The organism is Streptococcus sp. 1343, from assembly GCF_013277355.1.
Classification (GTDB): Bacteria; Bacillota; Bacilli; order Lactobacillales; family Streptococcaceae; genus Streptococcus; species Streptococcus pseudopneumoniae.
Genome location: NZ_VMMT01000022.1, coordinates 55,728 through 111,662, shown reverse-complemented (window position 1 = coordinate 111,662; position 55,935 = coordinate 55,728). Strand labels below are relative to the sequence as shown.

The window sequence follows — 55,935 nt, the reverse complement described above, 5'->3', positions numbered from 1 at the left end:
CGGCTAGTTTCCTAGTTTGCTATTTGATTTTCATTGAGTATCAGATTTAAGAAATTAACTTCCTCGTCTCCAGAAAATCGCTAAAACAATCATGGAACCTAGTACTGCCGGAATAATGGCAGTTCCTGCTATTATCGGTCCCCAAGTCCCAAAAAGCAAATGGCCTATAAAGGCACCAATCCATCCGAGAAACATTTTTCCAAAACATCCCATTCGCTCTCCACGATTGGTCAGAGTACCTGCTAAAAATCCCACTAGGAGACCAACGAACATACTTCCTAACATATTATCTCCTTAATTTGCCCAATCTCCGTTACGGAAGAGTGGTACACGTGTCCCATCCTCACGGATACCATCGATATCCATTTGGTTAGAACCAATCATAAAGTCTACGTGAACATCTGAACGGTTAAGCCCCGCAGCTTCAAGATCCTCTTCGCTCATCTCCGCTCCACCAACTACGCTAGTAGCATAGGCTGCACCAATCGCCAAGTGGTTTGAGGCATTCTCATCGAAAAGGGTATTAAAGAAGGTAATGCCTGACTGAGAAATTGGGCTTGGATCTGGTACCAAGGCACATTCACCCAAGGCACGCGCACCCGCATTTTCGAAGACAAGGTCTTTCATGACCTGATCGCCTTTTTCTGCAGTGATATCCACAATTTGTCCATCCTTAAAGGTTACTTTAATTCCTTCGATAATATTTCCGTTATAACTAAGCGGTTTTGTAGACGTTACATAACCATCTGCACGACGGAAGTCAGGTGCTGTAAAGACTTCCTCTGTCGGCATATTTGGCAAGAATCCTTCGCCCTGCGCATTAATAGCGCCAGCTGATTCCCAAACGTGGTTCTTCGGCAATCCAAGGGTCAAATCTGTTCCTGGTGCTGTGTAGTGAAGAGCTGAAAATTGCTCTTTATTAAGCATATCTGCCTTGCTCTTGAGGATAGCTGCATGCTCTTCCCAAGCCTTAACAGGATCTTCTTCATAGACACGGCAAGTTTTGAAAATTTGGTCCCAAAGGAGACCGACTGCTTCTTCATCGTTCGCAGCATTTGGAAAGACTTTCTTAGCCCACTCAAGTCCAGCAGCGGCTGCTACCGTCCAGCTAACCTTGTTAGATTGAGTCGCGATACGCATAGGCTTCATGGCAAGTCCCATAGCTTTAGCAGAAGCTGATAGCTTGTCAGCATCCACACCGTTCAAGGCACCTGGATCAGATGAACGAACTCCAAGACGGCTAGCTTTGTTTTCCAAGAGATAGTTCATCTCAGCAATCTTGTATTCTGGCACATTGTCCAAACGCTCCATCGGGGCATGGAGGAATTTCTCACGGTTAATCACATCATCTGTCCACTGAACGATGACCTCATGCGCACCCAAGGCATAAGCTTCTTTCACGATTAGATGTGCCAATTCACGTTGCTCCACATCAATAGAGAGAGCCAAAGTGTGACCAGGTTGCACGTTAATTCCGTTCGCAACCAACAATTTCGCATATTTTTCTAGATTTTCTTTAAAATTTGGTAAAACCATGTAATTTTCTCTTTTCTATTTTTATTTTTCTTTCACAGCAGAGAATAATCCTGCTAAAGCAATGACACCTGACAAAAGTGCTGTTGATAGAAGAATTGTCTGATCAGCAAGGTCTAATTGATACTCAAAGACTTTTTCAGCTGGTTTGTCTTCCGCAAAAATTCTTAGTTTCATGAAATGTCCTTTCTTATTCTTCATGCTCTCCTAGGTAGAGGCGTCGTGCCTCTGGACTATTTGTGAGGATATCTATATAGGTTTCATAGTCATCAGGCAGAGGCTTTCCTAAAGAGATATCTTGTTCTGGATTTATATTTTTCCCATAAAGAAAGCAAAGATAGAGACGTTCGTTGAGTGTTGGAAATACTTCAATAGACATAAGTTCAGCCTGACCTACCCGATCCCAATCCTGTTCTTTGATATCTGATATGATATAGGTTTGGAAGAGTCCCATAAGTGGATTATCTTCTGGTAGTCCACTGTCTTTATCCGCCAGGACCAAAGAACAACGTCTACCAAAACCAGCAAGTTGGCGCTCCCTTCCCTTTACCGAAACAGTAATAGGATGCCCTCCAATATGGCTATAAATCCATTCTTTAGGCAGTTCATAATTTAACAGGGGGGGTAACTTCTTTGACAATCGCTACAGGACTATAGCGTAGAAACTGGCGAGTAACAGCCTTACAAAAGAGGATATCTTCATCTTTCAAGGTCACTCCCTTCCAGTTATTTTCCTCATTAAAATGGTTGAAAAATACCAGATAGGGATCACGCACCATTTGTGCTAATACATAAACGCCATTTCGCAAACGTATGGAAATAACTTTCCCTGGTTTCCAGGGTGTTGCTCTTTTTTTCTTTTCCATCATGATACAACCTCAAACCTACACAAGACATTTCAAACTATTAAAACAAATCATCAAACAAGCTGAGCTGGTTATCCTCTGGCATATTTCCAAGAATCCCCATCTCATCCATCTTTTCAACCAAGGTTGATGAGAGTCCACCACGCTTGCGTAGTTCTGTTTTAGAGAGGAATTCTCCCTCTTCACGCGCTCGCACCAACTGCTTAGCAACGTTCTCTCCCAGACCATCCATTGCTACAAATGGCGGGATGAGGGTGTCTCCATCGATGAGGAATTCAGTCGCATCACTGCGGTAGAGATCGAGTTTGCCAAACTTAAAGCCACGCTCCCACATCTCATTGACAATCTCAAGAGTTGTATAAAGATCAATTTCTACATTAGAGGCTTCATTGTTCTTCCGTTTTTCAGAGATTTCTTCCATTCTGCGCTTGATAGCCTCCAAGCCCGCCCCCATGGTCTTGATATCAAAAGCCTTAGCACGGATTGAGAAATAAGCACAGTAGTAATAAATGGGATGATGAACCTTGAAGTAAGCTACGCGCAAGGCCATCATAACGTAGGCTGCCGCATGGGCTTTAGGGAACATGTACTTAATTTTCCCACAGGATTCGATATACCACTCTGGTACCTTATTAGCCTTCATGGCTTCGATGTAGCCATTGCGTTCCTCTTCGGAAATCTTGAGCCACAATCCCTTACGTACCCGTTCCATGATGGTAAAGGCCATCTTAGGTTCGAGACCAGCATGCATGAGGTAAACCATGATGTCGTCCCGACAACCAATAACAGTCGATAGGTCTGCTATTCCTTGCTTAATCAAATCTTGGGCATTTCCCAACCAGACATCTGTACCATGGGATAGACCTGAGAGCTGAAGCAACTCCGCAAAAGTCGTCGGATGGGTTTCATCTACCATGCCTCGGACAAAGTTGGTTCCAAACTCTGGAATCCCCAGCATACCCGTAGGCGTTCCGATTTGCTCAGGTGTTACTCCTAGCACATCAGTCCCAGAAAAGAGTGCCATCACGCCTTCGTCATCCATAGGAATTTCATTAGGGTCAATCCCAGACAAATCCTGAAGTTTCCGAATCATGGTCGGATCATCATGTCCTAGAACATCTAGCTTGAGGACATTCTCATCGATATCGTGGAAGTTAAAGTGAGTGGTCTGCCATTCAGCCGTCACATCATCTGCTGGATACTGGACAGGCGTAAAATCATAGACATCCATGTAGTTAGGAATAACAACGATTCCCCCCGGGTGTTGTCCTGTTGTCCGCTTGACACCAGCGGCACCTTGAGCGAGGCGTTCTACCTCTGCGTCACGATAAAACTTGCCATAATCTCGCTCATAGCCCTTTACAAAGCCATAGGCAGTCTTGGCAGCCACCGTACCAACCGTTCCTGCACGGAAGGCATATTCCTCACCAAAGATATCACGCACATCCAAGTGGGCGCTAGGCTGGTCTTCTCCCGAAAAGTTCAAGTCAATATCAGGAACCTTATCCCCATCAAAACCAAGGAAGGTCTCGAAAGGAATATCTTGCCCATTTTTGCTGAGTTTGTGACCACAGTTTGGACAGTCCTTATTGGGCATATCAAAACCTGAACCGTAAGATCCATCGGTGATAAACTCACTATACTGACACTGACCACAGACATAGTGAGGAGAGAGAGGATTAACCTCCGTAATCCCAATCATAGTCGCAACGAAACTGGAACCAACAGATCCACGGGAACCAACCAAGTAACCCCGTTCATTGGAACGTTGCACCAGCATCTGCGAGGCTAGATAAATCACGGCAAATCCATTCCCCAAAATAGAGGTTAGTTCTTTTTCAATCCGCAAATCAACAATATCTGGCAACGGATTTCCATAAATCTCAAAGGCCTTCTTATAGGTTAATTCGGCAACTGTTTCTTCAGCCTTGTTGATGAAAGGCGTGTACAAGTCACCCTTAACGACCTCAACAGGTTCAAAGATTTCTGCTAAGGCATTGGGATTTTCAATAACCAGTTTACGAGCCAGTTCCTCTCCCAAGAAGGCAAATTCATCCAACATCTCATTAGTCGTTCGAAAATGAGCCTTGGGAAGAGGAGCGGGTTGGGCATGTTCACCATGACCAATGGTTCGGTTAATCATAGCCCCCTGTCCCAAACTACGGACGATAATTTCACGATAAATCTCTTCTTCCGGTTCGATATAGTGGACATTTCCCGTAGCCAGAACAGGCTTGCCAAGGCGGTCTCCAACCTCTATCAAACTCTTGATAATGGTCTGGAGTTCCTCCATATCCTTGACCTGCTCCTTGGCAATCAAGGGAGCATAAATAGCAGGTGGCATAACCTCGATAAAGTCATAATACTTAGCCAACTCAACCGCCGCATCCACACCTTGGGAAACGACTGCATCAAAAACTTCGCCTTCTGCACAAGCTGATCCTAAAATCAAGCCCTCCCGATGGGCATCTAGAACCGTTCTCGGAATCCGTGGTACCCCTTCAAAGTACTTGGTATTAGACAAGGAAACCAGCTTAAAGATATTTTTTAGCCCTACTTGATTCTTGACATAAATGGTCGCATGTTTAATCCGAGCTTTTTTATAAGAATCTGGACTAATCAAATCAATGTTTAGTCTATCCAAGTCGGTCACACCATGTTTTTCTGCCACCTCTTTGATAAAGATGAAAAGCAGACGACCAGTAGCTTCCGCATCGTAGTTGGCCATGTGGTGATGTTCCAAAGCCACACCAAAACGCTTAGTCAAAGGCCCCAAACCATGACGTTTGTACTCAGGATAGAGGTTTCGAGCAAACTCCAGCGTATCAATCACTGGCTGACTAATCTTTGGCAGACCATGACGCTCATAATTGGCATTCATAAAGCCAACGTCAAAGGTCGCATTGTGGGCGACTAGGACCGTATCCTTGCAAAATTCTTGAAATTCCTGTAACACTTGTTCCAGTGGTTTAGCATTTTTGACATGGTCATCTGTAATTCCAGTCAACTCAGTAGTAAACGCTGACAAGGGATGTCCAGGATTAATAAATTCATCAAATTCAGCAATGACATTCCCCTTGTACATCTTAGAGGCCGCAACCTGAATCAAATCATTATAGATAGCTGAAAGTCCCGTCGTTTCCACGTCAAAGACCACATAGGTCGCTTCTGACAAGTCCATCTCCACTTCGTTATAGACGATAGGGACACGGTCCTCCACGATATTGGCTTCCATCCCATAGATCAGCTGGATTCCCGCTTTCTTAGCCGCCTTATAGCCATGTGGGAAGGACTGGACATTTCCATGATCCGTGATGGCAACCGCCTTGTGTCCCCACTTAGCAGCTGTTGCAACGATTTCTTCTACCTCTGGCAAAGCATCCATAGTCGACATGTTAGTATGAGCATGAAACTCAACCCGACGCTCACCTTCTGGCATCAAATCCTTCCGCTCATAGTGAACAACTTCCTGCACATCCTGTACGTTCATCGTCAAATCTCGTGTGAAGTTATTCATCTCCACATTCCCACGCACTCGGAGCCAAGAATTCTTCTTGATGAGATCAAACTTTTGAGCTTCTTCCTCATTTTTAACCCACTTTTGCATAGAAAAACTTGAAGTGTAGTCCGTCATTTTAAAGTTGATCAAAACACGCCCTGTTCTGGTCACTTTTTGCTCCACATCAAAAACAACCCCTTCAAATACCAAACGATTTTCCTCCGTCGTCACTTCGATCATAGGAGTAATCTCCGCCTTATCCAGCTTGGGTTTAGCTGCAGCTTTTTTGGCTTGAAAATCAAAGGCTGGTTTCTCTTCAGCTGGAGGTGGTGCCATCTGTTCCAGTTGTTCCATAGCACGAAGCGCTTCCTCATTGGCAGCTTGAACAATCTGCTCATTTTCAGCATGAAAGGCTTCCTCTTGCTCTTGGGTCAGCACATCATTTTTCTCTACTTGACAATTAAAAGTTGGAAAGCCAAATTGTTCAAGTTGTTTCGCTAAATTAGGAAGATGATTCTTCTTAAAATGTTCCTTATCAATCGCCTCTGAACCCTCAATAAAGAGTTGATTGCCCTCAGCACGAACTTGCAAATTCTGATAAAGAGATTTAAAACCTTGACTAGCACATGGCCCTTCAGAAAAAGCTTCTCTATAATAGGCCTGCAAGAGCTGATTTGAAAATTCTTGAGACAGAGCCTTGATCTCAAAAACAGCTTTATTGCCTGTCTTAGAAAATTCTTCGCTTAAACCTTTCTTTAATTCTAAAAAGATTTCAATCGGTAAAATATTAGAAAATATGAAATGAAACTCCCATACCTTACTAATTTTATGAACTACAACTCGCTCAATATCAGCCTGTGATAAAGCAGGAGCCTGTCTCATTTCAGCAGGCATCCCCAATTGATTCATCAAAATTTCAAAACTGTTTGACATTCATTTTCCTCACATTATTCTCCTACTATTTTACCATATTTAGAGGTATTTTCTAAAGACAAAAGGAAGCCACTAAGTGACTTCCTTCTAGAGCGAGGACTGATTAGTCTTCACCTTTGTTTTTCTTAATGATTTCTTCTTGTACTGACTTAGGTACATCTTCGTAGTGGTCAAATACCATCATGAATGTACCACGTCCTTGAGATGCAGAACGAAGAACTGTTGCGTAACCGAACATTTCAGCAAGTGGAACGTAAGCACGAACGATTTGGCTGTTACCGTGTGCTTCCATACCATCTACACGTCCACGACGAGCAGTTACGTGACCCATAACATCACCAAGGTTTTCTTCTGGAACAGTGATTGTTACAAGCATCATTGGTTCAAGGATAGCTGGTTGTGCTGATTTAGCAGCTTCTTTCAGAGCAAGTGAAGCCGCGATCTTGAAGGCAGTTTCAGATGAGTCGACATCGTGGTATGAACCATCGTAAAGTTTAGCTTTAACGTCAACCATTGGGTAACCTGCAAGAACACCGTTAGCCATAGATTCTACCAAACCTTTTTCAACCGCTGGGATAAATTCACGAGGAACCACACCACCGACGATTGCGTTTTCGAATTCGAATCCTTTACCTTCTTCGTTTGGAGTAAATTCAATCCATACATCACCAAATTGACCTTTACCACCAGACTGACGTTTGAAGAATCCACGAGCTTGAGTAGAAGCGCGGAATGTTTCACGGTAAGATACTTGAGGAGCACCTACGTTTGCTTCAACTTTGAACTCACGACGCATACGATCAACAAGGACATCAAGGTGAAGCTCACCCATACCAGAGATAACTGTTTCACCAGTTTCAACGTTTGTTTCAACGCGGAATGTTGGATCTTCTTCAGCCAATTTTTGAAGGGCGATACCCATCTTGTCTTGGTCAGCTTTAGATTTTGGCTCAACCATCAATTGGATAACTGGTTCTGGAACGTTGATTGACTCAAGGATGATTTTAGCTTTTTCATCTGTCAATGAGTCACCAGTTGTAGTATCTTTCAAACCAACGGCAGCAGCGATATCACCTGAGTAAACAGTGTCGATTTCTTGACGGCTGTTGGCGTGCATTTGAAGGATACGTCCGATACGTTCACGTTTACCTTTGGAAGTGTTCAATACGTATGAACCTGATTGAAGAACACCTGAGTAAACACGGAAGAATGTCAAACGACCTACGAATGGGTCAGTCATGATCTTGAAGGCAAGAGCTGCAAATGGCTCTTCATCAGATGCTGGACGAGTTTCTTCAGCGTCTGTATCTGGGTTAATACCTTTGATTGCTGGGATGTCAAGTGGGCTTGGAAGGTAGTCGATAACCGCATCAAGCATCAATTGAACACCTTTGTTTTTGAAGGCTGAACCACACAATACTGGGAAGAATTCAACGTTGATAGTCGCTTTACGGATACCAGCTTTCAATTCTTCGTTAGTGATTTCTTCACCTTCGAGGTATTTCATCATCAATTCTTCGTCAGTTTCAGCAACTGCTTCAATCAATTTTTCACGGTATTCTTGAGCTTGGTCAAGGTATTCAGCTGGGATGTCTTCTTCAAGGATATCTGTACCAAGGTCGTTAGTATAGATTTCAGCTTTCATCTTGATTAAGTCGATGATACCACGGAAGTCATCTTCAGAACCGATTGGCAATTGGATTGGGTGGGCATTTGCTTGAAGACGATCGTGAAGTGTGCTTACAGAGTAAAGGAAGTCAGCACCGATTTTGTCCATTTTGTTGGCAAATACGATACGTGGAACTCCATACTCAGTTGCTTGACGCCAAACTGTTTCAGTTTGAGGCTCAACACCTGATTGTGAGTCAAGAACTGTAACCGCACCGTCCAATACACGAAGAGAACGTTGTACTTCGATAGTGAAGTCCACGTGTCCTGGTGTGTCGATGATGTTTACGCGGTGGTTGTTCCATTGAGCTGTTGTCGCAGCAGATGTGATAGTGATACCACGCTCTTGCTCTTGCTCCATCCAGTCCATTTGTGACGCACCTTCGTGAGTTTCACCGATTTTGTGGATTTTACCAGTGTAGTAAAGGATACGCTCAGTTGTAGTTGTTTTACCAGCATCGACGTGAGCCATGATACCGATATTACGAGTTTTTTCAAGTGAAAATTCGCGTGCCATGAGGTTTGTTTCTCCTATTTATTTTTGATTTCTATTCTATTATAACACGATTTTAATAAAAACGGATAGGCAGGACCTACCCGTTCTCAATGTTTTCATGCTATTGTTGGTTTCAACTTACGAGATGGTAAGTTGAGTTATAGCTAATACTAATCGATTTAGCTAATTTGAACCCAGGCTAAAAGCTTGGAAAATAGATAAGCTCTCCTAGAATCTTCGATTCTTCGTCAAGCTTCCTAATTTTCAGTCGCTTTTTTAACGCCCTTAGTATCTTAATCTTACCAACGGAAGTGTGCGAATGCACGGTTAGCTTCAGCCATACGGTGAGTGTCTTCACGTTTCTTAACAGCTGCACCAGTGTTGTTAGCAGCATCCAAGATTTCTTTTGCGAGACGGTCTTGCATTGTGTGTTCACCACGAAGACGAGCGATTGTTACCAACCAACGAAGTCCAAGTGTTGTACGACGTTCTGGACGAACTTCAACTGGGACTTGGTAGTTAGAACCACCAACACGACGTGCACGTACTTCAAGTACAGGCATGATGTTTTCCATAGCTGTTTCAAATACTTCAAGTGCATCGTTGCCAGTAGCTTCTTTGATTTGCTCAAAAGCACCGTAAACGATTGAAGCAGCTGTACCACGTTTACCGTCAAGCATAACGCGGTTGATAAGACGAGTAACTAGTTGTGAATTGTAAAGCGGATCTGGCAATACGTCACGTTTTGGAGCTCTATTTTTACGACTCATTTCTCTTTATCCCCTTTCCTTATGCTTTTGGACGTTTAGTACCGTATTTAGAACGGCCTTGTTTACGATCGTTAACACCTGCAGTATCAAGTGCACCACGGACGATATGGTAACGTACCCCTGGAAGGTCTTTTACACGTCCACCACGAAGAAGAACCACGCTGTGTTCTTGCAAGTTGTGTCCGATACCTGGGATGTAGGCAGTAACTTCGATAAGGTTGCTCAAACGTACACGAGCGAATTTACGAAGGGCTGAGTTAGGTTTTTTAGGTGTCATTGTTCCAACACGAGTTGCAACACCACGTTTTTGTGGTGAAGAAACGTTTGTTTGAACTTTTTTATGACTGTTGTAACCAACGTTCAAAGCTGGTGATTTAGATTTTTCTACTTTTGATTTACGCGGTTTGCGAACCAATTGGTTAATTGTAGGCATCTACATACTCCTGTGTTTTTTTTATTTTTGGTGATGATACACTTGGTGACAGATATCATCTGTGTGTACTTTTGCAACATTTGTCAGCACGTCCCTGTACACTCTTGAGAGACCAAAAGTAAAAAGTACCGTCTATTATTGTAACAAAATTTTCCCTTGCTTGTCAAGATATTTTTCTTTTTTATTGTTAATCTTTTCCTAAGCTAACTTCTCAAAGTAACTTCCATTTGCCTGATCGAAGTGGAAATTAGTCTAAAACGGATTTTTATGGTGGAATTAAGTGTGAGACTTTCCGTTCCATCGTTGATAATATGGGAAAAGGCCCGTCAACGATTTCAAAGGAAATTAAGCGCAATCGCATCATGCATCCAACATCCGTCAAATCTGATTGCACGGATTGCACACTTATCAAAAAGCTCCTTATGTCTGTAACAACGCATTTTTCTCATACTAAAAGCTAGGTTGTGGAAAACTGGAAGTTAGTTTTATATTGAATTGAAATAAGACATGAACAAATCTATTGGGAAAGTCAACTTAATTTCTAGAAATGTTTTAATAGCAACAACGTACTATTCTAGTTTCAAGCTACTATAGAAGTTCCTCTTTTCATTCTCTCAAAAGTCAATCATAAAAGAGGAGGAATCGAAGTTCCTCCTCTTCACTGTTTACTATCGAATCAAGTAAATCAAATCGTTACTCATTCACAATTTTTTCATCAACTTTAGGGTTTAGAGTTGTTCCCCAATGTGTAATTGTACGCTGTTGTACTAGTGGTAAGTCTGTGCGGTTGTAAACTGTACGCCATGGTTCCCATACAAGACCTGTCTTTTCTTGAACCTTGATACGAAGATTACGGACATTTCCTCTAAATTGAATCTCTGTTTGGAAGCCTGAAGTTCTGTTTTTTCCGTTATCTTCCCATTGACGTGAACGGATTTCTGGATTTCCTTGTTCATCATATGTAATTTCATCCCAATAAATGTAGTAACGCGCAATATAAGCACCCTTATGATGAAGTTTCAAGAAACCATTTTTGTAAGAAGTAACCTTCGTTTCGATATAGTCTGTACTATTTTGTAAAGTTGCTTGGGCATTATCTTTTAGGAAGGCAGTCTTATATGAGATTGGCACAGCTGGACTTTGAGCGCTAAAGTTAGCTCCTTCTCTGATGAGTTCCTTCAAGTTTTCGACTGTTCCTGTGACAACTTTGCCAGCACCGCTAGCATTACCTCCTACAATTACTGCTGTTACAGAAGTATTCTTCAATAGACGGCTCCATTCAGAATTTGGAGCAATTGTTGCACCTTTGATAACCGCATTAATAGCTGCTTTTAATTCAGTAGACTTACTTGTTGACTCAAACTTAACATAGATTTGACGTCCGTAAGAAACGTTTGATACATATACAGGTGGAGTTTGTGAATCAACGCCTCTTTGTTTTAAATCTTCAGGTGTCACACTCTTGTCAAATACAGCCGCTGGATTGGTCGGTGCATCAAATGTCGCTGTATAGTAAATTTGTTTAAAGTTTACAACTTCAATTTGCTTTTCACCCTTTTGCACAGCCTCAAAGTCAATCTTGAGCGGTGCGCCTGCTTTTTCAAAGTCTGCACCAAATTTTGCTTTCAATTGGTTCATGCTATAGGCTGTAGTTGATTCATACTGAACACGGGCAGGAACGGAATGGCTAGATGAGTAATTCTTTGTCCATCTTTCAACCAAGGTATTCATCGCAGACTGCATACCACTAGTTGTAGGATCTGCTTCAATTCGGCTGTCAGACTGAATCATACCAGGTAAATCGACGCTGACTGTCCCCTTTGCACGGGCAAGACTAATCAATTCTGGCTGATTTTCTAGCAGATTTTGGTTGGCTTTATACAAGCCACCTAGGAAGACATTTTGATTTCCATTGATGGAAACATCTGCTGTGCCTGTAGAGAGGGTTTTCTTGATTTTTTCTACAACGACAAACTCTCCATTTTGTTCCTTAGCACTTGTGTTGTAGCGATTTTCTAAGGTTTCTCCCTTGCGAGTTAAAATATCCAAAGGATTATAAGTTAAACCAAAAAGGTAGTCTTTCAATGCTGATGTTTGATTTACTACTGGTGCGGTTCTGTCCTGTCCAACTTGAGTTGTTGCTGAACGGAATACTTCCACTTCTGCCAAGCTCAATGGAGTATTTTTAGTTTTCAACTCCACTTTTACATAACGAGCGTCTTTGGCGGTGAAGAAAACTTCAAGTTCTGCCTTCCCATTCAAACTATCAAAGTGTTGACGAGCAACTTCTTGTTTTGCTTCATTTAACAAAACAACATCAAAATTGGAAAGACGATTAGCTACATTCCCATCTCCACGATTGTAAAGTTTAACTTTTCCAACATTCTCTGTTTTTCCAAGATCAACTTGCCACCAAGCATTGTCTTCAAAGTTTGTATGCGTTACAGAATGGTGCCCATAGTCACTATCAACATTACCATCCACTGCTCGTGTAGCAGCTCCTCCATAAGCAGTAGAACTTTGACTAGCTTGTTTTCCACGAGCGATGTTTTCTGTCTCAACTGGACGATTCCCTTGCTCTGTAGCCAAAGCTACTCCCTGAGCGTTCAATAAAAAGGCCGCAACAACAGCACTACACACACCGAGTCCACACTTTTTGACAAAGCGATGCAAACGTTTTTCTTGATTCATTCCTTATTCCTCCGTTTTTAAATGAATGCGTTTTCCTATTTGTCTATAGTCTATCAAATTTCAAGCAAAAGTCAAGCACAAACCAGCAAAAAAGTCAAGAAAATAAGAAGAAAACGTTTGCTGAATTTTCTGATATTTTCTTTCGATTTCCAGTAAATACTATAGTTTGGAAACTAGATAACACTTGAAAAACACTAACTTTTTTCTTTTCCTATTTATAATTTCACTAGATGAGCTTTTTAAAAGAAATATTAGAGATCAATTTCTGAATAAAAATAGCTGAAAACACATCATCTTCCTAATAATACGTCTTGTCTTATGTGACATTTTTATACTCTTCGAAAANNTTTCATTGAGTATTATTTCCATTATTTATACTGATATATAAAATAATACGGAAAACTTCTCAAAAGTAAGAATTTCTTTGACAAACCAAAGAAAACGCTTGCATATTGTTTTACTACATGCTATACTGGTATAGAAATTTATTGATTGGAGAATCATCATGAGAAAAACACCAGCTCAAACTGAGAAAAAAATGGTCTACAGCATCCGTTCCCTCAAAAATGGAACTGGTTCTGTCCTTATCGGCGCAAGCCTTGTCTTGCTTGCCATGGCTACACCAACTATCTCAGCAGACGAAAGTACACCAACCACTAACGCAAATAATAGTGAAACTACTACTGCCCTTGCCCAGCCTCTTACTGATACAGCAACTAGCACTGGTAAGAAAGAAAGCGATTTTTCTTCACCTAATAATGCAAGCGCTTCCCTAGAGAAAGAAGAAAAACCTGCAACAGAGGCTACCACTCCTGTTGCAAGCCCAGCCGATCCAGCACCACAAACTGGACAAGATCGTTCAAGTGAGACAACTACTTCCACTAGTCCAGTAACGACTGAAACTAAGGCAGAAGAGCCCATCGAAGATAACTACTTCCGTATCCATGTCAAAAAACTTCCTGAAAAAAACAAGGATGCTCAAGGACTATGGACTTGGGACGATGTTGAAAAACCATCTGAAAATTGGCCAAACGGAGCCTTGTCCTTCAAGGATGCCAAAAAAGATGACTACGGCTATTACCTAGATGTCAAATTAAAGGGAGAAGAAGCCAAGAAAATTAGCTTCCTCATCAACAATACAGCTGGAAAAAATCTAACCGGCGATAAATCTATAGAAAAACTAGTTCCAAAAATGAACGAGGCTTGGTTAGACCAAGATTACAAGGTTTTCTCTTACGAGCCACAGCCTGCAGGAACTGTTCGCGTCAACTACTACCGCACAGATGGCAACTATGACAAGAAATCTCTCTGGTACTGGGGAGATGTGAAAAATCCAAGTAGCGCTCAATGGCCTGACGGAACAGACTTTACGGCTACAGGCAAATATGGCCGCTATATCGACATTCCTCTTAATGAAGCCGCAAGAGAATTTGGATTTTTATTACTAGATGAGAGCAAAGAAGGAGACGACGTGAAAATCCGTAAAGAAGATTATAAGTTTACAGATTTGAAAAATCATAGCCAAATTTTCCTAAAAGACGATGACGAATCAATTTACACAAATCCATACTATGTCCATGATATCCGCATGACAGGGGCCCAACACGTAGGAACTTCTAGCATTGAAAGTAGTTTTTCAACACTTGTCGGTGCTAAAAAAGAGGATATCCTCAAACACTCCAACATCACTAATCACCTAGGAAATAAAGTAGCTATCACCGATGTTGCAATAGATGAAGCTGGTAAAAAAGTGACCTACAGCGGAGATTTCTCTGACACAAAACACCCATATACTGTTAGCTACAATTCCGGCCAATTCACTACCAAAACAAGCTGGCGCCTGAAAGATGAGGCTTACAGCTATGATGGTAAACTTGGAGCTGATCTTAAAGAAGAAGGAAAACAAGTTGATTTGACCCTCTGGTCACCAAGTGCTGATAAGGTTTCTGTCGTTGTCTACGACAAGAATGACCCTGACAAAGTAGTTGGAACTGTCGCTCTTGAAAAAGGGGAAAGAGGAACTTGGAAACAAACTCTAGACAGCACAAACAAACTCGGAATCACCGATTTCACTGGATACTACTATCAATACCAAATCGAGCGTCAAGGTAAAACTGTTCTTGCACTCGATCCTTACGCTAAATCTCTTGCTGCTTGGAATAGCGACGATGCCAAGATTGACGATGCCCATAAAGTGGCTAAAGCCGCCTTTGTAGATCCAGCTAAACTCGGACCTCAAGACTTAACTTATGGTAAGATTCACAATTTCAAGACTCGTGAAGACGCCGTTATCTACGAAGCTCATGTGCGTGATTTCACTTCAGATCCTGCCATTGCAAAAGACTTGACCAAACCATTTGGTACCTTTGAAGCCTTTATTGAAAAACTAGACTACCTCAAAGACTTAGGTGTGACCCACATCCAGCTCCTTCCAGTCTTGTCTTACTACTTTGTCAATGAATTGAAAAACCATGAACGCTTGTCTGACTATGCTTCAAGCAACAGCAACTACAACTGGGGATATGACCCTCAAAACTACTTCTCATTGACTGGTATGTACTCAAGCGATCCTAAGAATCCAGAAAAACGAATCGCAGAATTTAAAAACCTCATCAACGAAATCCACAAACGTGGCATGGGAGCTATCCTAGACGTAGTTTATAACCATACAGCCAAAGTCGATCTCTTTGAAGATTTAGAACCAAACTACTACCACTTTATGGATGCTGATGGGACACCTCGAACTAGCTTTGGTGGTGGACGCTTGGGGACAACCCACCATATGAGCAAACGGATCCTAGTTGACTCTATCAAATATCTAGTTGATACCTACAAAGTGGATGGCTTCCGTTTCGATATGATGGGAGACCATGACGCCGCTTCTATCGAAGAAGCTTACAAGGCTGCACGCGCCCTCAATCCAAACCTAATCATGCTTGGTGAAGGTTGGAGAACCTATGCTGGTGATGAAAATATGCCTACTAAAGCTGCTGACCAAGATTGGATGAAACATACCGATACTGTCGCTGTCTTCTCAGATGACATCCGTAACAACCTCAAGTCTGGTTATCCAAACGAAGGTCAACCTGCCTTTATCACAGGTGGCAAGCGTGATATCAACACTATCTTTAAAAATCTCATTGCTCAACCAACCAACTTTGAAGCAGACAGTCCTGGAGATGTCATCCAATACATCGCAGCCCATGATAACTTGACCCTCTTTGACATCATTGCCCAGTCTATCAAAAAAGACCCAAGCAAGGCTGAGAACTATGCTGAAATCCACCGTCGTTTGCGACTTGGAAACCTCATGGTCTTGACAGCTCAAGGAACTCCGTTTATCCACTCTGGTCAGGAATACGGGCGTACCAAACAATTCCGTGACCCGGCCTACAAGACTCCAGTAGCAGAGGATAAACAACCAAACAAATCTCACTTGTTGCGTGATAAGGATGGCAATCCATTTGACTATCCTTACTTCATCCATGACTCTTACGATTCGAGTGATGCTATTAACAAGTTTGACTGGACTAAGGCTACAGATGGAAAAGCATATCCTGAAAATGTCAAGAGCCGTGACTATATGAAAGGGTTGATTGCCCTTCGTCAATCTACAGATGCCTTCCGACTTAAGAGTCTCCAAGATATCAAAGACCGTGTCCACCTCATCACTGTCCCAGGTCAAAATGGCGTGGAAAAAGAGGATGTAGTGATTGGCTACCAAATCACTGCTCCAAACGGTGATATCTACGCAGTCTTTGTCAATGCGGATGAAAAAGCTCGCGAATTTAACTTGGGAACTGCCTTTGCCCACCTCAGAAATGCTGAAGTTTTAGCAGATGAAAACCAAGCAGGACCAGTCGGAATTGCCAACCCTCAAGGACTTGAATGGACTGAAAAAGGCTTGAAATTGAATGCCCTTACAGCCACTGTTCTTCGAGTCTCTCAAAATGGAACTAGCCATGAGTCAACTGCAGAAGAGAAACCAGACTCAACCCCTTCCAAGCCTGAACATCAAAATGAAGCTTCTCACCCTGCACATCAAGATCCAGCTCCAGAAGCTAAACCTGATTCTACTAAACCATCTGCAACAGTAGCTGATGCAGAAAATAAACCTAGCCAAGCTACAACTGGTTCACAAGCTTCACAACCAGCACAAGAAGCACAAGCATCATCTGTAAAAGAAGCGGTTCGAAACGAATCGGTAGAAAACTCTAGCAAGGAAAATATACCTGCAACCCCAGATAAACAAGCTGAACTTCCAAATACAGGAATCAAAAACGAAAACAAACTCCTATTTGCAGGAATCAGCCTCCTTGCGCTCCTTGGTCTCGGTTTCTTACTAAAAAATAAAAAAGAGAACTAAACTAGCCCTCCTATAGAACTATCCCCCAAGCCTTAACGCTCGGGGGATTGATTTTTGCCCTGATAAGCCTATCTATCAAATCATATATTCTACACTATAGGTCGCATCCGAGAGTATTCGTGCCAAAAATTGCTTGGTTCGTTCTTCTTTTGGACGACTAAAGAAATCATGGGCATTATTTTCTTCAACAATTTTCCCACCGTCCATAAAAATAACATGATTGGCTACATCTCTAGCAAAACCCATCTCATGAGTCACTACTACCATAGTAACTCCTTCTTTAGCTAACTGTTTTAAAACATCTAAAACATCCCCTACCAACTCTGGATCCAAGGCCGATGTTGGCTCATCTAATAAAATGACCTCTGGTTTCACAGCAATGGCACGCGCAATACCGATTCGTTGTTGCTGGCCTCCAGAAAGCTGAGAGGGATAGTAAGCTTTATAAGCTAGTAAACCAACTTTTTCTAAGGCAGCTTCCGCACGTTTTGTTGCTTCTTCCTTAGGAATTTTCCGAGCAATAATCAAGCCCTCCAAAATATTTTCCAAGGCCGTTTTATTAGCAAATAAATTATAATGTTGAAAAACGAAAGCAGTCTTCTTGCGAATTTCTAAAATATCTTTTTTAGTCAATTTTCCAAGGTCGTATTCTTTATCAGCAAGCTTCAAAGAGCCACTATCGGCTTTTTCTAAATGATTGAGACATCTGAGAAAAGTCGTTTTACCTGATCCAGATGGCCCCAATATTACAACCACATCCCCTTGGTTGACCTTGAGATTAACATCTCCCAGGACTTGTCTGTCTCCAAATTTTTTTGCAACATGTTCTACTTGTAACATTGTCTCCTCCTATGCTAAACCTGTACTGGGCACTACTTGTCCCTTTCTTCTTTGAATATAGCGTTTCTCTAAGATTGAAAAGCCCCATTGAATCAATCCGCAAATAAGAATGTACTGTAAAAAGATCACAAAATAGGATTCAAAATACTGATAACCATAAGACGCTTCAACACGGGCAATTGCTGTAATATCCTTAATGGTCATCACAAAGACCAAAGAGGTTCCTTTTACAATATTTATGACTAGATTAGCCAGATTGGGCAAGGCTGATTGCAAGGCCTGTGGAAAAACAATCCTCACATAAGCCTGACTAGTGGTTAAACCAATCGCTTGTGCAGCTTCTAATTGTCCCTTATCCACAGTCAAAATAGCCGAACGTAAGATTTCTGATAAACTACCTGTTGTCATCAAACTATAGATAATAAAAGCATAATAGATCGGATTGAGTTTAAAGATATCAACATCACTCCCTATGCTTTTGAGAAATTGATTGAGCAAACTCGGAAACAAACTATAAAAGAAAAGAATCAGCAAAATCGGAGGTGTTGCTCTTATAAAAGCTAGATACACGAGAGAGAAAGTTCGAACACCTTTGACTTTATATATTTGTCCCAGAGCTAAAAACAAGGCTGGTCCAAAACTTAAGACCATGGCTACAATCATAATGATTAAGGTGGTTGGCACCCCTTTTAAGGTCTCTAAAAAAGTTTTCGCAATATAGTCTAAATCCATATCCTATCTCCCTTTCGTTTCCAAAGATTTTTCTAACAAGCGACTCAAGAAGGAAACAGCCAAGGCTACACCCCAATAAAGAATGGCAACCGCTGTATAGGTTTCAAGAGAGTAATTCCCCAAATTGCGACTGATTAAGAGATTCCCAGCTCCCATGACATCCACAAAACCAATCGTATAGGCTAGGGCAGCGTCCCGCATCAAATTTAGAATAGCGGTCGTCATATTTGGAAGAGCCACTTGAAAAGCCTGAGGAAAAATGATTCTCCAAAATGTCTGACTAGGGGTCAAACCAATACTGACTCCAGCTTCCATCTGACCTTTGGGAATTGCCTGATAGGACGCCTTAAATACTTCTGCAATGATAGCCGCAAATAGCAAGACCATGGTGAATAAGACGAAGACCGTCGTAGACCAGTTGTTGATATCTAAATTCAGCCACCATTTTAAAAATTCAGGTAAACCATAAAAGACAAGGAATAGTAAAACAATAGGGGGAGTACAGCGAAGAGTGAAAATATAGCCCTTAGAAAGACCTGCAAAAGTCTTGTCTTCTCCCACTTGAGCCCAAGCCAGTAAGCCACCGAAAAGGGAACCGAGGACTGTAGTAAAAAAGAGAATGGACAAGGTCATAGGAAGAGCCTGCCATAAGGTTGGTAAAAATTGGAACACTCTTGAAAAATCATATGAAACCATATAAACCTCTTTCTAATACTCAATGAAAATCAAAAAGCAAACTAGCCGCAGGTTGCTCAAAACAGTGTTTTGAGGTTGTGGATAGAACTGACAAAATCAGTAACCATACCTACGGCAAGGCGACGTTGATGCGGTTTGAAGAGATTTTCGAAGAGCATAACATGCCTGATTGCTCATCTAATCTTTATCAACGTAGCTAAAGACATCTTCTTTAAAGTATTTTTGAGAAAGTTTAGCTAGAGTACTGTCTTCTTTTAATTCTTTAATCGCTTTTTCATACTCTTTAGCAAACTTCTCACCCTTTTCATCACGGTGAATCAAGGGATAGGTTGGAATTCCTTTATAAGGGAACCAGCTAAGTTTGTCCGCATATTGGTGGTAAGAGCCATCCTCTGTTGTCACCGCTTTTTCAAAAGACAACTTGATGTCAAAGAAAGCATCATAACGTCCTTCTAAAACCCAAGCATAAGCATCTGCCACCTTGAAAGATTCAGCAGCTGTCAACTCAATTGGTGTATCCTTGTACTTGTCATTATAGCTATTAATCACATTCCACTGGGCATTTTGAGGAGAGATGGGTACTAATTTTCCTTTATTTTTGGCGAAATCATCAATATTCTTATATTTAGCTTCATCTCCTTTTCTGACAGTAAAACCAATAATGCTGGCTCCTACTGGCTCAGATGGAATAATGAATTTCTTAGCCCGTTCATCTGTATACCAAGCACCTTTAGTTCCAATATCGTACTTGCCAGACTCAAGTCCAATCAAGAGATCATCATCACTAGTTCCAGTATACTCAAATTTATAATCTGCTAATTTCTCATCAACCGCCTTTAAAACAGCGACTTCATAACCATCTGATTCCCCTTTTTCGTCAATAAAATCATAAGGGACATAGTTTTGAGTATGGGCAACTTTTAAAGTTGTTACTTGTCCAGACGAAGCTGCATCTGCACCTTTAGCAGATGCTCCCGACAAAGTCCTACCAATAATCGTTGCTCCAAGCACTGCCACAACCGCAACTCCACCAACAATCCATGTTTTCTTACTCATATTCTTCTCCTTTATTTAGCTACTGCTTCTCTCACCCACTGGATACGCTCCACTGCAATATCGTTTGGAATGGTACAATCTGCTCCAAGTATGAGGCCATCTTTCCCTGTTTCTTCTACCAATCGTTTGGTTTCAGCCTGAATTTCTTCCTTACTGCCTCGATAGAGAAGGCCATCTTTACCGTTTTCAAATCCTCCCAGAACAGCACGACCCTTGAAAATCTCACGACCTTCTTTTAGACTAATCCCTTCTGGACCAACTGCCCAGTTAAAAACATGAGCTGGATAGTCTGCAAAGATATGAATATCGTTTCGGGCTCCTTCATAGCCACAGATATGAAGGATATTTACCCCACCAACCGACTTAGCCGCATTTAAAACAGTCAGTTCACTCGGCTCAATAATCTCCTGATAGGCTTCAGCAGAAACACGCGCATCCTGAATACTTTGCACACTGAGATAAATACCATCTACTCCTGCATCTTTAATAATAGCTTGACTCAAGCTAGCGATATCTTGCGCAATCACATCAAGTACTTTTTTCAATTTCTGAGAATCTTGAACTAAGAAGTCTGCAATGAGATCATCTCCACCAGACACTTCTCCAAGTAACCATTTGAGGTAGGTCACAGGCGCAAAAATATTGTAAATAGCAACAATATCTTCCGTAAACTCCTGCTTAATCTTCTTCACTAATTCTACCTGCTCTCTAATCCACGGATGATCTTTACCCAGAGGTTGAATCTCCGACAGCTCTTGGAGTGACTTCCCTTTGGCAATAACTGGATTTGGATAAGCAAAATAGCCATCACTCATCAACTTGATAAAGTCTGGATGTAGGTCACGGATAAAACGTTTGTGACCTTGTATGTTCTTTTCAATAATCACAGGATTGGAAAATCCCTTTAACCATTCCTCTTCTGATGTAAAGTGGTGCCAAAAACCTACAGGTACACGGTCAACCACTTCTCCTCTAAATGCTTTTAAAACCCATTCTCTTTTTTCTAACATCTCTATTCTCCATTTCTTTCTTTTTCAACTAATAAAACACTGGCAATATCATTGGTTTGAATAAAGGGAAGACTTCTCTTCTGAAAATCCTGAATCCCATGACATCTTGGCCCTTCCTTACAAGCAAGTCCCTTTGTAAGACTGATCGCAAGTAAGATGACAAAGCCGAGGGCCGTCCCTACCAATAGCCACTTTTTTCTTTTCATAAGGCTCTCCTATTCTAACATAGCAGCCTGACGAATCCAGTCCAATCTTTCTAATTCAAAGTCATCTGGAACCGTGCAATCCGCTCCAAGAAGGACTCCTCTAGTCCCAGCTTCAGCCAACAATCGTTTAGTTTCCTCTTGTAGTGCAGCCTTTCTACCTCCGTAAAGCAGGCTCTGCTTCCCATTTTCAAAACCACCCAAGACCGCTTTGCCATGAAATAGCTCCTGACCTTGAGGTAAACTGACTGCTTCATGGTGGGTTGCCCAGTTGAAAACCTGGGCTGGATAATCTTTAAAAATAGTCACATTGTTACTGGCACCTTGGAAACCGCAGATATGCAGGATATTTACCCCACCTACCTGATTGGCAGCTTCTAAAACCTTTATGTTACTTGGCTCAATATAGGTCTGATACAATTCTGCTGTGATGCGCTCATCCTGAATTTCTTGTGTACTGAGATAGATTCCATCTGCTCCACCATCCTGAATGATTTTTTTAGTTAGGATAGCGATATCCTCAGCTATCACGTCTAAAACATCCCTGAATAGCTCTGGATTTTCAAGAAAAAGATCTGAAACCTCCTTATCACCTCTAGAAGTCTCTGTACGAAACCACCTTTTCAAATAGGAGATCGGAGAAAAAATATTGTAAAATGATGCAATGTCCTCAGTGAAGGTTGCTCGAATAGCCTCTACCACTTCTACTTGTTGCTGAATCCAAGGATGGTTTTCACCAATCGACTCAATAGAAGCTAACTCCTGAAGACTTGTAACCTTAGGACTGTAGACATTACTTGGATAAATGAAAAATCCGTCACTCATCATTTTGACAAAATCAGGATGGATTCTTTCAACGTACTTCCGATGTCCCTCTACACTTTTTTGAAAGATACGTGGATTATTTAAACCTTGTCCTTTTTCCTCCAGTATTACAAAATGAAACCAAAAGCCAACAGGAACCCGTTCCACCTCTTCTCCTCGAATAGCTCTAAAAACTAGCTCTCTTTTACTTGTCATACTTCTCTCCTTCCATTTGGATTGAAACCATCTTACCACTCCTTTTGACCTTTTCCCAATATATATTGACTATCGACTTGATTGGGATTGTTTATATCAATAGAGAAAAAAATCTCTGAAAAGCTTGATTTTACTAGCTTTTCAGAGATTTTTTCTGTTTATTGCTTTTTAAAATAGTTGTTATATAGATTTTTTATCAGCCTGATTAGTATTTTTTATTAAGCCTCTTTCATGGCAAAGTAAGCCCGGACTTTGGGTGCTACTTGTGTTCCGAATAGTTCAATAGCTCTCAGAACCTGATCATGAGGCATAGAACCAAGAGGTAGGTGCAACATGAAGCGGTCCAAATCTAAATCCTCTATCATGCGAATCAATTTTTCGGCCACCTGATCTGGATTGCCCACAAACATGGCGCCATTTGATCCTACCTGCTCCAAATATTGCTTATAACGCAATTCTTGCCAGTGTGGACGGTCTTTGGAAATAGCATCCACTACTTGCTTGGTCGGATGGAAATAATCTTTCACAGCCTGCTCGCCATCTTCAGCAATCCAACCCCAAGAATGGACCCCAACCTTTAGTTCATGACTGGCATGGTCTGCTTCGCTCCCAATCTCACGATAAGCCTGAATCAACTTTTTAAAATAACGAGGGTTACCACCAATAATGGCATAGACAATCGGTAGGCCTGCCTGAGCAATCTTTACTGTTGATTCGACATGACCACCTGTCGCTATCCACAAGGGTAATTTGTCCTGAACTGGACGAGGATAAACTTCTTTACCAGCAATCGTTTGGGTCAATCGACCTTTCCAGTCTAGCTTTGTCTTTTCATTGACTAACTGGAGCAAGTCTAATTTCTCATCAAAAAGGGCTTCGTAGTCTTTCAAATCATAGCCAAACAGAGGAAATGATTCCGTGAAAGAACCCCTTCCAGCCATAATCTCCGCACGTCCATTTGACAAAGCATCGATAGTGGCATATTGTTGGAATAAGCGAATCGGATCCATGCTCGAGAGAATGCTGACTGCACTGGTCAAACGGATTTTCTTGGTATTGACTGCCCCAGCTGCCAGTACAATCTCTGGGGCTGATACTGCAAAATCCTCTCGATGGTGCTCACCAATCCCATACACATCCAAACCAACCTTGTCAGCCAGTTCAACCTCTGCTAGCAACTGGCGAATGCGTTCGTCATGGCTGTAAGTTTGCCCAATCCCTTCAAGCTCCGTTGTTTCCCCAAATGTTGAAATTCCCAATTCTACCATTGTGATTCTCCCTATCTACTCTGTCCTTCAATTTGAAAAATTATTCTAATACTCAATGAAAATCAAAGAGCAAACTAGGAAGCTAGCCGCAGGCTGCTCAAATCACTGCTTTGAGGTGGTAGATAGAACTGACGAAGTTAGTAACATATGCCTAAGACAAAGCGATACTAACCTGATTTGAAGAGATTTTCGAAAAAGATTAAATATACTCTACAATTTGCTCAATCAATTCTGGGTCGTCTAAACCTGTAACTTGTATAACAACATCTTTGACTGATTGTTTAGCCAACAATTCACCTAATCGAATACTTTCTTCATCATTTACATCGCGATAGTCAAAGGCATAGCCAACTGTTTTAAGTAGGTTTTTATATGACAAACTGAGTTCTTTCAATTCACGTATCGGCCGGATGAATCGTTCATTATAGCCTAATTTTCGGATTGGAGTACGAGCTACGCGACTAACCTCGTCCACTATGAAAGGATTTTCAAACCGTTCTATAATGACTTTGTGATAATTCTCCAATTCTTTTTTATCAAAGTTCCATTTGGCAATCAAGAGACTCCGAATTTCAGCTAATACAGATTCAATCCGAGATTTGATATTAGGATTTTGAAGAGCTTCCAAAATTGTCTTGGCACCATAATGCGCACCAATGTAAGCTGAAGTTGCATGTCCAGAATTGACTGAAAAAAGTTTTCGCTCAATAAAGGGTTCTAAATCTTCTTCATAATGCACATCTTTTAGACGTAAATCTGGATTTTTAAGACGCTTGGTTTCCACGACCCATTCATTAAAGGGTTCGACCACAACAAAAAGGGAATCTTCGTGACTTTGTGCTGGAACAATCCTGTCTACTGCAGCATTTGGAAAACCTATGTAGTTATCAGCAAATGTCAAACCTTCCGGACTTAAATATTTCTTGACTTCTTGATAAAGAAATTGAGACCCGCCAATCATATTTTCACAGGCCATAACATCCAATGCCTGTGTATTTCCTGCAACTCGGCGAGCTTCGATTCCTTTGGCTAGAAGTTCAGCGATAAAAGGGAGTATATTAGGTCCGATTGCAGTAGTAATAATATCCGTCTTTTGAATCGCTTCAATGACTTGCTCAGGGTCTTCTTTGCTATTAATGCCAGCCACATTAGTTACTTCTATACGAGACTGTCCTTTCTGTGCAATTTCAATTTCATACTTGCCCTTTTCATTTAGAGCATGAATTATCTGATTATTGACATCCACAAAATCAATATGGAAACCATTTTTAAATAGAATTTCACCTATAAAACCACGACCGATATTACCGGCACCAAAATGAACAGAATGTTTCATTCAATTTCTCCTTTTCCTATTTGAGGGACATATATACTAGATGACAAATGACGAAATTCAATTATTCAACAGCATCAAATAAGCGCAACACTTCCTCTTTTGACTGAGCATCTGCTAGTTTAAGAACATTATCTACATCTGCACAGAAGATAGAAATTTTCTGAATAATTTCTAAGTGTTCATTACCAATACCAGCAATACCAAAAAGAACCGTTGCCACTTGAGGGTTAGATACATTCCCAAAATCAACCCCTCTAGGGACTTGAACGACTGTAATACCAGACTTGAGGACATCATTTTTTGCTGCATCTGTTCCATGCGGTATGGCGATAAAGTTACCCATGTAAACAGATAGCTCTTTATCTCGCTCAATCATGGCTTCAATATAGTCTTCATTAACATATCCACCCTCATAAAGAACTTGCCCACAATAACAAATAGCTTCCTCCTTGTTAGAAAATTGTTTATTAAGCTTAATCAAATGTTTTTCAAGTTTCATATTAGTTCTCCAATTTCTTAATTTTTTCTTTAAAAATAGTATTTAGCATCTGATAAATAATGGATTGATTTCCCGTCTTGTAAATCTCTGTATAAAGATGATTTTCAATAATCGACTGACTAATAGCTGTCATTAAATCTCTAGCTTCCTCGCTAGCTTCTTTAGACATTAGCATTAGCAGACACCTTTTGACCTCTTCTTCCTCTCGTTTCATTGACAATGCGGAGATAGGTAGTTTGAGTTCAAACATAGTAAAACTATTTGTTGTTACTTTGCTAGACTGACTATGTAAAAGCACCAGACCAGTATTAGGAATAGCCATAGGACTATTCTGGAAGTGAGATAACAATTTTCTTGTTAGATAATCTCTGTCACTCACATTCTTCTGATATTGGATGATTTGTTCTACCGTGTGCTCAAATGATTGATTATTCTCCAATTGAACCAACTCGAATTGACTCAAAAGCTGACTACTAGATATTAAATAATCTTGCAAGTCATAACTTTTCTCTGGAGCGATAGCATCACGCGCGACAATTGTACGATGTGCCTGTACATACTGAAGTCGTTCCTGTAATTCAAGCAGTTCTTTGACGGTTGGAAAACTAGAAATTACATCGATTTCCTGATTAGTCAGCGGCTTGGTAGATAAAATATAATCATACTGACTGAGATCAATACTGTGGTAATCTACTAGAGACTGAATATCTATCAACTCTACAAAAGGAGCAACACTCTTAATTTTACTGACTAATAAATCTCTAGTGACCCGACGTTCATCCGTTAAAAGCAAAACACGGACTGGATAAATCTCTGGACTACGGCCTAAGCTAGAGATAAAATGTAGGGCAATCATGCCATACTCATACTCTGTATGAAGATATTTCGGAAAAATATCATTTACTAAAAGACTGATGACTGTATAAAGAAATTTATTCCTTTCAACTAAAATCTGGACAGATTCTGGCAAATTTTCACCCTGAAAAAGGATAGGGACGCCTAAACTGAGCCGAATATGATGGAAAAGAAAATTGAATAAAACCTTGTCCTTAAAAAAGTCAATCTTGGTATACATGGAAACCGTATCAATCAGATTTGAAATATTGTAGAAAAATTCACCATCAAATTTCTCCGTAAAGAGCGGATTGTCCTGACGTTTAATGATTAATTCATCCAAGATGCTCGCAAAATAGATAATTTCCTGAATACTATAAAATTGTGCAGTCTGCTTAGAGTAAGCTTGAAAAATTTTTTGAGAAATTTCCAAAGCCTGCTTACTAGTATTAGGTGAATTTTCAATGTTTTGCTCCTGACCTATAAGAGATAACAAGATCGCAAAAAACATCTTCATCCTAGCATCCATATCTGGAAAACCTGACAGTTGCTTATTAACAATCTGACTGGCCAGCCTAGTTCTATCTGCTTCTAAAATATCAAAGCTCCCAAAATTACCGGTTGAAAAATCTGCTACTGAGATACAGTTTGTCAGTAAAATAGCCAAAAATCTTCTCTTACCAACTGAATCACCAGAAATACGATAACCTTTTTGTCGTTCAATTTTCAGATCAAAGTCTAAAAGACGCTTATCAATATCTGAAATATCCTGAATAATAGTTACATTACTGACTTTCATGCACTCTTGCAATGCTTCATTGGTGACAAAACCACTCTCAGTCAGAAGGCGATAGGTAATCAACTCTTGTCTTTCTTGGGGACTATACTCAACTAACACTTCAAGTTCTGTCGGCAAATCATCCAACTCTCCAGTCAAAATATAGTATTTCCCATGCTTCGTTATTTCGATTCCATATTGCTCCATGCTATCTGTCAAATCTGATAAAGTTCGATAAATTGTTCTAGATGAAACCTGTAAGATTTCAGTCATGTCTTGCATTGAAAGCTTCCCTACATGTAGGAAAGCCTTCAATAATTGTTCTTCTCGTTTGGTTAATAGCATTCGTAATTTAGAAACCTCTAGTTCTATTTGTACATTCTAACAGCCATTTTGTCATATTCTGGTGTTGTTACTAAACTATCCACAATAAGAAATTGAGAATTCGGTGCTGTTTGCTGCACTTCTGCCTGTAAAGAAATAGTTGTTACAATCATTATGTTTTTAGAATTAAATTCACCTAATTCTGAAATTTTGGCAGTAGAAACTGGAATACGAATATTCTTGTTTCTAAAGATAGCCCGAATCGTTTCACAGCCCATAGTTGCAGATCCCTGTGCTTTACCATAAGCAACTACTACAGCATCAATATGGTTAAGGTCAATTTCCTGACTATCTACTGATGCTGAAGTTGATATATCTCCTTCAATTTCTGCTATTGGAGAAGCTCCTGTTAATGAAGCTACAATTTCATCATAACGAGGGGACGCTAAGAAATTATCAACAGAAACATGAATAGCACTTGGACTCTTGTCTTTAGCTCTTGGTGTCAGTTCTTCCTGAGTAACAATTAATGTTTTTGGTGTATCAAGCAAATTTGAGATTGCCTGATTAGATACTGGAATCTCTAGACCTGCTTTTTTAACCTTATCTCGAAGAATACTAGCTCCCATAGCAGAGCTTCCCATACCAGCATCGCAGGCGAAAATGATTTTTTCCACTGAGTCTGTCGAAACAACTGCATCAACAGAAGTTGATACTAACTGACCTTTAGACTGAGCCTTAGCTGCTTGGGTAGCCGCCTGAGCAGCTTCGAGCGAATCCTCAGTTGACTTGTCTGCATGAAGAATAAGGGCTGCTACAAGGAAAGAAACAACTGCTGCCACTAAAACACCTAGAAGAACATTTAGATGGGGCCAAACGCCTTTTGGCGCCGTAGCCATAATCGCAATAATAGAACCTGGTGAAGCTGGAGATTTAAGACCAGCGTCTAAGAGTTGAAAAGTAAAAGTTCCAGAGATACCTCCTGCCATAGCAGCTAAAAATAGAGTAGGCTTCATCATAACATAAGGAAAGTAAATTTCATGAATCCCTCCGAAGAAATGAATAAGCATTGCCCCCCAAGAAGAAGATTTAGCAGAACCTTTACCGAATACAGCATAAGCTAATAGAATTCCCAGGCCTGGTCCAGGATTAGCTTCCAATAGGAAGAGAATTGACTTACCAGCTTGAGCTACCTGTTCTACTCCCAGAGGAGTAAAAATGCCATGATTGAGGGCATTATTGAGGAAAAGGACTTTAGCCGGTTCGATAATAAAATTAGCTATAGGAAGGAGGCGAGCATTAACAATAGCCTCAACACCATTCCCAACAGCTCCAGTAAGAGTCGATACGACTGGACCGATTGCGTAGAAAGCCAAAAGCAATAATGCAAAACCAACGAGACCAGCTGAGAAATTATTAACTAACATTTCAAATCCGGGACGAATTTTTTCCTGGAACTTTTCATCAAATTTCTTGATAGTCCATCCTCCCAGTGAGCCCATTACCATAGCTCCGATAAACATAGGAACACTAGAACCTGTGATTGCACCAACAGTAGCAATAGCTCCTACAACGGCACCACGTTGACCATGGATCATATATCCACCTGTGTAACCAATCAGGATTGGCAATAAATACGTTAACATAGGACCAACAACAGTAGCTAACTGTTCATTTGGCAGATAGCCATCAGCGATAAAGAGGGCAGTCAACACTCCCCAAGCAATAAATGCTCCAATATTGGGCATAACCATATTTGAAAGCGATGTCCCTAGTTTTTGAACTCTGACTTTCAATGATACTTTTTCTTCCATTAGGATCATCCTCCTTTTCTTAAAACTAGTATATACAAAGTTAAAAACCTTTAAAACTAAAGTTTTGTCACAGATTTTGTGCCAAAACTTTACTTTTGACGAGGCTGGGCAAAAAGGCTTAAAAATGATAAAACGCATCATATCAGGTGTACAAAACCTTAATATGATGCGTTTTATCATGGAAAGATTTACTGAATTTTCTCTTCAAATTGAGTTTTTGCCCAGCTTCCTCTTTTTATAGTAGTTTGAAATAAGATACGAACAAATCAATTGGAAAATTCAAATTAATTTCTAGAAATATTTTAGTATTCCTGTGTACTGTTCTAAATTCAATCTGCTATAATTATTGAAAAGTAAACCCTTATCATCATTTGTAACATAAAAAATAGGCTGTAAAACCTTATAGGATAAACCTATGGCTTTACGCCCGTATATTCATAGATTCTATTCTACCGTTACTGACTTGGCAAGGTTACGTGGTTTGTCCACATCGAGGCCACGGTGGAGGGTTGCAAAGTAAGCGACCAATTGTGTTGGTACGACCATTGAAATTGGTGAGAGGTAAGGGTGTACAGTCGTAAGGACGATAGCGTCTGTCTCTTTAGCAACATTTTCTTCTGCGATAGTGAGGACTTTTGCACCACGGGCTGCCACCTCTTGGATATTTCCACGAGTGTGGTTGGCAAGGACTGGATCTGACAAGAGAGTCAAAACAGGTGTTCCTTCTTCAATCAAGGCAATAGTTCCGTGCTTAAGTTCTCCTGCCGCAAAGCCTTCACACTGGATGTAAGAAATCTCTTTAAGTTTGAGACTTGCTTCCATGGCTACGTAGTAATCTTGACCACGTCCGATGTAAAAGGCGTTACGAGTTGTTTCAAGTAGCTCACGAACCTTGACTTCAATGGTTTCTTTCTCTGAAAGAGTTGATTCGATAGACTGAGCTACGATTGACAACTCATGAACTAAATCAAAGGCTTGCGCTTTGGCATTTCCATTTGCTTCTCCGACTGCTTTTGCAAGGAAGGCAAGGGCTGCAATTTGCGCTGTATAGGCCTTGGTTGAGGCTACGGCAATTTCAGGACCTGCGTGAAGGAGCATGGTATGGTTAGCTTCACGTGAAAGGGTTGAACCTGGGACATTTGTCACTGTCAAGCTTGGGATTCCCATTTCATTAGCCTTGACCAAAACCTGACGGCTATCCGCTGTTTCACCAGACTGGCTGATAAAGATGAAGAGTGGTGTCTTGCTGAGAAGTGGCATACCGTAGCCCCACTCAGATGAGATTCCAAGTTCAACTGGTGTATCTGTCAATTCTTCCAGCATCTTCTTAGAAGCAAATCCTGCGTGGTACGATGTTCCAGCTGCAAGGATGTAAATGCGGTCTGCATCTTGAACAGCCTTAATGATAGCTGGATCTACCACTACTTGACCAGCTTCATCTGTGTAGGCTTGAATGAGTTTACGCATAACAGTTGGTTGCTCATCAATTTCCTTAAGCATGTAGTAAGGGTAAGTTCCCTTACCGATATCTGACAAATCAAGCTCAGCAGTGTAACTAGCACGCTCACGACTATTTCCATCATAGTCTTGAACTTCCACACTATCAGCCTTAACGATTACCAATTCTTGGTCATGAATTTCCATGTATTGGTTGGTCTCACGAATCATAGCCATAGCATCTGAGCAGACCATGTTATATCCCTCTCCAAGACCAATCAAAAGTGGTGATTTATTTTTAGCCACGTAGATGACTTCAGGATCTTGTGAGTCAATCAAGGCAAAGGCATATGAACCACGGATAATATGAAGAGCTTTTTTGAAGGCTTCAAGAACAGAAAGACCTTCTTCTTCCGCAAATTTTCCAATCAAGTGAACAGCGATTTCCGTATCTGTTTGCCCCTTAAAGTGGTGACCTGCAAGGTATTCTTCCTTGATTTCAAGGTAGTTCTCAATCACCCCGTTGTGAACCAAAACAAAACGTTCAGTCTCAGAGCGATGTGGGTGAGCATTGTCCTCAGTTGGTTTCCCATGAGTTGCCCAACGAGTATGTCCAATACCAGTTGTTCCCTCAACACCAGCTGTCTTAGCGGACAATTCTGCAATACGGCCTACAGCTTTTACTAGGTGATTTTCAGCACCACCTAGGACAAAAATTCCCGCAGAATCATAGCCACGGTATTCGAGCTTTTCAAGCCCTTGAATCAAAATATCAGTTGCATTTGTGTTTCCAACAACACCAACAATTCCACACATAGTATATACGACACAGGCAAGCTGTGCTTTCTCCTTAAAATTGGTATAGTCTAATTCCTCTTTTATAGAATCAGCAAAAACAGTATATACTTGTTTCTTTCACTTGTCAAGAGTAAAAATTGGTATAGTTCAAATTAAGCTCTTGTAAGCAAAAAATTCTGACCAATTAGGACAATCAGTCAGAGTCTTTCTTAAAATCCATTATTGTCGCTTAGTTCCTTGAACCAGTGCCCTGATTTTTTCAGACGACGTTCTTGCGTTTTCAAGTCTAATTCGACCAAACCATAGCGATTTTTATAACTATTGAGCCATGACCAGCAATCGATAGAGGTCCAAATCAAGTAGCCCTTACAATTGGCTCCGTCTTCAATGGCACGGTGAAGTTCCCGAAGATGACCTTTTACAAATTCAATACGATAATCATCTTGAATCATCCCATCTTGACGGAATTTTTCCTCTCCTTCAACACCCATACCATTCTCTGTCAACAGCCACTCGATATTACCATAATTTTCCTTGATATTTTGGGCAATGTCATAAATCCCTTGCTCATAAATCTCCCAGCCACGGTGAGGATTGATTTTACGTCCAGGCATCACATAAGGCTCATAAAAATGTTCTGGTAAGAGTGGACTCTCTGGATGCTTCGCAAATCGAGGCGCCATAACACGCAAAGGTTGATAGTAGTTGACACCAAGGAAGTCCACCGTATTGTCACGAATGAGATTCAACTCCTCCTCTGTAGCATCAGGCAAGAGACCGTATTCATGTAAGATTTCTACCAACTCCTGTGGATAAGTCCCCAAAACAGACGGATCTAAGAAAGATTGGGCCTGAAAAAGGTCCGCAATGCGAGCTGCCTTGACATCAGCAGGATGCTGGCTGCGTGGATAAGCCGGTGTTAAGTTGAGGACAATCCCAATCTTGGAATCAGGCAAGAGTTCATGACAGGCCTTAACCGCCCGACTGCTGGCCAATTGTGTATGATAGGCTACTTTAACTGCTGCCTCTGCATCCACCTTATGTGGATAATGGGCATCGTAAAAATAGCCAAATTCTACTGGAACGATTGGCTCGTTAAAGGTAATCCATTGATCCACTAAATCTCCATAAGTCTCAAAACAAAAACGAGCATAGTCTTCATAGGCTGAGACAGTCGCCTTATTTTCCCAACCATCACCATCCTCTTGAATGGCAAAAGGTAAATCAAAATGATAAAGATTCACTAAAAGACGAATCCCTTTGGCCCTAATAGCCTCAAAAACCTTACGGTAAAAGTCTACTCCTTGAGCATTGACTTCCCCACGCCCTTGTGGAAAAATCCGTGACCACTGAATAGAAGTCCGAAAGGCCGTGTGACCAGTTTCTAACAGTAACTCAATATCCTTTTCCCAGTTTTCATAAAAGGTCGATGTCTTATCTGGACCAATCCCATTATAGTAACGATTTGGCTCCACTTGGAACCAGTAATCCCAGAGATTATCTCCCTTACCGTCACCAGCTACACGTCCCTCTGTCTGCGGCCCAGAAGTAGAGGACCCCCAGACAAAATCCTTTGGAAATCTTAGCATACATTTACCTCTTTATCTACTCATTTTTCCCATTATACAGAAAAAACAAGGTAAAAACTAGTTACATTTTTTCCTTGTTTTTCTTCTGATTATAGTTTTTATGTCTTGCTGAGGATTTCAAGCGTTTCGAGCACGTTATCTGCATGAACTTCGATAGTGTCACCAGTCGCTTTAATCTTCACTTCTACGATGCCATCGGCCGCTTTCTTCCCAACAGTGATACGGATTGGCAATCCAATCAAGTCACTGTCGCTAAATTTAACTCCGACACGTTCATTACGGTCGTCTGTCAAGACTTCGTAACCAGCTCCCATCAAGCTTGCTTCAAGCTTTTCTGTCAAGACTTGCGCTTCTTCATCCTTGACATTGACAGTGATCAAGTGCACATCAAATGGTGCCAATTCTTTAGGGAAATTGATTCCCCAAGCGTAACGGTATTCACCTTTTGGCGTTTTGTTAACAAAGAGGCGAGCGTGTTGCTCCATCACTGCTGAAAGGAGACGGCTGACACCGATACCGTAACATCCCATGATAATTGGCACAGCCCGGCCATTTTCATCCAAAACATCTGCTCCCATGCTTGCTGAATAGCGAGTGCCAAGTTTAAAGATGTGACCAATTTCGATACCACGCGCAAAGTTAAGGACTCCTTGCCCGTCTGGGGAAATTTCACCCTCACGAACTTCACGGATATCCACATATTCTGCAGTAAAATCACGGCCTGGATTCACACCAGTCAAGTGGTAGCCATCTTCGTTAGCACCGACAACTGCATTGCGAACATCTTGCACCTTACGGTCTGCGATGATTTTAACATTCTCTGGCAAACCAACCGGGCCAAGTGAACCAAATCCTGCTTGAACAAGATTCGCCACTTCTTCTTCGCTAGCAACGTCAAAGAAATCTGCTCCCAAGTGATTTTTCAACTTGACTTCGTTGAGTTGGTCATTTCCAACTAGAAGGGCTGCAACAAGCTCACCATCTGCCATGTAGAAGAGGGTTTTAATCGTTTGTTCTTCTGGAACGTTGAGGAAGGCTGCAACTTCATCGATTGACTTAACATCCGGCGTTGCAACACGAGTCACTTCTTCTTCAGCGACAACACGGTTGCTTGGTTTGTACTCGTTTGTTGCCATTTCTAAGTTAGCTGCATAGCTAGACTCACTTGAGTAAGCAATGGTATCTTCACCAGAGACTATCCATTTGAGCAATTCTGCCTTGATTTCTTCTTGCGCTTCTGCAGGAATTTCGTCAAATGAGGCAACTGACTTGTCCAAGACAACCCAGCGGTCAAGGTCTGTACGAGCAGATGTAATGGCCATAAATTCTTGGCTATCCTTACCACCCATGGCTCCACCGTCACCAATAATAGCCTTGAAGTCTAAACCACTACGAGTGAAAATACGCTCATAGGCTGCTTTGTACTCATCATAAACACTATCCAAACTATCATAGTTAGCGTGGAAACTATAAGCATCCTTCATGATAAACTCACGTGTACGAAGAAGTCCATTACGTGGGCGTTTTTCATCACGATACTTGGGCTGGATTTGGTAAAGGTTGAGTGGCAATTGCTTGTAAGACTTAACAGAATCACGGACAATAGCTGTAAAGGTTTCTTCGTGTGTTGGACCTAGGATAAAGTCTGATTTTTCACGGTTTTTTAGTTTGTAAAGGTCTTCACCGTAAGTTTCGTAACGACCTGATTCGCGCCACAATTCTGCACTGAGAAGGGCAGGAGCCAACATCTCAACGGCACCAATCTTGTCGAATTCTTGGCGCATGATATTTTTAGCTTTTTCAATCACACGATTAGCAAGTGGTAGGTAAGAATAAACACCTGCAGATACTTGGCGAACATAACCAGCACGCAACATAAGAGCATGGCTGATAACTTGAGCATCGCTTGGCATTTCGCGAAGCGTTGGGATAGGCATTTTACTTTGTTTCATAATATTCCTCGATTATCTAAAAAAGAGTCGCATAATGTCATTCCAGGTCACAGCAATCATCAAGACAACCATGATGACCACTCCGGCCAAGGTGACATAGGTTTCAATTTCTTGTTTCAATGGTTTGCGGCGGATAGCTTCTAGGATATTGAGCACAATCTTACCACCATCCAGAGCTGGAATCGGAATAAGATTAAAAATCCCGATATTGATGGAAATCATTGCCAAGAAGTACAAGACATTCTCAATTCCATTTTTAGCAGCATCACTACTTGCCTTAAAGATGGCAACAGGTCCACCCAACTTGTTCAAATCCGGTTGGAAAATCAGATTTTTCAGTGCTGATAAAATTCGTAGGGCCGAGTCAGCAGCAGTTGTAAAACCACCTACAAACATGGATAGAAAGTCCGACTTAATTCCCGGTTGAACACCTAGAAGGTAACGGCCTTGACTTTCTTCCGGAGTAACAGTGACTTGTTTGTCACTCCCATTTTCAAAAATAGTCACATCCAAAGTCGAGGCCGTCTTACCTTTGGTTTCCGTTTCCACAGCCTGAATCAAACTTTCCCAGTTGCTAATCTCATGTGAGCCAATCTTGGTAATCTGTGCCGTTTCTGATACTCCCACCTTAGCCAAGGCCCCTTGGGGCATGACATGGAACTGGTTGGTATCAACATCTCTGACACCACCCTGCATGAAGATTAAAATCCAGAAAACAACAACCCCTAAGATAAAGTTATTCATAGGACCTGCAAAATTGGTAATCAGTTTGCCCCAGATAGTCGCATTTTGATATTGAACATCTAAAGGTGCAATCCGAACCTCAGTACCATCTGCTTCCACAACCGTTGCATCGTGATCCACTGCAAATGTTTTTTCTTCTTCCAGAACCAATCCTTTGATAAAGAGCTTGTCTTCAAAATCAAACTGGGTCACCTGCATAGGGAGGGCTGTTTGATCCAATTTTTTACCTGAGAGATTGATGCGTTTAACCTTACCATCATCAGCAAGTGTCAAACTAACAGGCGTTCCTGCCTTGATTTCAGTTGTATCATCACCCCAACCGGCCATGCGGACATAGCCACCCAGAGGCAAGATTCGAATGGTATAGGCCGTTCCATCCTTGCCAATGTGAGCAAAAATTTTAGGTCCCATACCGATGGCAAATTCACGTACTAAAATCCCTGATTTCTTGGCAAAGTAGAAGTGCCCGAACTCGTGCACCACTACAATAATCCCGAAAACCAGAATAAAGGTTAAAATTCCGAGCATAGCGTTTCCTCCGTCTTTTGATTAAAAGAGTCCAAATAAGTGCATGATTGGAAATACAAGCAACATACTATCGAAACGATCCAAAACACCACCATGTCCAGGGATAAATTTCCCAGAATCCTTAACACCAAAATGACGTTTGATCGAACTTTCTAGTAAATCACCAAATTGTCCAGCAATGCTAAAGAAAATAGCAAAGACTGACATCTTGTAAATTCCATATGGAAGAGCAACTGTACTGTCAACTATCATAAAGATAATGGTTACTAAAATTGCTCCTAAAATACCACCCAAGGCACCCTCAAGGGTTTTATTAGGCGATACCCTTGGTGCTAACTTTCGTTTCCCATAGTTCATCCCAACAAGATAGGCACCACTGTCTGTCGCCCAGACGATACACAAGGCTAAGAGAGCCTTGTCCAAACCTGCAACACGAGCATCTAGTAAAGCATTAAATCCAAAGCCCACGTAGAAGCTCATAGCAAGAGGGAAAACCGCATCCTCAATCGTATAAGACTTGCTAAAAACGGTCGTTCCTAACATGATTGAAATCAAAACACTATAGGCAACCACATTCCCATCAACTGGCAAAAAAGTCAGGTAATTCTCCAAGGGAATGGTCAATGCAAAGGTTGCAAAGAGGGTCAAGAGGCCCTCCATCGTCATGGTCTCTAGACCTCTCATCTTCAAAAGTTCATGCATGGCTAGCATGGCTATGATTCCGATTGCTATCTGAAGCAAGAGGCCCCCAATCATTAAAATTGGTAGGAAAATAGCCAGGGCAATCCCTGCAAACAAGGTTCTTTTCTGTAAATCCTGGGTCATATTTCCTCCTAAACTCCTCCAAATCGGCGATGACGACGATTATAGGCAAGAATGGCTTCCTGCAAGGCCGCCTCGTCAAAATCAGGCCACAAGGTGTCCGTAAAATAGAGCTCACTATAGGCTCCCTGCCATGGAAGGAAATTGCTCAAACGCAATTCTCCACTAGTACGGATAATCAAGTCTGGGTCTCGTAACTCCTTAGGTAAATGCTGGGTAAAAAGATAATTACCAATCAATTCCTCTGTGATGTCACCTGGGTTGATTTTGGCATCTAAAACATCCTGGGAAATCAACTTAAGCGCCTGTGTAATCTCAGCACGTCCACCATAGTTGAGGGCAAAATTAAGAATCAAACCTGTGTTGTTCTTAGTCAATTCCTCAGCCTTGGTTAAAGCTTCAAAAGTCTGCTTAGGCAGGCGGTCTGTCTCCCCAATCATTTGAATCTTAACATTATTCGCATGTAGTTCTGGAACATAATTATCATAAAACTCTACTGGCAAGTTCATGATAAACTTGACTTCCTGATCTGGACGGGTCCAGTTTTCTGTAGAAAAAGCATAGACCGTAATAACCTTAACGCCTAGTTTGTTAGCTGCCTTGGTCACAGTTTGCAATGCTTCCATGCCCGCCTTATGTCCAAAAACTCGCGGTTGCATACGTTTTTTAGCCCAACGGCCATTGCCATCCATGATGATGCCAATATGAGCAGGGACCTGTGTCGGAACCTCTACTTCCACAGCCTTATCTTTCTTAAAAAATCCAAACATGATCTTATTCCTATTCAAAAATCTATCGTTTCATTATACCATATTTCCCTATTTTCTTCTATCACTAAGCTATTTATACTCTTCGAAAATCTCTTCAAACCACGTCAGCTCTATCTGCAACCTCAAAACAGTGTTTTGAGCAACCTGCGGTTAGCTTCCTAGTTTACACTTTGATTTTCATTGAGTATTATTCTCAGGCACCAAGCCCATTTTTCAAAAAAATAAGCCGCCTGATTGGGCGACTTTATTTTTTATAGGGAGATTATTATGAAAAAGTTTTAGGAGTTTAAGTTAAGGTCTTCTTAACTTATGAACTCAGTATACACTCCCTAGCTTAAAGTTTCCTTAAGAAGTTTTAAAAATCAAATTTTTCCATTTCTCCTGACAATTTTTCTTGGATAAACGTGTTTGATAAAGCTCCATTCGGTCTTCATTTTCTAAGAAATGAGGAGTTGGACGAACTTGAAAATTCAAAATATCCTCGAGTCCGTAAGGAGTAAAGAGTTCTAAAGTAGAATCTTCATTCAAGCGCAGTCCAACAGCCGTACATCGTTCTGGATACTTACTCATGGCATCACAAGAGCTGCTATAGGGAGCAGTATGAGGACTGTGCTGATGCATACAGACCTGATTTTTCAATTCCCACTAGTACTGAGGAAAATCCTCTCTCAACTTTTTCTCTAGAGACAAGGTTTCCTCATAAGAAATATCTGGATCAAAGAAAATTACATCTACATCTGTTTCACAGTCAAAAGGGGACTTGTCTGACAAGAGATTCCAGATAAAATTTCTGACAGAACCTGCTGCCAACCAAGAATCTTTCAAACCAAGGTTTCGGATAATAGTCAGAATAGCCATCATATCCCGATTTTCTCTGAAAACTTCCAGAATTTCTTGCTTATTTTTCACTGTATTCATAACCTAAGTGCTCATATGCCTTAGCAGTCGCCACTCGTCCAGAACGTGTCCGCATGATAAAACCTTTTTGAATCAAGTAAGGCTCATACATGTCTTCCACCGTCTCTCGCTCCTCTGCAATGTTAACAGAAAGAGTTCCTAATCCAACAGGGCCACCACCGTACATCTCAATCATGGTCCGAAGGATTTTCTGGTCCACATAGTCCAGACCTTCATGGTCAACATCCAGCATGGTCAAAGCCTTATCCGTAATAAGATCATCGATAACCCCATCCCCCATTATCTGGGCAAAATCGCGCACGCGCTTGAGGAGACGATTGGCAATACGAGGGGTCCCACGACTACGTAGGGCCAACTCAGATGCTGCCTCATGAGTGATTTCCATCTCAAAAATATCTGCCGTCCGCTCAACAATTTCCGTCAAATCAACATGAGCATAATACTCCATATGACCTGTAATCCCAAAACGTGCCCGTAGCGGATTTGAGAGCATACCAGCCCGAGTCGTCGCCCCAATCAAGGTAAAAGGTGGCAACTCCAAATGAACGCTGCGACTGCCTTCACCAGCACCAATCATGATATCAATGTAGAAGTCCTCCATGGCACTATAAAGCACCTCTTCCACAGACATGGGCAAGCGATGAATCTCATCAATAAAAAGGACATCCCCAGGCTCCAAGTCATTCAAAATCGCTACCAGATCACCGGCTTTTTCAATGACAGGCCCAGACGTTTGCTTGAGATTGACACCTAGTTCGTTGGCAATAACAAAAGCCATGGTCGTTTTTCCCAAGCCTGGAGGGCCAAATAAGAGCACATGATCCAGCGCTTCATCCCGCATTTTGGCAGCTTCGATAAAGATTTGGAGCTGGTTCTTGACCTTATCCTGTCCGATATATTCACGTAAATACTGAGGACGGAGCGTGCGTTCTACTAACTCCTCATCCCCCATTATCTCATTATCTAAAATTCTACTCATGGCTCTATTATATCAAAAAACCAAGCCACAAACAAAAAAGCCACTGGATTGTGACTCCCGAGTCTAGCACTTATGTGGTATAATATTGTTCGGAACTTCTACACCGCCTACGAAAGGAGGTGAGATAGCCCATGATGGAATTAGTACTCAAAACTATCATCGGACCAATTGTGGTCAGTGTCGTTCTTCGTATAGTCGATAAATGGCTAAACAAGGACAAATAGTGTCAAAAAAGACCTCAAGCTTATTTGGTCGTGAGCTTGGGGTCTTTTCTAGCCTATGATATAGAGCTAGTACTCAATTCCTTTTTATTATCCCATAGTTCACGAATTTTGTCAAAGGTTTATATCCTCATCCATTCAGCTTCTCCAACTTTAGAATCTGTCCAATAAAGTTTATAAGATTTAGAGAAAGCTATTGAAAAATGATATTTAGAAAACTTCCGAAAAGCCTGAAATAGAGCAAAAAAACTCCACCAGTTCCGGTGGAGTTAAGGGAGATTATGATGAAAAAGAAAAGTTTAGGATTTTATTAAATAAAGTTAGGAGGTCTTTATTTAATGACTATATAATACTAGACTAGCCTTAAATTTTGCTTAAGCAAAAACAAGTTTTATTATTTTTCTCTGTTGATCCAAGTCATCCCTATACAATTATAGGTGGATAAGGCTTCAAAATCCAATTTGCACCATTTTCTCCACTTCAACATAATTCCTAGATTACTAATTTTTTAAAACCATAACATAAAAACAAATGTAAAGAATAAGAAAAAATGCATAACATCTACTAAAAAATAGACATTTTGCATTTTTAATTCAGACTAATCTAGACTAATTTTTCCTCTTTGAGTTCCAAAAACACCTGTTTGTACTTGTAACTGTAAGCCTGAAGCATCTGCAGTCTCCGTATTCACATCAAATACCACATTTCCTGTGATACTATTTTCAGGGTTTAATTCTGACAAAAAGAATTTTGCTTCCTGATTTGCATAGATACCAGCTGTACTATCAGTTGAGTACTCTGTATCATCTTTTAAAAGCTTAAAGAAATCATCCGTAACAGTTATAGATTTTTTACCATTATTTTTTACCGTCACATTCAGAATTAAATAAATACCATTTGCGTTTTTGCCAAATTCTCCTCCAACATTTTGAGACAGAGATTTTGAATTCACGATATATTCAACATCTCCAACTTTAACAACTTCTCCGATTTTATTCTCTGCCTTAGCTTTTGTCTCCTCTTCCTTATTTTTATTTTTTTCTGTTGCCTTTGTTTGAGCAGTTTCTTCTGATGCTGCTGTTTGCGTACTTGAACTAGATGCAACTTCCTGCTTAGTGGAGTTACTTCCACTTCCACCTTTAACTACACCAAATACAACAATAATAACAATCAATATGAACCACCATTTTTTATAAAAAGGTGTTTTTTCACATATACATTCCCATTTTCATCTTTGATTTTCTTAGCCATAAGAAATCTCCTTTAATCTTTTTCAACTATTATATTATATTTCCTAAAAAAAAAAGCATTTTTGAGGGTAATTTTAATTTTTTTAAATAAATGCGATTTAAAAAGTTTCAATCACTGAGCCTAGCTAAACAATTTCAACTAACAAAATTATCTCAAAAGAACTTTGCCATTTCAATTTTTCTAAAATATAGCACTCTAAGACAAATGAGGTGATTCTTGTTCATACTCAATTGTCTGAGCGTCTGCCTTCTTGGGATGTTCAGGTCGAGGAGTGACCGTTCGCCAACCATGGCATTTCAGGAGATAATAGCAACCATCACGTGTAGAAGTGCGACTAATCTCTTTTTGATAGGATGCAAATAACTGATTGACAGTTACAAATTCCCCAGCTTGAGCAGTTTCTATATGACGTTTTAGAAATGCTTGTTCTTCTTCGTAAGTCCTATATTCTCTATGACGTCCACCACGAGTCTCTTGAAGAAGAGCATACAAACTCCTTATATTTTTCAAATTCCTCCAAACAGTTGTTTTATTGCAATCTAGCAGATCCATGATTTCCTTATAACTCTTTTGAATAAAATATAATCTATAGACGTTTGTGGTATTCGGCGTACGATGAATCTCTTAGGAGTTTTTCAATTTTTTGTGTTTCTTCGTTTGTGAGTTTCATAACTACTATTATAAGATGTTTTTTGACTTTAGTATAATATGAGAGAGTAGATTACTTTATGGTATAATATTCTACGGCACTGCTACACCGCCTGCGAAAGGAGGTGAGATAGCCCATGATGGAACTAATCCTTAAAACTATCATCGGACCGATTGTGGTCGGTGTCATCCTTCGCTTAGTCGATAAATGGCTAAACAAAGATAGATAGTGTCAAAAAAGACCCCAAGCTTAATGTGGAAGTTAGCTTGGGGTCTTTTCTAGTCCATGATATAGAACTAATCCTTAATTCCTCTCCATTATCTCACAGTTCACAAAATTTGTCAAAACTTTACATCCTCAGCTTCTCAAGCTTTAACCACTTTACAACAAGACTTTCAAGTTTAAGAGAAAATTAGGGATTCTATCAATTTCATAGAAATTTTGATTTAGTAAACGAAGAGACAATCTTATATGTCACTCCTCATTTAATACGCCACTACTGGACAAGCAAAATCATTATTACAGTAGTTCTAGTCCTTCAATTAACAGTCACTTACATTCAAAGTGAGGTTGAAGTAGCTGAAGGTACAACAGACCTATTTCTTAATCATATTCGCTAAAAAAGCCCCCGCCAATTCCCCGACCAAAATCCGAAAAATATCGAAAAATGATTTTTAGAATAGTCCCCAAAAGCCTGAAATAGAGCCAAAAAACTCCACCTGATCGGGTGGAGTTAAGGGAGATTATTATGAAAAAGAAAAGTTTAGGATTTTATTAAATAAAGTTAGGAGGTCTTTATTTAATAACTATATGATACAAGACGAAGCTTAAAACTAGCTTAACTTTTCTCAGATTCTACCATTTTGCAGAAAATCACTATCACTATCACCTCACAAAAAGCCACCTGATTAGGTGACTTCATTAGGAGATTATGATGAAAAAAAGTTTTAGGATTTCATTAAATAAAGTTAGGAGGTCTTTATTTAATGACTATATAATACTAGACCATCCTTAAACTTTGCTTAAGAAAAAACAAGTTTTGTTATTTTTCTCGATTCGCCCAAGTCATCCCTATACAATTATAGGTGGATAAGATTTCAAAGCCCATAGAACGATAAAATCCCACGTTTTTTTCTGTCTCTTCTGTCACCAGCTGGACTTGATAAGCATCTTTGTAATCTTTTAAGGCCTCTTTCATTAGGGCACTACCAATCCCTTGACGCTGATAGATTGGTAAAACAATCAAATCCTGTACAAAAACTGATGAGAATCCATCTCCAACCAAACGAATCAAGCCCACCACAGCATCACCATCAAGTGCCAGATAAATTACTAATGAATGCGATAAGGCCTGCTCCAGCATCTCTGGTTGATGGGTATAATTTGTCCAACCGACAGCCTGATAGAGATGCAAAACATCCTCTAGCTTGACAATTTCTTGCTTTTTAATAGTAATCATCTCAACACCTCTTAAAGTTCTCTCAAGCTCTTGTACTGCTGTCCATTTTTATCAAAATTTTCAGGACGCAGCCATGTTTCCAAACGATCTTTGACTTGAGGCCAGTCCTTATCAATCATAGACAACCAATCCGTATCCCTCGTCCGTCCCTTATAAACCACCGCCTGGCGGAAGGTTCCTTCATAGACAAATCCCAAACGCTCCGCAACTCGTCTGGATGGCAGGTTAAGAGCATCGCATTTCCACTCATAGCGACGATAGTTTAGCTCCTCAAAAATATAGCGAGCTAGGAGATACTGAGCCTCAGTTCCTATCCGTGTACCCCTTAGCTCTGGAGAAAAAGTGACTGCTCCGACTTCTATTACTCGGTTATTCTGGTCAATGCGCATGAGAGAAAAAGTTCCCAAAGCCTTACCAGTCGCCTTGTCTATGATTGCATAGTAAAAACGGTCCTTACGAGCCAACATCTGATTTAAAAGGCTAACCAGCTCCCCCATATCTGCTACTGGCTCCTGAAAAAGATAGGTCCACATCTCCCGAGGAGTATCCGGGCCATAAACAGCTAGCAAATCCTCCGCATGTTTTTCTACCGAGAGAGCCTCTATCCTAGCATAACGCCCTTCTAAGAAATCAATAGAAGGCAGTGCACCGGGTGTATAACCTTCCATTGACTCACCAATCATCTGACCATATTCATTTACTGGCATAGCTTTCTCCTTGTTTCACTTTTCAAACTTTTTACTCAACTCTATTTGAATTGTCCTATCTGCTAATTTCAAGTTTTTTATCAATTTCATTTAACAATTTTTCTGCATCTTCTTTATTTAAAACATTTTCTCGTGCTACATAGTTTCTACAAATATTCAGGGCCGCAATTTGGTCTGCTTTATCCAAAGATTCAAACATAATTCTCACTGAGTTACTAGCAATAACTCCTCGTTTATCATCCGAATTTTGAAGAAAGTTAAGTAGAACACTTAAATTGTTCTGACGACACGATTCGTACAAATCAATATATTCACCGTATTTTTTCGATTCAGAATCAGTAAGTTTATCTACAACTTTTACCTGCGAATAAAAATAGATTATTTCCCTATTTTGAATAATATAATTTATTTTTCTGATATATTTTAATCCCTCTATTAAGAGCCAAATAAAATAGATTATCAGAATACCAAACAGTGGTAGCCACATGATACCAACACTGGATTGAATACGAGGATAAGTTTCATTAAAAGAAACTATTAAATTTTTGGCTCCAAAATAATGAATAATGGATAACAAATTTGTCACTATTAATAGAGTTGCAAAAGATTTTGTAAATAAAAATTGATACACTTCAGACTGTGTCCTTATAATTTCATTTGGAGATATTCCAAAAATATTGCTTGATTTATCATTTGAAAAACTAAAGAAAGTAATAAAAACTGCAAAGAGAGTGTCTAAAGTGAGTGTCAAATTTAAACTTTCCTTGTCCCAAAGACAATTTTTAAAATAATATGCACCCACTATTGACATTACTAATACTATAACTGACACTACAATAATAGAAATCTTAAATAATAAAATTTCACACTTCCTGCTATCGTTCACTAATCTATTCATTCTGACCTATTCTAAAGTTCATACTCTAGAGTTACTTCTTTTTATTTCACAACAATGTTAACCAATTTATTCGGTACCGCAATTACTTTCACGATTTCCTTACCGTCAATTTCTGCTTTGACTTTTTCATCCGCTAGAGCAATTTCTTGCAATTCTTCGCGTGATAGGTCTTTAGCGACCATGAGTTTGGCACGGACTTTTCCTTTGATTTGGACGACGATTTCGATTTCGTCTTCAACCAATTTGCTTTCGTCCCATGTTGGCCAAGCCACGTAAGAGATTGACTCACCTGTTGCTGCAACAGTTTGCCAGAGTTCTTCTGCCAAGTGAGGAGCAAACGGTGCAATCAATTGGATAAAGCCTTTGGCGTAGTCTACATAAAGTTTTTCTTCCTTGTTAGCCGCGTTGACAAAGACCATAAGTTGGGCAATGGCTGTGTTGAATTTGAGGGACTCAATTTGTTCTGTGACAGCTTTAACGGTTTCGTTATAAACCTTGTCAAGAGCACCATTGTTTTCCGCAATAATTTCCTTACTTGTAATCAAACGGTAAACACGGTCAAGGAATTTACGACTTCCTTCCAGACCTTCTTCTGACCAAGCGATTGAAGCATCAAGTGGGCCCATGAACATTTCATAAACACGAAGGGTATCGGCACCGTATTGTTCCACCACATCGTCTGGGTTGACAACGTTCTTAAGAGATTTAGACATCTTGGCTGGTGCTTGCTCCAACTCTTCTCCTGTTTCCACATGGAAGAAAGAACCGTCACGTTTTTCAACCTTATCGGTTGCCACAAGAGCCCCACGGTGGTCACGGTAGCTTGTTCCCAAAATCATTCCTTGGTTAAAGAGTTTTTGGAATGGCTCTTTTGTTGGAACCACACCGAGGTCATAGAGGAATTTGTGCCAGAAACGAGCATAAAGCAAGTGAAGTACAGCATGCTCTGCACCACCCACGTAGATATCTACTGGCAACCATTGTTTGAGAAGGCCCTCATCAGCCAATTTCTCAGTGTTGTGTGGATCGATATAGCGGAGGTAGTACCAGCTTGAACCTGCCCATTGTGGCATGGTGTTGGTTTCACGACGACCTTTAACACCATCTTCACGAGTCACTTCAAGCCAGTCTGTCAAGTTAGCTAGTGGACTTTCACCAGTACCTGAAGGACGGATATCCTTGGTTACAGGCAAGACAAGTGGCAATTCACTTTCAGGAACAGCTGTTGAAGTTCCATCTTCCCAATGAATGATTGGAATTGGTTCACCCCAGTAACGTTGACGGCTAAAGAGCCAGTCACGGAGACGGTAGGTAACCTTCTCTTGTCCACAGCCTTTTTCTTCCAACCAAGCCACAATCTTGGCAATTGCGTCTTCTTTGTTCAATCCATCTAGGAAGTCTGAATTAACATGAAGGCCATCTTCTGTGTAGGCAGCTTCTTCAACGTTTCCACCTTCAAGTACTTCGACGATTGGAAGGTCAAATTGTTTGGCAAATTCCCAGTCACGTTGGTCGTGGGCAGGCACAGCCATAACCGCACCTGTTCCATAACTAGCAAGAACATAGTCCGCAATCCAGATTGGAATTTCCTTGCCATTGACAGGGTTGATGGCATAAGCACCTGTCCAGACCCCAGTTTTTTCCTTGGCAAGGTCTGTACGAGCCAAGTCAGATTTGAGGCTAGCTTGGTGTTTGTAGTCTGCAACTGCTTCTGCTTGCTCTGAACTTACGATAGCGTCTACTAATTCATGCTCAGGAGCCAAAACAGTGAAAGTCGCACCGAAAAGAGTATCAGGACGAGTGGTAAAGACTGTGAATTCCTTATCAGTTCCCTTAACCTTGAAGGTTACATTAGCACCAGTTGATTTCCCGATCCAGTTGCGTTGCATGTCCTTGATAGACTCTGGCCAATCTAGTTCATCTAAGTCATTGAGCAAGCGCTCTGCGTAAGCCGTGATTTTGAGCATCCATTGGCGCATTGGCTTGCGGACAACTGGATAGCCTCCACGCTCAGACGTTCCATCAGGAAGGACCTCTTCGTTGGCGATGGCTGTTCCCAATTCCTCAACCCAGTTTACTGGCACTTCCGCTTCATAGGCCAAGCCTTTTTCGTAAAGCTTGGTGAAAATCCATTGCGTCCACTTGTAGTAGTTTGGATCTGTTGTGTTGACTTCACGATCCCAGTCATAAGAAAATCCAAGCGCATTGATTTGGCGTTTGAAGTTGGCAATGTTCTCCGCCGTAAATTCTGCTGGGTCATTACCAGTATCCATAGCGTATTGCTCTGCAGGCAAACCAAAAGCATCCCAACCCATTGGGTGAAGAACATTGTAGCCTTGCGCACGTTTGTAACGACTGAGGATATCGGTTGCAGTATAACCTTCTGGGTGTCCTACGTGCAGACCAGCTCCAGACGGATAAGGGAACATATCAAGAGCATAAAACTTAGGTTTTGATGCATCTGTTCCTGTCTTAAATGTATGATGTTCTGCCCAGTAGCCCTGCCACTTAGGCTCAATTTCTTTATGATTGTAAAAACTCATGGTCTCTCTCCAATTTTGTGATGTTACTATTATACCATTTTTGAGGGAATTTGGTCTCGTTCTATTCTATACTTTTCTATTTTACCTTGCTCTAAAATTTTTAAACTGCTATACTTATAACAGAAAACCCTTCCAAGGAGGTAGCAGATGTCTCATTCCTTTAAAAAATCGCTCCAAAAAGAAATTCTCCATAGAAGCTCTATCGCAGCCTTTGTGACCTCTCTTTTACTACTCATTTTACTTTTTGGTTTTTCCTATTTTTTACAAAAGCAGCAACTCTCCAAAGATACGAGACAGATTGTCAAACAGGTTCAAGAAATGAAAGAAGCAAATAATGAGCTCCTGACTACTATGAACCATAAAATGATTCCTGAATTTTTGGACGGCAAACACACAGAGAGAGAAGTCTTTAGCTTATTTTACGAGACAAAAGCTAGATTGAAGCTTAGTTCTGACCTCATTATTCTAAACGATACAGGTGAATTACTATTTAGTACCAATCGAAATCATCAAGAAAGTATTTTATCACCCTACTATCTAAAACTGCTCATTCAAAATCCTTCTCAAGAAAAAGTGACAGAAAAAATTGCACTCTCTTCAGATAAGCAACATTACACACTCTTTATCAAACCACTACTTCAAAACCAACGAGTTAAGGCCTATACTATTGCTTTCGTAAATGAGAATGATTTCATCTCAAGCTTCCCAATGATCAATTCCAAATACATCATTACCGATAGCTTTGGAAATATGTTTTCCAACAATACAAATCAGTTTACTCGCTCCACTCTTGAAAAATTGGATGAAAAACTCCTACACTCTCGCACCCACTGGTATGCGAATGAACCGCTTATTGTTCAAAAAGAAAAAGTCGGTGCTATTTTTTCAATCTATACTTTTCAATCCTTCTTTCCCATTCCTAGCTTACTTGGTCTAGCCTCCATTCTCACCTTGTGTATATTCTTCCTCTACTTCTGGCAAGCAAGACGAATTGCTCATAAGATTGCCACACACAATGCTGTTCCTATTGAAAGTTTGGTTTACCAACTTCAAGAAATTCCTAAACAAGCAGAAAAAAGGCTTTCTCTACAAACAGGTGATGAGTTTGAGTTTATGGCAGAAAAAATCAACAATATGTTGTACGAATTAGATCAACTTCATCAAAAAATGTTGACCATAGAAAAAGAAAAATGGATTTTTGAAAGAAAAATGCTGGAAGCTCAGTTCAATCCTCATTTTCTCTACAATACACTTGAGACGATTAAAATCACTTCTTTAATGGATGCCGCCCTCACACAAGACCTAATTCAAAATCTCACGCGCATTCTTCGCTACAGTATCACGGATTTAGAAAAAGAAACAACCATTTGTCAGGATTTAAAGATTATAGAGGATTACCTTATGATTCATAAGATTCGTTTTGAGCACTTTTCTTATGATATTGTCTGTCCAGAAACTGTCGATAATCAGCCTATCCCTAAACTTTTCTTACTTCCTCTAGTAGAAAATGCTATAAAATATGGGATGCAATACCGTATTGATCTTCATATTGATATCCAAATTACCTTGGAAGCAGATTCTCTGACTTTTTTAATCAAGGATAATGCCGGAGGGCTCACAAAACAAGAGCGACTCGCTATTTTAGACTCTTTAGAAAGCCCTCATACCCAGCATGGCATCGTGAACAGCTACAAACGATTGAGCAATTTCTTTTCTGATGTCCAGCTAGATTTAGGAGTCAATCGCCAAGGAGAAACTTGGGTCAAATTTATAACGAAAGGACTAACTCATGTTTAAGCTCATTATCGTAGAAGACGAACACCTCATCCGAAAATGGCTAGAGATTGCCGTAGACTACTCTGCCGTAGGTATCCAAGTCGTAGGAACTGCCAGTCACGGTCAAGAGGGAATGAAACTCATCCAAGAAAAAGAACCTCATATTGTCTTAACAGACATCACCATGCCAATTATGGATGCTTTTATGATGTTCGAAGCCACTCGTACCCTTTCCTATGAAAAAGTTATCTTATCAGGTTATAACGATTTTCAAAATGCCAAAAAAGCCATGCAATACGGAGCAGTTGATTTCTTATCCAAGCCAATTGATACCAAGGAATTGACAGAATGTCTTCAAAACATTGTTTTGCGATTACAAGGTAGTACCTATCAAGAAACTCCTTTTTTAGAAGAATATCAAACTTTACTCACCTCTATCCAACAGGTTGATACACAAAACCAAATCATTCAACAAATTATTTCCTTTGTCCACAAGCATTATGCAGAGCATTTTACGATTGCGACTATTGCTGAAGCTTTAAACTATAGCGAAAGCTATCTATATAAAGTTATCAAAGAAGACTTCCCCATGACTCTAAATGAATATATCTTACAATATCGTCTGAAACAAGCTATAGATAAGATGGCTGAATCTCCCAACTCCCCTCTAAGCGACATCTCTGATCAAGTTGGATTTTCAGACTATAAATATTTTGCCAAAGTATTTAAAAAGTATCTCCATATTTCCCCAAAGGAATTGAAATCACTCGGAAGAATAGTAAAATAAGCTATTCTTCTTTTTGTAGAGAATTTTACTCTAATAGAATAGAATTGTCGGTTTTAAAAACGCTTATATTGTTTTAAAATAAACTTAAATAACACAACGGAGGTATCCATCATGAAAAAGAAATGGATGTATTATGCTGCTTGCGGACTAGCCCTTTTTGGTCTTGCTGCTTGTTCTTCTAATGAATCTGCCGATGGCGGTTCATCTGATAAAGGAGACGGCGGTTCGCTAGTCGTTTATTCACCAAACTCAGAGGGCTTAATCGGAGCAACTATTCCTGCCTTTGAAGAAAAATATGGTATCAAAGTAGAACTGATTCAAGCTGGTACTGGAGAACTTTTCAAAAAACTGGAGTCAGAAAAAGAAGCTCCTGTAGCTGATGTCATCTTTGGTGGTTCTTATACACAATATGCTACCCACGGAGAACTCTTTGAAAACTATACTTCAAAAGAAAATGATAATGTTATCAAAGAATATCAAAACACAACTGGCTACTCTACTCCTTATACACTAGATGGTAGTGTTTTAATCGTCAATCCTGATTTAACGAAAGGCATGAACATCGAAGGATATAGCGACCTTCTCAAACCTGAACTAAAAGGAAAAATTGCAACTGCTGACCCAGCAAACTCTTCTAGCGCCTTTGCTCAATTAACAAATATGCTACAAGCTCAAGGTGGTTACAAAGACGATAAGGCTTGGTCTTATGTAAAAGATCTCTTCACACTTATTGATGGGAAAATCGGTTCAAGCTCATCTGGTGTCTATAAAGCAGTCGCTGACGGAGAAATGGCTGTTGGTCTCTCTTATGAAGATCCAGCAGTTAAACTCTTAAATGACGGAGCTAATATCAAGGTAGTCTATCCAAAAGAAGGAACCGTCTTCCTACCTGCTAGTGCTGCTATCGTTAAAAAAGCGAAAAATATGGAAAATGCCAAGAAATTTATCGATTTTATTATCTCTCAAGAAGTACAAGATACACTTGGTACAACCACTACTAACCGTCCTGTTCGTAAAAATGCCAAAACAAGCGAAAACATGAAACCAATTGACAAAATCAAAACACTCACTGAAGATTATGATTATGTCATCAAAAATAAATCAGATATCGTTAAGAAATACAACGAAGTCTTTACAGATATCCAATCTAAACAGTAAAAGAGGTTCACTATGAGTGAGATCAGAATTATTAACGCCAAAAAAATCTACCACGATGTCCCTGTTATTGAGAATTTGAACATTACAATTCCAAAAGGAAGTCTCTTTACCCTTCTTGGGCCTTCAGGGTGTGGGAAAACGACCCTTCTTCGTATGATTGCAGGTTTCAACAGTATCGAAGGTGGAGAATTTTACTTCGATGATACAAAAATCAATAATATGGAACCCAGCAAACGCAATATCGGGATGGTTTTCCAAAACTACGCTATTTTCCCACATTTGACTGTCCGAGATAATGTCGCTTTTGGTCTCAAGCAAAAGAAGGTTCCAAAAGAAGAATTGATTCAACAGACCAACAAGTATCTTGAACTCATGCAAATTGCTCAATATGCGGATCGGAAGCCCGATAAACTCAGTGGTGGACAACAACAACGTGTCGCCTTGGCACGCGCCTTAGCTGTTAATCCAAGTGTTCTCCTCATGGACGAGCCACTTAGTAACCTAGATGCCAAACTTCGCTTGGATATGCGTCAAGCCATTCGAGAAATCCAACACGAAGTGGGAATTACAACCGTCTATGTAACCCACGACCAAGAAGAAGCCATGGCTATTTCAGATCAAATTGCTGTTATGAAAGACGGAGTCATCCAACAAATCGGTCGGCCAAAAGAACTCTATCATAAACCAGCTAATGAGTTTGTAGCAACCTTTATCGGACGCACAAATATCATCCCTGCCAATCTTGAAAAACGGAGCGACGGCGCTTATATCGTCTTTTCAGATGGCTATGCTCTTCGAATGCCAGCCCTTGATCAGGCTGAAGCACAAGCTATTCATGTAAGTATTCGTCCTGAAGAGTTTATCAAAGATGAATCTGGAGATATTGAAGGCACTATTAGCGATAGCGTCTATCTTGGACTGAATACTGAATACTTCATCGAAACAGGATTTGCCTCAAAAATTCAAGTTAGCGAAGAATCAACTTTTGAAGAAGATCTACAAAAAGGCGATCGTATTCGTCTACGAATCAATACTCAAAAATTAAACGTCTTTTCTGCAGATGGTTCACAAAACCTGATAAAAGGAGTCAACCATGGAACGTAAAAAACTAAATATTTGGACAGCCTCCTCTTTCTTCATCTTTCTTACTTATCTTGTCTTTCTCGTTTATCCTATCGTTACCGTGCTCAAGCAAGCACTCATACATGAAGGACAATTCTCACTAGCTAATTTTGTCACTTTCTTTAGTAAAGCCTACTACTCTGAGACACTCGTCAACAGTTTCAAGGTTTCCATTACCGCTACTGTCACTTCCTTAGTTGTAGGAACCCTATTAGCTTATCTCTTTTCCATGTATGATTTCAAGGGAAAGAAATTTCTACAAATATTGATTATCATTGCTTCTATGTCAGCTCCGTTCGTGGGAGCCTACTCCTGGATTCTCTTGCTGGGACGAAATGGGGTCATCACTAAATTCCTGACAAATGCCCTTCATCTTCCAGCTATTGATATTTATGGATTCAAAGGAATTGTACTTGTCTTTACACTGCAACTATTCCCACTGGTATTTCTATACGTTGCTGGGACAATGAAAAGTATTGACAATTCTCTACTTGAAGCTGCTGAAAGCATGGGGTCTTTCGGATTTAAGCGTATCGTAACGGTTGTTTTACCTCTCCTAGTTCCAACCTTACTAGCTGCTGCCCTGCTTGTATTTATGAGAGCATTCTCAGACTTTGGAACGCCTATGTTAATTGGTGAAGGATATCGAACTTTCCCTGTCCTGATTTATACACAATTTATTAGCGAGGTTGGAGGAAATTCTGCTTTTGCATCTGCTCTAGCAATTATGGCGATTATCATTGCCTTGACAATTTTCCTTATCCAAAAACACATTGCAAACCGCTACAGTTTCAGCATGAATTCGCTCCATCCAATTGAGCCTAAAAAAACTACAAAAGGAAAAATGGCTGCCATTTATACAACAGTCTACGGAATTATCTTTATCTCTGTTTTACCTCAAATCTACTTGATTTATACCTCTTTCCTAAAAACATCAGGTATGGTATTTGTTAAAGGCTATTCTCTAAACAGTTACAAGGTGGCTTTCAATCGTATGGGCTCTGCTATTTTCAATACCATTCGTATCCCTTTGATTGCCTTAGTTCTAGTTGTCCTATTCGCAACATTTATCTCCTACCTAGCCGTTAGAAAACGGAATTTGTTTACAAACTTAATTGACAGCCTCAGTATGGTTCCTTATATTGTACCAGGAACCGTTCTAGGGATTGCCTTCATTTCTTCCTTCAATACTGGCCTATTTGGAAGTGGATTTCTTATGATTACAGGAACTGCTTTCATCTTGATTATGTCCCTATCTGTCAGAAGATTGCCTTATACTATTCGCTCATCTGTTGCTAGTTTGCAACAAATAGCCCCAAGTATTGAAGAAGCCGCGGAAAGCTTAGGAAGTAGTCGTCTCAATACCTTTGCCAAGATTACAACTCCAATGATGCTATCTGGTATTATTTCTGGAGCCATCTTATCTTGGGTCACAATGATTTCAGAACTCTCTACTTCTATCCTCCTCTACAATGTCAAAACAAGAACAATGACTGTAGCCATTTATACAGAAGTTCTCAGAGGAAATTACGGTGTAGCCGCAGCCTTGTCAACTATCTTGACTATTCTAACAGTAGCTTCCTTGCTCTTGTTTATGAAAATCTCTAAAAGCAGTAGCATTACACTTTAGTTTTCCCTATCAAAAACAGCCGAAAGGACTAACCTCGGCTGTTTTTTCTTATCTTGATATTCCTATCAAATCCCTAGTTCATAGCAAGCAAGTCTAGACTGATTAAATAGAGGATTCCTCCATCTTCTCACGTCCTAGTTCCCGGTAACTACGGTCGCCGACAACTTCTACGCTAAACTGGCCGTCCTCATATTCAAGGATCGTTACGCTACCATTATCTAGCCCATGAGGATGCATGCCATTGATCAGATAAACAATGGTTCCAATGGTCATTCCGTGGCTGACAACGAGGGCATTGCCCCCACCTTGTTCTTCCATTTCTTTGGCAATCGCTTCAAAGCCTTCCTTAATTCGGCCACTGAGTTTTTCCCATCCTTCAGCCCAACCAGCTGTGTCAACCTCTACCAAGCCCTCAGCCAGTTCAGCATAAGACAATTGGTGAACATGGTCCACATTAAAGATACGAGGAATAATACCCATAAAAAGATCGCCATCGTAAGCTCCATCAAAGCTTCCAAAACACCATTCTCTGATACGCTTGTCCATGCGATAAGGGATTTTCCCCTGCAAGCCAAGTTTTTCAAGAATGATTCCCATGGTCTGAATGGTGCGCCCAGAATCACTGGAATAAGCGCGCTCAAACTGTAGACCAGATTCTCGCAAGCCAATCCCTAATTCTTGAATTCCTCGCTCACCTTCAGCCGTTAAGGGAGTATCGCTCCAGCCTTGCGCGCGACCAATCGTGTTAAACATGGTCTTGCCATGACGTACCAAATACAATCGTACTTTTACCATTTTTCGTCCTCCGTTTGCTTCTATTATATCATGGATGATAAAACAAAAGCCACCCATACAGGCGACTTTTGCAGGAGATTATTATGAAAAAGTTTAGGAGTTCTATTAAATAAAGATATTAGATGAAAATCAAATTCAAACTAAATCAGTGTTATCTGTTTCAAATAATATTAGGAGGTCTTTATTTAATGATTATAGTATACACAGCTAATCTTAAATAGAACTTAAAATTTCTCCTATTTTCTTAATTTTTAAAACTATGAATTGGTGCTGGGATTTGTCCTCCACGAGAGATGAAATCGACAGACGAAGCCACATTGACCTTCATAACAGGCGCAGTTCCTAATAAGCCACCAAACTCAATCATATCGCCTTCTTTTCCTTTTGGAATGATACGAACAGCAGTTGTCTTCATGTTAATAACACCAATTGCAGCTTCATCTGCAATCATAGCCGCAATGGTTTCAGCAGGTGTATCCTCTGGAATGGCAATCATATCCAAACCAACAGAACAGATAGCCGTCATGGCTTCTAGTTTTTCCAAATTAAGAGAGCCATTTTGCACTGCAGCAATCATCCCCTCATCCTCAGAGACGGGGATAAAGGCACCAGACAAACCACCGACTTGGTTGCAGGCCATCACTCCGCCCTTCTTAACTTGGTCGTTCAAGAGAGCCAAGGCAGCCGTCGTTCCATGCGTGCCAACTGTTTCTAGACCCATTTCCTCAAGGACACGT

Annotated in this window: 44 protein-coding genes and 3 pseudogenes (1 of these 47 cut by a window edge); 9 read left to right on the top strand and 38 right to left on the bottom strand. The window is 40.5% G+C overall.

All coding sequences use genetic code 11. From position 1 onward, the window contains the following. Positions 1-54 precede the first annotated feature (54 nt). The 9 genes from HT709_RS03785 to rpsL form a co-directional block, all read right to left on the bottom strand. Complete coding sequence (locus HT709_RS03785) at positions 55-285, bottom strand: GlsB/YeaQ/YmgE family stress response membrane protein (RefSeq protein ID WP_000901572.1); 231 nt, start codon at positions 283-285, stop codon at positions 55-57. A gap of 9 nt (positions 286-294) precedes the next feature. Next, the gene (locus tag HT709_RS03780) at positions 295-1,536 is read right to left on the bottom strand and encodes an aminopeptidase (protein WP_172925527.1); all 1,242 of its coding nucleotides are present in this window, start codon (positions 1,534-1,536) and stop codon (positions 295-297) included. A gap of 21 nt (positions 1,537-1,557) precedes the next feature. Further along, positions 1,558-1,710: a hypothetical protein gene (locus tag HT709_RS03775; protein ID WP_031222513.1), complete on the bottom strand. Its 153-nt coding sequence runs from the start codon at positions 1,708-1,710 to the stop codon at positions 1,558-1,560. 13 nt (positions 1,711-1,723) lie between these two features. After that, positions 1,724-2,173, bottom strand: a complete 450-nt coding sequence (locus HT709_RS03770) for a hypothetical protein (RefSeq protein WP_240156667.1) — start codon at positions 2,171-2,173, stop codon at positions 1,724-1,726. After that, positions 2,139-2,402 carry a hypothetical protein gene (locus HT709_RS11700; protein ID WP_240156666.1) on the bottom strand — a complete coding sequence of 88 codons (264 nt, stop codon included), beginning with the start codon at positions 2,400-2,402 and terminating at the stop codon, positions 2,139-2,141. The genes HT709_RS03770 and HT709_RS11700 overlap by 35 nt, the downstream gene beginning before the upstream one ends. A gap of 37 nt (positions 2,403-2,439) precedes the next feature. Further along, complete coding sequence (locus tag HT709_RS03765) at positions 2,440-6,831, bottom strand: PolC-type DNA polymerase III (protein ID WP_000071434.1); 4,392 nt, start codon at positions 6,829-6,831, stop codon at positions 2,440-2,442. Positions 6,832-6,934: 103 nt separating this feature from the next. Beyond that, positions 6,935-9,016 carry an elongation factor G gene (fusA, locus tag HT709_RS03760; RefSeq protein ID WP_000090345.1) on the bottom strand — a complete coding sequence of 694 codons (2,082 nt, stop codon included), beginning with the start codon at positions 9,014-9,016 and terminating at the stop codon, positions 6,935-6,937. A 278-nt stretch (positions 9,017-9,294) separates the two neighbouring features. Next, entirely contained in the window at positions 9,295-9,765 is a 471-nt protein-coding gene (gene rpsG / locus HT709_RS03755; protein WP_000087873.1) for a 30S ribosomal protein S7, read from the bottom strand. 19 nt (positions 9,766-9,784) lie between these two features. Beyond that, positions 9,785-10,198, bottom strand: coding sequence for a 30S ribosomal protein S12 (gene rpsL / locus HT709_RS03750; RefSeq protein ID WP_001142332.1), 414 nt, complete (start codon positions 10,196-10,198; stop codon positions 9,785-9,787). A 275-nt stretch (positions 10,199-10,473) separates the two neighbouring features. Here rpsL and HT709_RS03745 point away from each other — a divergent pair. Continuing rightward, positions 10,474-10,634: pseudogene (locus HT709_RS03745) on the top strand (helix-turn-helix domain-containing protein); the annotation flags it as partial. A 257-nt stretch (positions 10,635-10,891) separates the two neighbouring features. Here the strand turns inward: HT709_RS03745 and HT709_RS03740 are convergent. Continuing rightward, complete coding sequence (locus HT709_RS03740) at positions 10,892-12,889, bottom strand: thiol-activated cytolysin family protein (protein ID WP_138703071.1); 1,998 nt, start codon at positions 12,887-12,889, stop codon at positions 10,892-10,894. 505 nt (positions 12,890-13,394) lie between these two features. On the opposite strand from HT709_RS03740, the gene spuA reads away from it, so the two are divergent. Then, positions 13,395-17,255, top strand: a complete 3,861-nt coding sequence (gene spuA / locus HT709_RS03735; protein ID WP_101514417.1) for an LPXTG-anchored pullulanase SpuA — start codon at positions 13,395-13,397, stop codon at positions 17,253-17,255. Positions 17,256-17,330: 75 nt separating this feature from the next. Here the strand turns inward: spuA and HT709_RS03730 are convergent, their stop codons facing one another. From HT709_RS03730 to ruvB, 20 genes and pseudogenes are all read right to left on the bottom strand, one after another. Beyond that, entirely contained in the window at positions 17,331-18,095 is a 765-nt protein-coding gene (locus tag HT709_RS03730; protein WP_000942261.1) for an amino acid ABC transporter ATP-binding protein, read from the bottom strand. A gap of 9 nt (positions 18,096-18,104) precedes the next feature. Beyond that, positions 18,105-18,827 carry an amino acid ABC transporter permease gene (locus HT709_RS03725; protein ID WP_000362517.1) on the bottom strand — a complete coding sequence of 241 codons (723 nt, stop codon included), beginning with the start codon at positions 18,825-18,827 and terminating at the stop codon, positions 18,105-18,107. Between the two features lie 3 nt (positions 18,828-18,830). Further along, positions 18,831-19,523 (bottom strand): amino acid ABC transporter permease, encoded by a 693-nt coding sequence (locus HT709_RS03720; RefSeq protein ID WP_000255468.1) that lies wholly within the window; start codon positions 19,521-19,523, stop codon positions 18,831-18,833. A 177-nt stretch (positions 19,524-19,700) separates the two neighbouring features. Beyond that, positions 19,701-20,579: a transporter substrate-binding domain-containing protein gene (locus tag HT709_RS03715; RefSeq protein ID WP_000039544.1), complete on the bottom strand. Its 879-nt coding sequence runs from the start codon at positions 20,577-20,579 to the stop codon at positions 19,701-19,703. Between the two features lie 11 nt (positions 20,580-20,590). After that, entirely contained in the window at positions 20,591-21,589 is a 999-nt protein-coding gene (locus HT709_RS03710) for a uroporphyrinogen decarboxylase family protein (RefSeq protein ID WP_000890777.1), read from the bottom strand. Between the two features lie 2 nt (positions 21,590-21,591). Then, complete coding sequence (locus HT709_RS03705; protein ID WP_000823548.1) at positions 21,592-21,795, bottom strand: hypothetical protein; 204 nt, start codon at positions 21,793-21,795, stop codon at positions 21,592-21,594. Positions 21,796-21,804: 9 nt separating this feature from the next. Beyond that, positions 21,805-22,812 (bottom strand): uroporphyrinogen decarboxylase family protein, encoded by a 1,008-nt coding sequence (locus tag HT709_RS03700; RefSeq protein ID WP_000202170.1) that lies wholly within the window; start codon positions 22,810-22,812, stop codon positions 21,805-21,807. A gap of 218 nt (positions 22,813-23,030) precedes the next feature. Then, on the bottom strand, positions 23,031-24,080 hold the full coding sequence (locus HT709_RS03695) for an LLM class flavin-dependent oxidoreductase (RefSeq protein ID WP_000229791.1): 1,050 nt from the start codon (positions 24,078-24,080) through the stop codon (positions 23,031-23,033). 199 nt (positions 24,081-24,279) lie between these two features. Beyond that, positions 24,280-25,416 carry a mannitol-1-phosphate 5-dehydrogenase gene (locus HT709_RS03690; protein WP_000682963.1) on the bottom strand — a complete coding sequence of 379 codons (1,137 nt, stop codon included), beginning with the start codon at positions 25,414-25,416 and terminating at the stop codon, positions 24,280-24,282. A 61-nt stretch (positions 25,417-25,477) separates the two neighbouring features. After that, positions 25,478-25,915, bottom strand: a complete 438-nt coding sequence (locus tag HT709_RS03685; RefSeq protein WP_000764149.1) for a PTS sugar transporter subunit IIA — start codon at positions 25,913-25,915, stop codon at positions 25,478-25,480. Between the two features lies 1 nt (position 25,916). Next, a complete protein-coding gene (locus tag HT709_RS03680; RefSeq protein ID WP_014017193.1) occupies positions 25,917-27,872 on the bottom strand; it encodes a transcription antiterminator in 1,956 nt (651 codons plus the stop codon). Between the two features lie 23 nt (positions 27,873-27,895). Further along, a complete protein-coding gene (locus HT709_RS03675) occupies positions 27,896-29,665 on the bottom strand; it encodes a PTS mannitol-specific transporter subunit IIBC (protein WP_000391682.1) in 1,770 nt (589 codons plus the stop codon). A 444-nt stretch (positions 29,666-30,109) separates the two neighbouring features. Next, complete coding sequence (gene glmS, locus HT709_RS03670; protein ID WP_172925526.1) at positions 30,110-31,918, bottom strand: glutamine--fructose-6-phosphate transaminase (isomerizing); 1,809 nt, start codon at positions 31,916-31,918, stop codon at positions 30,110-30,112. A 191-nt stretch (positions 31,919-32,109) separates the two neighbouring features. Next, positions 32,110-33,489, bottom strand: a complete 1,380-nt coding sequence (gene bglA / locus HT709_RS03665; protein WP_172925525.1) for a 6-phospho-beta-glucosidase — start codon at positions 33,487-33,489, stop codon at positions 32,110-32,112. A gap of 98 nt (positions 33,490-33,587) precedes the next feature. Then, positions 33,588-35,441, bottom strand: coding sequence for a proline--tRNA ligase (locus HT709_RS03660; RefSeq protein WP_172925524.1), 1,854 nt, complete (start codon positions 35,439-35,441; stop codon positions 33,588-33,590). Between the two features lie 12 nt (positions 35,442-35,453). Beyond that, a complete protein-coding gene (gene rseP / locus HT709_RS03655; RefSeq protein WP_172924756.1) occupies positions 35,454-36,713 on the bottom strand; it encodes an RIP metalloprotease RseP in 1,260 nt (419 codons plus the stop codon). A gap of 21 nt (positions 36,714-36,734) precedes the next feature. Further along, positions 36,735-37,538 (bottom strand): phosphatidate cytidylyltransferase, encoded by an 804-nt coding sequence (locus HT709_RS03650; protein WP_000189857.1) that lies wholly within the window; start codon positions 37,536-37,538, stop codon positions 36,735-36,737. A gap of 8 nt (positions 37,539-37,546) precedes the next feature. Next, positions 37,547-38,305 (bottom strand): isoprenyl transferase, encoded by a 759-nt coding sequence (locus tag HT709_RS03645; protein ID WP_000466722.1) that lies wholly within the window; start codon positions 38,303-38,305, stop codon positions 37,547-37,549. 345 nt (positions 38,306-38,650) lie between these two features. After that, positions 38,651-39,223: pseudogene (locus HT709_RS03640) on the bottom strand (nucleotidyltransferase family protein). Then, positions 39,204-40,202: a Holliday junction branch migration DNA helicase RuvB gene (gene ruvB, locus HT709_RS03635; RefSeq protein ID WP_345890224.1), complete on the bottom strand. Its 999-nt coding sequence runs from the start codon at positions 40,200-40,202 to the stop codon at positions 39,204-39,206. The pseudogene HT709_RS03640 and the gene ruvB overlap by 20 nt, the downstream one beginning before the upstream one ends. Positions 40,203-40,333: 131 nt before the next feature. Here ruvB and HT709_RS03630 point away from each other — a divergent pair, with 131 nt between their 5' ends. Continuing rightward, positions 40,334-40,426 (top strand): type I toxin-antitoxin system Fst family toxin, encoded by a 93-nt coding sequence (locus HT709_RS03630; protein WP_172924754.1) that lies wholly within the window; start codon positions 40,334-40,336, stop codon positions 40,424-40,426. Positions 40,427-41,021: 595 nt separating this feature from the next. On the opposite strand, the gene HT709_RS03625 is transcribed toward HT709_RS03630, so the two are convergent. Both HT709_RS03625 and HT709_RS11695 read right to left on the bottom strand, forming a co-directional pair. Then, complete coding sequence (locus tag HT709_RS03625) at positions 41,022-41,597, bottom strand: DUF4352 domain-containing protein (RefSeq protein ID WP_240151837.1); 576 nt, start codon at positions 41,595-41,597, stop codon at positions 41,022-41,024. A gap of 305 nt (positions 41,598-41,902) precedes the next feature. Continuing rightward, positions 41,903-42,344 (bottom strand): annotated as a pseudogene (locus HT709_RS11695) (IS630 family transposase); the annotation flags it as partial. Between the two features lie 115 nt (positions 42,345-42,459). Here HT709_RS11695 and HT709_RS03615 point away from each other — a divergent pair. Further along, positions 42,460-42,552: a type I toxin-antitoxin system Fst family toxin gene (locus HT709_RS03615; RefSeq protein ID WP_000970294.1), complete on the top strand. Its 93-nt coding sequence runs from the start codon at positions 42,460-42,462 to the stop codon at positions 42,550-42,552. 813 nt (positions 42,553-43,365) lie between these two features. On the opposite strand, the gene HT709_RS03610 is transcribed toward HT709_RS03615, so the two are convergent. From HT709_RS03610 to leuS, 4 genes are read right to left on the bottom strand one after another with little or no spacing between them, the layout of a single operon-like run. Next, positions 43,366-43,782, bottom strand: coding sequence for a GNAT family N-acetyltransferase (locus HT709_RS03610; RefSeq protein WP_000628388.1), 417 nt, complete (start codon positions 43,780-43,782; stop codon positions 43,366-43,368). 11 nt (positions 43,783-43,793) lie between these two features. Continuing rightward, the gene (locus HT709_RS03605; RefSeq protein WP_001144903.1) at positions 43,794-44,489 is read right to left on the bottom strand and encodes a GNAT family protein; all 696 of its coding nucleotides are present in this window, start codon (positions 44,487-44,489) and stop codon (positions 43,794-43,796) included. A gap of 55 nt (positions 44,490-44,544) precedes the next feature. Beyond that, on the bottom strand, positions 44,545-45,387 hold the full coding sequence (locus tag HT709_RS03600) for a hypothetical protein (RefSeq protein ID WP_001081167.1): 843 nt from the start codon (positions 45,385-45,387) through the stop codon (positions 44,545-44,547). 41 nt (positions 45,388-45,428) lie between these two features. After that, positions 45,429-47,930 carry a leucine--tRNA ligase gene (gene leuS / locus HT709_RS03595; RefSeq protein ID WP_000011746.1) on the bottom strand — a complete coding sequence of 834 codons (2,502 nt, stop codon included), beginning with the start codon at positions 47,928-47,930 and terminating at the stop codon, positions 45,429-45,431. Between the two features lie 147 nt (positions 47,931-48,077). Between leuS and HT709_RS03590 the strand changes: the two genes are divergently transcribed. The 5 genes from HT709_RS03590 (at position 48,078) to HT709_RS03570 (ending at position 54,403) form a co-directional block, all read left to right on the top strand. Beyond that, entirely contained in the window at positions 48,078-49,727 is a 1,650-nt protein-coding gene (locus tag HT709_RS03590; RefSeq protein WP_000019712.1) for a histidine kinase, read from the top strand. Beyond that, the gene (locus HT709_RS03585; protein ID WP_000475415.1) at positions 49,720-50,493 is read left to right on the top strand and encodes a response regulator; all 774 of its coding nucleotides are present in this window, start codon (positions 49,720-49,722) and stop codon (positions 50,491-50,493) included. The genes HT709_RS03590 and HT709_RS03585 overlap by 8 nt, the downstream gene beginning before the upstream one ends. 111 nt (positions 50,494-50,604) lie before the next feature. Next, positions 50,605-51,651: an ABC transporter substrate-binding protein gene (locus HT709_RS03580; RefSeq protein ID WP_000731166.1), complete on the top strand. Its 1,047-nt coding sequence runs from the start codon at positions 50,605-50,607 to the stop codon at positions 51,649-51,651. Between the two features lie 12 nt (positions 51,652-51,663). Next, the gene (locus HT709_RS03575) at positions 51,664-52,755 is read left to right on the top strand and encodes an ABC transporter ATP-binding protein (RefSeq protein WP_001290047.1); all 1,092 of its coding nucleotides are present in this window, start codon (positions 51,664-51,666) and stop codon (positions 52,753-52,755) included. Next, positions 52,745-54,403 (top strand): iron ABC transporter permease, encoded by a 1,659-nt coding sequence (locus tag HT709_RS03570; RefSeq protein WP_138700348.1) that lies wholly within the window; start codon positions 52,745-52,747, stop codon positions 54,401-54,403. The genes HT709_RS03575 and HT709_RS03570 overlap by 11 nt, the downstream gene beginning before the upstream one ends. Positions 54,404-54,505: 102 nt before the next feature. On the opposite strand, the gene HT709_RS03565 is transcribed toward HT709_RS03570, so the two are convergent. Continuing rightward, positions 54,506-55,198, bottom strand: coding sequence for a histidine phosphatase family protein (locus tag HT709_RS03565; RefSeq protein WP_031233452.1), 693 nt, complete (start codon positions 55,196-55,198; stop codon positions 54,506-54,508). Between the two features lie 244 nt (positions 55,199-55,442). Next, positions 55,443-55,935, bottom strand: the 3' end of a protein-coding gene (locus HT709_RS03560) for a PFL family protein (protein ID WP_172925523.1). The gene runs 845 nt beyond the window's last position; only the last 493 of its 1,338 coding nucleotides appear in the window; its start codon lies beyond the right edge, outside the window — the gene reads right to left on this strand; its stop codon occupies positions 55,443-55,445.

Excerpts from the sequence above, each read along its gene's own strand:
- HT709_RS03785 (WP_000901572.1), bottom strand. The coding sequence starts at position 285 with ATGTTAGGAAGTATGTTCGTTGGTCTCCTAGTGGGATTTTTAGCAGGT.
- HT709_RS03780 (WP_172925527.1), bottom strand. The coding sequence starts at position 1,536 with ATGGTTTTACCAAATTTTAAAGAAAATCTAGAAAAATATGCGAAATTG.
- HT709_RS03775 (WP_031222513.1), bottom strand. The coding sequence starts at position 1,710 with ATGAAACTAAGAATTTTTGCGGAAGACAAACCAGCTGAAAAAGTCTTT.
- HT709_RS11700 (WP_240156666.1), bottom strand. The coding sequence starts at position 2,402 with ATGATGGAAAAGAAAAAAAGAGCAACACCCTGGAAACCAGGGAAAGTT.
- HT709_RS03765 (WP_000071434.1), bottom strand. The coding sequence starts at position 6,831 with ATGTCAAACAGTTTTGAAATTTTGATGAATCAATTGGGGATGCCTGCT.
- fusA (WP_000090345.1), bottom strand. The coding sequence starts at position 9,016 with ATGGCACGCGAATTTTCACTTGAAAAAACTCGTAATATCGGTATCATG.
- rpsG (WP_000087873.1), bottom strand. The coding sequence starts at position 9,765 with ATGAGTCGTAAAAATAGAGCTCCAAAACGTGACGTATTGCCAGATCCG.
- rpsL (WP_001142332.1), bottom strand. The coding sequence starts at position 10,198 with ATGCCTACAATTAACCAATTGGTTCGCAAACCGCGTAAATCAAAAGTA.
- HT709_RS03740 (WP_138703071.1), bottom strand. The coding sequence starts at position 12,889 with ATGAATCAAGAAAAACGTTTGCATCGCTTTGTCAAAAAGTGTGGACTC.
- spuA (WP_101514417.1), top strand. The coding sequence starts at position 13,395 with ATGAGAAAAACACCAGCTCAAACTGAGAAAAAAATGGTCTACAGCATC.
- HT709_RS03730 (WP_000942261.1), bottom strand. The coding sequence starts at position 18,095 with ATGTTACAAGTAGAACATGTTGCAAAAAAATTTGGAGACAGACAAGTC.
- HT709_RS03725 (WP_000362517.1), bottom strand. The coding sequence starts at position 18,827 with ATGGATTTAGACTATATTGCGAAAACTTTTTTAGAGACCTTAAAAGGG.
- HT709_RS03720 (WP_000255468.1), bottom strand. The coding sequence starts at position 19,523 with ATGGTTTCATATGATTTTTCAAGAGTGTTCCAATTTTTACCAACCTTA.
- HT709_RS03715 (WP_000039544.1), bottom strand. The coding sequence starts at position 20,579 with ATGAGTAAGAAAACATGGATTGTTGGTGGAGTTGCGGTTGTGGCAGTG.
- HT709_RS03710 (WP_000890777.1), bottom strand. The coding sequence starts at position 21,589 with ATGTTAGAAAAAAGAGAATGGGTTTTAAAAGCATTTAGAGGAGAAGTG.
- HT709_RS03705 (WP_000823548.1), bottom strand. The coding sequence starts at position 21,795 with ATGAAAAGAAAAAAGTGGCTATTGGTAGGGACGGCCCTCGGCTTTGTC.
- HT709_RS03700 (WP_000202170.1), bottom strand. The coding sequence starts at position 22,812 with ATGACAAGTAAAAGAGAGCTAGTTTTTAGAGCTATTCGAGGAGAAGAG.
- HT709_RS03695 (WP_000229791.1), bottom strand. The coding sequence starts at position 24,080 with ATGGTAGAATTGGGAATTTCAACATTTGGGGAAACAACGGAGCTTGAA.
- HT709_RS03690 (WP_000682963.1), bottom strand. The coding sequence starts at position 25,416 with ATGAAACATTCTGTTCATTTTGGTGCCGGTAATATCGGTCGTGGTTTT.
- HT709_RS03685 (WP_000764149.1), bottom strand. The coding sequence starts at position 25,915 with ATGAAACTTGAAAAACATTTGATTAAGCTTAATAAACAATTTTCTAAC.
- HT709_RS03680 (WP_014017193.1), bottom strand. The coding sequence starts at position 27,872 with ATGCTATTAACCAAACGAGAAGAACAATTATTGAAGGCTTTCCTACAT.
- HT709_RS03675 (WP_000391682.1), bottom strand. The coding sequence starts at position 29,665 with ATGGAAGAAAAAGTATCATTGAAAGTCAGAGTTCAAAAACTAGGGACA.
- glmS (WP_172925526.1), bottom strand. The coding sequence starts at position 31,918 with ATGTGTGGAATTGTTGGTGTTGTTGGAAACACAAATGCAACTGATATT.
- bglA (WP_172925525.1), bottom strand. The coding sequence starts at position 33,489 with ATGCTAAGATTTCCAAAGGATTTTGTCTGGGGGTCCTCTACTTCTGGG.
- HT709_RS03660 (WP_172925524.1), bottom strand. The coding sequence starts at position 35,441 with ATGAAACAAAGTAAAATGCCTATCCCAACGCTTCGCGAAATGCCAAGC.
- rseP (WP_172924756.1), bottom strand. The coding sequence starts at position 36,713 with ATGCTCGGAATTTTAACCTTTATTCTGGTTTTCGGGATTATTGTAGTG.
- HT709_RS03650 (WP_000189857.1), bottom strand. The coding sequence starts at position 37,538 with ATGACCCAGGATTTACAGAAAAGAACCTTGTTTGCAGGGATTGCCCTG.
- HT709_RS03645 (WP_000466722.1), bottom strand. The coding sequence starts at position 38,305 with ATGTTTGGATTTTTTAAGAAAGATAAGGCTGTGGAAGTAGAGGTTCCG.
- ruvB (WP_345890224.1), bottom strand. The coding sequence starts at position 40,202 with ATGAGTAGAATTTTAGATAATGAGATAATGGGGGATGAGGAGTTAGTA.
- HT709_RS03630 (WP_172924754.1), top strand. The coding sequence starts at position 40,334 with ATGATGGAATTAGTACTCAAAACTATCATCGGACCAATTGTGGTCAGT.
- HT709_RS03615 (WP_000970294.1), top strand. The coding sequence starts at position 42,460 with ATGATGGAACTAATCCTTAAAACTATCATCGGACCGATTGTGGTCGGT.
- HT709_RS03610 (WP_000628388.1), bottom strand. The coding sequence starts at position 43,782 with ATGATTACTATTAAAAAGCAAGAAATTGTCAAGCTAGAGGATGTTTTG.
- HT709_RS03605 (WP_001144903.1), bottom strand. The coding sequence starts at position 44,489 with ATGCCAGTAAATGAATATGGTCAGATGATTGGTGAGTCAATGGAAGGT.
- HT709_RS03600 (WP_001081167.1), bottom strand. The coding sequence starts at position 45,387 with ATGAATAGATTAGTGAACGATAGCAGGAAGTGTGAAATTTTATTATTT.
- leuS (WP_000011746.1), bottom strand. The coding sequence starts at position 47,930 with ATGAGTTTTTACAATCATAAAGAAATTGAGCCTAAGTGGCAGGGCTAC.
- HT709_RS03590 (WP_000019712.1), top strand. The coding sequence starts at position 48,078 with ATGTCTCATTCCTTTAAAAAATCGCTCCAAAAAGAAATTCTCCATAGA.
- HT709_RS03585 (WP_000475415.1), top strand. The coding sequence starts at position 49,720 with ATGTTTAAGCTCATTATCGTAGAAGACGAACACCTCATCCGAAAATGG.
- HT709_RS03580 (WP_000731166.1), top strand. The coding sequence starts at position 50,605 with ATGAAAAAGAAATGGATGTATTATGCTGCTTGCGGACTAGCCCTTTTT.
- HT709_RS03575 (WP_001290047.1), top strand. The coding sequence starts at position 51,664 with ATGAGTGAGATCAGAATTATTAACGCCAAAAAAATCTACCACGATGTC.
- HT709_RS03570 (WP_138700348.1), top strand. The coding sequence starts at position 52,745 with ATGGAACGTAAAAAACTAAATATTTGGACAGCCTCCTCTTTCTTCATC.
- HT709_RS03565 (WP_031233452.1), bottom strand. The coding sequence starts at position 55,198 with ATGGTAAAAGTACGATTGTATTTGGTACGTCATGGCAAGACCATGTTT.